The organism is Streptomyces sp. NBC_00370 (assembly GCF_036084755.1).
GTDB lineage: Bacteria > Actinomycetota > Actinomycetes > Streptomycetales > Streptomycetaceae > Streptomyces.
This window is the reverse complement of sequence record NZ_CP107968.1, coordinates 4,765,344-4,823,014: the sequence shown is the minus strand read 5'-3', so window position 1 is coordinate 4,823,014 and position 57,671 is coordinate 4,765,344. Positions and strand designations below refer to the sequence as shown.

At 71.1% G+C, this 57,671-nt stretch carries 46 protein-coding genes and 1 tRNA gene (2 of these 47 cut by a window edge); 15 read left to right on the top strand and 32 right to left on the bottom strand.

Going from position 1 to position 57,671, the window contains the following annotated elements:
- Positions 1-772: the 5' portion of an RNA polymerase sigma factor SigF gene (locus OHS57_RS21500; protein ID WP_041986463.1), read on the bottom strand. It extends 131 nt beyond the left edge of the window; 772 of the gene's 903 nt are visible here — the first part of the coding sequence; its start codon is at positions 770-772; its stop codon lies beyond the left edge, outside the window.
- Between the two features lie 522 nt (positions 773-1,294).
- Between OHS57_RS21500 and OHS57_RS21495 the strand changes: the two genes are divergently transcribed.
- The 4 genes from OHS57_RS21495 to OHS57_RS21480 all read left to right on the top strand — a co-directional run bounded on the left by OHS57_RS21495 (position 1,295) and on the right by OHS57_RS21480 (position 4,922).
- Positions 1,295-2,308, top strand: a complete 1,014-nt coding sequence (locus tag OHS57_RS21495) for a heavy metal-binding domain-containing protein (RefSeq protein ID WP_328583057.1) — start codon at positions 1,295-1,297, stop codon at positions 2,306-2,308.
- 64 nt (positions 2,309-2,372) lie between these two features.
- The gene (locus tag OHS57_RS21490) at positions 2,373-3,203 is read left to right on the top strand and encodes a heavy metal-binding domain-containing protein (RefSeq protein ID WP_198533235.1); all 831 of its coding nucleotides are present in this window, start codon (positions 2,373-2,375) and stop codon (positions 3,201-3,203) included.
- Positions 3,204-3,247: 44 nt separating this feature from the next.
- Complete coding sequence (locus tag OHS57_RS21485) at positions 3,248-3,706, top strand: hypothetical protein (RefSeq protein WP_328583056.1); 459 nt, start codon at positions 3,248-3,250, stop codon at positions 3,704-3,706.
- Between the two features lie 199 nt (positions 3,707-3,905).
- A complete protein-coding gene (locus OHS57_RS21480; protein ID WP_052457044.1) occupies positions 3,906-4,922 on the top strand; it encodes a chitinase in 1,017 nt (338 codons plus the stop codon).
- A gap of 97 nt (positions 4,923-5,019) precedes the next feature.
- Here OHS57_RS21480 and OHS57_RS21475 read toward each other — a convergent pair whose 3' ends face one another.
- Positions 5,020-5,763 (bottom strand): N-acetylmuramoyl-L-alanine amidase, encoded by a 744-nt coding sequence (locus OHS57_RS21475; protein WP_328583055.1) that lies wholly within the window; start codon positions 5,761-5,763, stop codon positions 5,020-5,022.
- A 166-nt stretch (positions 5,764-5,929) separates the two neighbouring features.
- On the opposite strand from OHS57_RS21475, the gene OHS57_RS21470 reads away from it, so the two are divergent.
- Entirely contained in the window at positions 5,930-7,270 is a 1,341-nt protein-coding gene (locus tag OHS57_RS21470; RefSeq protein WP_328583054.1) for a PP2C family protein-serine/threonine phosphatase, read from the top strand.
- A gap of 21 nt (positions 7,271-7,291) precedes the next feature.
- Here OHS57_RS21470 and OHS57_RS21465 read toward each other — a convergent pair whose 3' ends face one another.
- On the bottom strand, positions 7,292-8,227 hold the full coding sequence (locus OHS57_RS21465; protein ID WP_328583053.1) for an NADP-dependent oxidoreductase: 936 nt from the start codon (positions 8,225-8,227) through the stop codon (positions 7,292-7,294).
- Between the two features lie 309 nt (positions 8,228-8,536).
- Between OHS57_RS21465 and OHS57_RS21460 the strand changes: the two genes are divergently transcribed.
- Positions 8,537-9,754 carry an FAD-dependent monooxygenase gene (locus tag OHS57_RS21460; RefSeq protein ID WP_328583052.1) on the top strand — a complete coding sequence of 406 codons (1,218 nt, stop codon included), beginning with the start codon at positions 8,537-8,539 and terminating at the stop codon, positions 9,752-9,754.
- Between the two features lie 106 nt (positions 9,755-9,860).
- On the opposite strand, the gene OHS57_RS21455 is transcribed toward OHS57_RS21460, so the two are convergent.
- From OHS57_RS21455 to OHS57_RS21430, 6 genes are all read right to left on the bottom strand, one after another.
- Positions 9,861-10,589 (bottom strand): ABC transporter ATP-binding protein, encoded by a 729-nt coding sequence (locus OHS57_RS21455; RefSeq protein ID WP_041986486.1) that lies wholly within the window; start codon positions 10,587-10,589, stop codon positions 9,861-9,863.
- A gap of 10 nt (positions 10,590-10,599) precedes the next feature.
- Positions 10,600-11,433 carry an ABC transporter ATP-binding protein gene (locus OHS57_RS21450; RefSeq protein WP_328583051.1) on the bottom strand — a complete coding sequence of 278 codons (834 nt, stop codon included), beginning with the start codon at positions 11,431-11,433 and terminating at the stop codon, positions 10,600-10,602.
- The gene (locus OHS57_RS21445; RefSeq protein WP_328583050.1) at positions 11,430-13,502 is read right to left on the bottom strand and encodes an ABC transporter permease; all 2,073 of its coding nucleotides are present in this window, start codon (positions 13,500-13,502) and stop codon (positions 11,430-11,432) included. Before OHS57_RS21445 ends, OHS57_RS21450 begins: the two co-directional genes overlap by 4 nt.
- A gap of 1 nt (position 13,503) precedes the next feature.
- Complete coding sequence (locus OHS57_RS21440; protein ID WP_328585124.1) at positions 13,504-14,709, bottom strand: ABC transporter substrate-binding protein; 1,206 nt, start codon at positions 14,707-14,709, stop codon at positions 13,504-13,506.
- Between the two features lie 87 nt (positions 14,710-14,796).
- Entirely contained in the window at positions 14,797-15,198 is a 402-nt protein-coding gene (locus OHS57_RS21435; RefSeq protein ID WP_041986505.1) for a roadblock/LC7 domain-containing protein, read from the bottom strand.
- Positions 15,195-17,798: a sensor histidine kinase gene (locus OHS57_RS21430; protein WP_328583049.1), complete on the bottom strand. Its 2,604-nt coding sequence runs from the start codon at positions 17,796-17,798 to the stop codon at positions 15,195-15,197. Before OHS57_RS21430 ends, OHS57_RS21435 begins: the two co-directional genes overlap by 4 nt.
- A 548-nt stretch (positions 17,799-18,346) precedes the next feature.
- Here OHS57_RS21430 and OHS57_RS21425 point away from each other — a divergent pair.
- Complete coding sequence (locus tag OHS57_RS21425) at positions 18,347-19,330, top strand: PQQ-binding-like beta-propeller repeat protein (protein WP_328583048.1); 984 nt, start codon at positions 18,347-18,349, stop codon at positions 19,328-19,330.
- A gap of 56 nt (positions 19,331-19,386) precedes the next feature.
- On the opposite strand, the gene OHS57_RS21420 is transcribed toward OHS57_RS21425, so the two are convergent.
- From OHS57_RS21420 to OHS57_RS21370, 11 genes are all read right to left on the bottom strand, one after another.
- Positions 19,387-19,460, bottom strand: a tRNA-Thr gene (locus OHS57_RS21420).
- A gap of 97 nt (positions 19,461-19,557) precedes the next feature.
- Positions 19,558-21,153 carry an alpha/beta hydrolase gene (locus OHS57_RS21415; RefSeq protein WP_328583047.1) on the bottom strand — a complete coding sequence of 532 codons (1,596 nt, stop codon included), beginning with the start codon at positions 21,151-21,153 and terminating at the stop codon, positions 19,558-19,560.
- A gap of 88 nt (positions 21,154-21,241) precedes the next feature.
- Positions 21,242-22,447 carry a DNA polymerase III subunit delta' gene (locus OHS57_RS21410; protein WP_041986536.1) on the bottom strand — a complete coding sequence of 402 codons (1,206 nt, stop codon included), beginning with the start codon at positions 22,445-22,447 and terminating at the stop codon, positions 21,242-21,244.
- Positions 22,448-22,523: 76 nt separating this feature from the next.
- The gene (gene tmk, locus OHS57_RS21405; RefSeq protein ID WP_328583046.1) at positions 22,524-25,979 is read right to left on the bottom strand and encodes a dTMP kinase; all 3,456 of its coding nucleotides are present in this window, start codon (positions 25,977-25,979) and stop codon (positions 22,524-22,526) included.
- Positions 25,980-26,124: 145 nt separating this feature from the next.
- A complete protein-coding gene (gene topA, locus OHS57_RS21400) occupies positions 26,125-28,959 on the bottom strand; it encodes a type I DNA topoisomerase (protein WP_041986539.1) in 2,835 nt (944 codons plus the stop codon).
- 396 nt (positions 28,960-29,355) lie between these two features.
- Positions 29,356-29,553 carry a hypothetical protein gene (locus OHS57_RS21395; RefSeq protein ID WP_041986542.1) on the bottom strand — a complete coding sequence of 66 codons (198 nt, stop codon included), beginning with the start codon at positions 29,551-29,553 and terminating at the stop codon, positions 29,356-29,358.
- A 116-nt stretch (positions 29,554-29,669) separates the two neighbouring features.
- A complete protein-coding gene (locus OHS57_RS21390) occupies positions 29,670-31,262 on the bottom strand; it encodes a DUF7059 domain-containing protein (RefSeq protein WP_328583045.1) in 1,593 nt (530 codons plus the stop codon).
- A gap of 84 nt (positions 31,263-31,346) precedes the next feature.
- Positions 31,347-31,928, bottom strand: a complete 582-nt coding sequence (locus OHS57_RS21385; RefSeq protein WP_041986549.1) for a hypothetical protein — start codon at positions 31,926-31,928, stop codon at positions 31,347-31,349.
- A gap of 211 nt (positions 31,929-32,139) precedes the next feature.
- A complete protein-coding gene (locus tag OHS57_RS21380; RefSeq protein ID WP_041986553.1) occupies positions 32,140-34,566 on the bottom strand; it encodes a sodium-translocating pyrophosphatase in 2,427 nt (808 codons plus the stop codon).
- 196 nt (positions 34,567-34,762) lie between these two features.
- The gene (locus OHS57_RS21375; protein WP_041986557.1) at positions 34,763-35,218 is read right to left on the bottom strand and encodes an ATP-binding protein; all 456 of its coding nucleotides are present in this window, start codon (positions 35,216-35,218) and stop codon (positions 34,763-34,765) included.
- 119 nt (positions 35,219-35,337) lie between these two features.
- Positions 35,338-35,691, bottom strand: coding sequence for an STAS domain-containing protein (locus tag OHS57_RS21370; protein ID WP_003967428.1), 354 nt, complete (start codon positions 35,689-35,691; stop codon positions 35,338-35,340).
- A gap of 79 nt (positions 35,692-35,770) precedes the next feature.
- Here OHS57_RS21370 and OHS57_RS21365 point away from each other — a divergent pair, with 79 nt between their 5' ends.
- A complete protein-coding gene (locus OHS57_RS21365; protein WP_328583044.1) occupies positions 35,771-38,302 on the top strand; it encodes a DEAD/DEAH box helicase in 2,532 nt (843 codons plus the stop codon).
- Here OHS57_RS21365 and OHS57_RS21360 read toward each other — a convergent pair.
- From OHS57_RS21360 to ssd, 7 genes are all read right to left on the bottom strand, one after another.
- Positions 38,202-38,627 (bottom strand): Rv3654c family TadE-like protein, encoded by a 426-nt coding sequence (locus OHS57_RS21360; protein WP_328583043.1) that lies wholly within the window; start codon positions 38,625-38,627, stop codon positions 38,202-38,204. The genes OHS57_RS21365 and OHS57_RS21360 overlap by 101 nt on opposite strands.
- Positions 38,624-39,046: a TadE family type IV pilus minor pilin gene (locus tag OHS57_RS21355; RefSeq protein ID WP_328583042.1), complete on the bottom strand. Its 423-nt coding sequence runs from the start codon at positions 39,044-39,046 to the stop codon at positions 38,624-38,626. Before OHS57_RS21355 ends, OHS57_RS21360 begins: the two co-directional genes overlap by 4 nt.
- On the bottom strand, positions 39,033-39,239 hold the full coding sequence (locus OHS57_RS21350; RefSeq protein WP_443042929.1) for a DUF4244 domain-containing protein: 207 nt from the start codon (positions 39,237-39,239) through the stop codon (positions 39,033-39,035). The genes OHS57_RS21355 and OHS57_RS21350 overlap by 14 nt, the downstream gene beginning before the upstream one ends.
- Before the next feature lie 81 nt (positions 39,240-39,320).
- Positions 39,321-40,100 carry a type II secretion system F family protein gene (locus OHS57_RS21345; RefSeq protein ID WP_328583040.1) on the bottom strand — a complete coding sequence of 260 codons (780 nt, stop codon included), beginning with the start codon at positions 40,098-40,100 and terminating at the stop codon, positions 39,321-39,323.
- Entirely contained in the window at positions 40,097-40,990 is an 894-nt protein-coding gene (locus OHS57_RS21340; RefSeq protein WP_328583039.1) for a type II secretion system F family protein, read from the bottom strand. Before OHS57_RS21340 ends, OHS57_RS21345 begins: the two co-directional genes overlap by 4 nt.
- The gene (locus OHS57_RS21335) at positions 40,987-42,171 is read right to left on the bottom strand and encodes a TadA family conjugal transfer-associated ATPase (RefSeq protein ID WP_328583038.1); all 1,185 of its coding nucleotides are present in this window, start codon (positions 42,169-42,171) and stop codon (positions 40,987-40,989) included. Before OHS57_RS21335 ends, OHS57_RS21340 begins: the two co-directional genes overlap by 4 nt.
- Entirely contained in the window at positions 42,168-43,265 is a 1,098-nt protein-coding gene (gene ssd / locus OHS57_RS21330) for a septum site-determining protein Ssd (protein ID WP_328583037.1), read from the bottom strand. Before ssd ends, OHS57_RS21335 begins: the two co-directional genes overlap by 4 nt.
- Positions 43,266-43,778: 513 nt before the next feature.
- On the opposite strand from ssd, the gene OHS57_RS21325 reads away from it, so the two are divergent.
- A complete protein-coding gene (locus OHS57_RS21325) occupies positions 43,779-44,636 on the top strand; it encodes an HAD family hydrolase (RefSeq protein WP_328583036.1) in 858 nt (285 codons plus the stop codon).
- A gap of 72 nt (positions 44,637-44,708) precedes the next feature.
- On the opposite strand, the gene OHS57_RS21320 is transcribed toward OHS57_RS21325, so the two are convergent.
- Positions 44,709-45,587 (bottom strand): oxidoreductase, encoded by an 879-nt coding sequence (locus tag OHS57_RS21320; protein ID WP_328583035.1) that lies wholly within the window; start codon positions 45,585-45,587, stop codon positions 44,709-44,711.
- A gap of 102 nt (positions 45,588-45,689) precedes the next feature.
- Here OHS57_RS21320 and OHS57_RS21315 point away from each other — a divergent pair, with 102 nt between their 5' ends.
- Positions 45,690-46,676 carry an ATP-binding protein gene (locus OHS57_RS21315; RefSeq protein ID WP_041995463.1) on the top strand — a complete coding sequence of 329 codons (987 nt, stop codon included), beginning with the start codon at positions 45,690-45,692 and terminating at the stop codon, positions 46,674-46,676.
- A gap of 42 nt (positions 46,677-46,718) precedes the next feature.
- On the opposite strand, the gene OHS57_RS21310 is transcribed toward OHS57_RS21315, so the two are convergent.
- Positions 46,719-47,981: a hypothetical protein gene (locus OHS57_RS21310; protein ID WP_328583034.1), complete on the bottom strand. Its 1,263-nt coding sequence runs from the start codon at positions 47,979-47,981 to the stop codon at positions 46,719-46,721.
- 415 nt (positions 47,982-48,396) lie between these two features.
- On the opposite strand from OHS57_RS21310, the gene OHS57_RS21305 reads away from it, so the two are divergent.
- From OHS57_RS21305 to OHS57_RS21285, 5 genes are all read left to right on the top strand, one after another.
- The gene (locus OHS57_RS21305) at positions 48,397-50,829 is read left to right on the top strand and encodes a SulP family inorganic anion transporter (protein ID WP_328583033.1); all 2,433 of its coding nucleotides are present in this window, start codon (positions 48,397-48,399) and stop codon (positions 50,827-50,829) included.
- 256 nt (positions 50,830-51,085) lie between these two features.
- Positions 51,086-53,041 carry an acetate--CoA ligase gene (gene acs / locus OHS57_RS21300; RefSeq protein ID WP_328583032.1) on the top strand — a complete coding sequence of 652 codons (1,956 nt, stop codon included), beginning with the start codon at positions 51,086-51,088 and terminating at the stop codon, positions 53,039-53,041.
- Positions 53,042-53,275: 234 nt separating this feature from the next.
- On the top strand, positions 53,276-53,770 hold the full coding sequence (locus OHS57_RS21295) for a phage holin family protein (protein ID WP_078863491.1): 495 nt from the start codon (positions 53,276-53,278) through the stop codon (positions 53,768-53,770).
- Complete coding sequence (locus OHS57_RS21290) at positions 53,767-54,708, top strand: alpha/beta fold hydrolase (protein ID WP_328583031.1); 942 nt, start codon at positions 53,767-53,769, stop codon at positions 54,706-54,708. The genes OHS57_RS21295 and OHS57_RS21290 overlap by 4 nt, the downstream gene beginning before the upstream one ends.
- A 271-nt stretch (positions 54,709-54,979) precedes the next feature.
- On the top strand, positions 54,980-55,159 hold the full coding sequence (locus tag OHS57_RS21285) for a hypothetical protein (protein WP_078863492.1): 180 nt from the start codon (positions 54,980-54,982) through the stop codon (positions 55,157-55,159).
- 11 nt (positions 55,160-55,170) lie between these two features.
- Here OHS57_RS21285 and OHS57_RS21280 read toward each other — a convergent pair whose 3' ends face one another.
- The 3 genes from OHS57_RS21280 to nth form a co-directional block, all read right to left on the bottom strand.
- Positions 55,171-56,370, bottom strand: a complete 1,200-nt coding sequence (locus tag OHS57_RS21280; RefSeq protein ID WP_041986601.1) for a MarP family serine protease — start codon at positions 56,368-56,370, stop codon at positions 55,171-55,173.
- A gap of 89 nt (positions 56,371-56,459) precedes the next feature.
- Entirely contained in the window at positions 56,460-57,239 is a 780-nt protein-coding gene (locus tag OHS57_RS21275; protein ID WP_443042928.1) for an NUDIX hydrolase, read from the bottom strand.
- Between the two features lie 123 nt (positions 57,240-57,362).
- Positions 57,363-57,671: the 3' portion of an endonuclease III gene (gene nth / locus OHS57_RS21270; protein WP_328585123.1), read on the bottom strand. It continues 729 nt past the right edge of the window; 309 of the gene's 1,038 nt are visible here — the last part of the coding sequence; the start codon falls outside the window, past its right edge; the stop codon is at positions 57,363-57,365.

The following is a 57,671-nucleotide window of genomic DNA, read 5'->3' as shown; positions in this document are numbered from 1 at the left end:
CGACGATGGCACGCTCCCGGTCGTCCAGCTCGTGCAGCAGCGGGGCGAGCGAGTGGAAGTCCTCGATGAGTTCCATGGCGGGGTCGCAGCCACCGAGCGTGTCGGCGAACGTACGGCCGCTCTTGTTGACCTGGCCGTCGTCCGACGTGTCGTTCGGGAGGTCGAGCGAACCGGCCGTGTAGCCGTTGGCCGCGACGATCCCCTCGATGACCTCTTCCTCGGTCAGGTCGAGATGCTCGGCCAGCTCGGCGACCGAGGGCTTGCGGTCGAGGACGGTTCCCAGGTGGTCCTGCGCCTTGGCCAGCTCGACGCGCAACTCCTGCAGCCTGCGCGGAACGTGGACGGCCCAGGTGGTGTCACGGAAGAACCGCTTGATCTCCCCCACGATGTACGGGATGGCGAACGACGTGAACTCGACCTCGCGTGAGAGGTCGAACCGGTCGATGGCCTTGATCAGTCCGATGGTACCGACCTGGAGAATGTCCTCCATGTCGCCACTGCCCCGGTTGCGGAAGCGGCTCGCGGCGAAGCGCACCAGCGACTGGTTCATCTCGATCAGGGTGTTGCGCGCGTACTGGTGCTCGCGCGTGCCTTCTTCGAGGACCAGCAGCTGGTCGAAGAACATCTTCGACAGTTCGCGTGCGTCCTTCGGCGCGACCTTCCCCGCATCCTCGATCCAGGGAAGCGCGCCCGTGCCGTCGTCGGTACGCGTGGGGAGAGCACCGTCCGCCAGCTGTATGGACGCGTTCGTGGATGGGGTGGGCATCGTCATGTCATCGCCTTACCTCGTCGGGGTGCCAACAGGCGCCTGCCCCCGAAGTACGCGATTACCCACCCAGGGGGCAACAGTTTCTAGACGGCAATGATCCTGTACCGACATAACGACTGAATAGAATAATCCGCCCATTCAGTACGTATACGGACACACCAACCCCGATCACGCCTCGGGGGGCGCCGGCTCCGGAGAGCCGGCCGCCCCCCGGAGTCGGCCCACAGGCCCGGGCGCGGCACCCATCAACGACGGCGCAGCAGCAGAATGATCACGACAATAATAAGAATAACGACCACGGTACCGATACCTATATACATCTGAGTTTCTCCTCTTCCTTGGTAAGCACTCGGATTTCCATGGCTCTCCATGGATCTCATTCGCTGTCTGCACACTGGTTGCCCCGTTTCCCCTTCCTAAACGAACCCGAGAGTCGGACAAGATCCGTTCACCCGCCTCGATTAGGCTGCGGAGGAGACAGGACGGACTTTTGCGGCGGATCCTCGGCGACAGGTGGTGGGCCAGGTGTCGGTGCCATGGAGCGGTGAAGGTCTGCCGCCGGCGGCCCGGGAACGCATCGACGGGGCCCGGCGCAGCGGCACCTGGTCATCGGCGCTGTCGACCGGCGAGTTCACCGCGATCCGCGCGGCCGGCTTCGAACCGGTCGGTCAGGCGATGGGCTCCGCCGTCTACCACGTCGGACGGGCCGGCCGGTACTGGGGCTACTACGACTGCCTCTACCTCAACGCGGGCTTCACGATGTCCAGCGCGCCGGGCCCCGTGGCGCTGTCCGGCGACGGGGCGCCCTCCGCCGGTCTCGTCGAGGTCTTCGACAACGCGCGGCGTACGGCGCTGGACCGGCTGTCCGCCGAGTGCACCGCCCTCGGCGGCGACGGGGTGGTCGCGGCCGAACTGACCATGGCACCGTTCCCGACCCAGCCGAACTGCCTGGAGTTCAAGGTCATCGGCACAGCGGTACGGGCGCGCGGCGACGTACGTTCACCGCGTCCCTTCACCTGTCACCTCGACGGACAGGGGTTCGCCAAGCTCATCGCCGCGGGCTGGGTGCCCGTCGAACTGCTCATCGGCATGTCCGTTGGCGTACGCCACGACGACCTCGGCACCCGCACCCAGGCGATGTCGTGGGGCAACATCGAGGTCGACGCGTGGAGCGAACTCGTCGGTGACGTACGGGCCGACGCCCGCCACCAGTTGGAGCTGCAGAGCACGCGCCAGGGCGGCGACGGCGTCATCCTCGCCAGCGGCAGTCTGCGGATCTGGCGGGAACCCTGCATGCGGGCCTCCCGGTTCGGCGGCGAGGGCGAGGACCACGTGGCCGAGTCGACGATGGTCGGGACGACCATCGCCCACTTCGACGCGCGGTCCCGGCGCCCGCCGACGCTCGCCGTGATGCCGCTCGGCAAGCGCGGGGAGCGGCTGCGCGCGCGGCTCGCTGCGGTGGAGTCGAGCCCGTACGGCGACCCGGCCGAGCAGCGCAGGATCGCGGCCGAGCTGGCGGAACTCGGCGACCAGGGATGACAGCACCTCCGAATCAGCAGCAGCAGCACCGAACGAGCAGCACCGACAGTGAGGATGTGGCGAAGTGAGCGGTGACGGTCCGAGCGATCAGGGTGTGCCTGCCGATGCCATGCGCAGGCTGGCGGATCTGGAGCCGGGCAAGGCCGGTTCGATCTTCACGAGCGATCTGTCGGTGAATGAGTTCCTGCTGGTCAGGGAGGCGGGATTCCGGCCGATCGGGCTGGTGCTCGGCTCCTCGATCTACCACGTCGGTATCCAGCTCGGCCGCTGGAGCAAGAACCAGGAGCTGGAGACGCTCAGCCAGGCGATGTACCACGCGCGTGAGCTGGCGATGACCCGGATGGAGGCCGAGGCGGCGCAGCTCGGCGCCGACGGCATCGTCGGGGTCCGGCTGAGTGTCGAGGCGCGGGAGTTCGGCAACGACATCGCGGAGTTCATCGCCATCGGCACGGCGGTAAAGGCGGACGAGCCGCCGCCGGGCGGCGGTGTCTGGCGCAACAACAAGGGCCAGCCCTTCACCTCCGACCTCTCGGGCCAGGACTTCTGGACGCTGATCAGGGCTGGCTACGCGCCGCTCGGCATGGTCATGGGCACCTGCGTCTACCACATCGCGCACCAGCGGATGACGGCCGCTTTCTCCAACATCGGGAAGAATGTGGAGATCGAGCAGTTCACCCAGGCGCTGTACGACGCGCGGGAGTTGGCCATGGCGCGGATGCAGGCCGAGGCGGAGGAGCTGGCGGCGGAGGGCGTCGTCGGCGTCCAGCTGAACGCGCACAACCACCGCTGGGGCGGGCATACGACGGAGTTCTTCTCGATCGGCACGGCCGTACGGCCGCTGCGCCCGGATCATGAAATCGAGCGCCCGACCATGGTGCTCAGCCTGGACGGCTGACCGTCCGCCGGTGAGGGTGGGGGGACACGACGAAGGGGAGCCCGATGAGCGACGGTGACGGTGCGGACAGCGCCCCCGACGGCCGTATCGAGAAGGCCGAGGACGCCACGGCCGGCTCCGTCGACGAACTCGCCGCCGCGCTCCGCAGGGACGCCGCCGACCTGGACCTGTACGCCCAGGTGCTGAGCGGTTCGCTGGCGGAGGCGCTGCCGCCGGACGCCGTCGTACTCGACCGCAAGCGCACCATGAGCGACCGGCTCGCGGGCCGGGACGGCCGGGTGGAGCGGGTCGAGATCTCGCTGGACGACCAGCGGCTGATCCTGACGCTGACGCACGGACGGCCCGCGTGCGAGATCGCCAAGGTCGTACGGGGCGTCGTGCTGTCCCGTACGCCGGTGCCGCTGGACGAGTGGACGCAGCGGCTCGCGGCGGCCGTCGCCGCACGGGCGCGTACGGACGCACGGATGCGGGCGGCGCTGGAAAAGCTGGTCCTGGGCGGCTGACCGAGCGCCACCGCCGCAGTCAGCCGGCCCCGCCACCAACCATTGCTGTCAAGGGGATTGACTGCGTGCTGGTCTAGTCCTTTACTTTCATCCAGCAACGACAGTTCACGTGGGGATCCCCCATTCCCCTATGTGAACAGCCCTGCGCTCCAACCCCCCACGGTGTGCGCCCCCACGCGCACATGACAGGAGTGTTCCTGTGTTCCGATCGACGAAGAAGATCCTGGCCCTCACCCCCGCCGCCCTCGCCCTGGCGGCCACGGCCGTCGTCGCCACCGGCGCGAGCGCCAGCGCGGCCGCCGACCCCGGTCCTGGCTTCCCGGACCACTACTCCGCGCCGTACGCGGAGACATGGGCATCGCCGCAGGCGCTGACCGACGCCCGCGAGGCCACCGGGCAGAAGTACTTCACGCTCGCCTTCATCATCGACGGCGGCGGCTGCGACGCGAAGTTCAACGGCGACACCGACATCACCGACGCCGGCTGGACCTCGGCCATCAACTCGCTGCGGGCGGCCGGCGGCGATGTCATCGCCTCGTTCGGCGGCGCGAGCGGTACGGAGATAGGCGCTTCCTGTACGTCGGTCGGCGCACTGAAGGCCGAGTACCAGCGGGTCATCGACGAACTCGACCTGACCAGGGTCGACTTCGACATCGAGGGCGCCACCGTCGCCGACGACACGGCCAACGACCGCCGCAACCAGGCGCTCGCCGAACTCCAGCAGGAGTACGCGGACGCGGGCAAGACGCTGGACGTGCAGTACACGCTCGCCACCAACCCGGACGGGCTGCCGCAGGACCAGCTCGACCTGCTCTCCAACGCCAAGAGCAACGGCCTGGACGTCAACCTCGTCAACCTGATGACGATGGACTACGGCTCGGCGATGGACATGGGCAAGGCGGCCACCGACGCGGCGACCGCGCTGCACGACCAGCTCGGCGCCATCTGGACGGACAAGTCCGACGCCGAACTGTGGGCGATGGAGGGCAACACCCCGATGATCGGGGTCAACGACACCCAGTCGGAGGTCTTCTCCGTCGACAACGCCAACACCCTGGCCGACTTCGCGAAGTCCAAGGGCATCCAGGAGCTGTCGTTCTGGGCCCTCGGCCGGGACAAGGCGTGTGGAAGCGAAGGGCAGTTGTCCGACACGTGCAGCGGGACCGCGCAGGACGACTGGCAGTTCACCAGCACCTTCAACGGCATCACCGGCTGAGCACCGCCGGCTAAGCACAGGAACCGAGCACCGGACCCGGAGGGCGGCTGCCGACGGCAGCCGCCCTCTCCCCTCCTGGCCCTCGTTCCACGGCGGTTCAGTGCGCCGCGTCGTACCGCATGCGCGCCGCCGTCTTCCTGATCCAGGGCAGCGCCGCGTACAGCTCGGCGCCCGGGCAGTCGGTGTCGTACCCGTCCCGGTGACCCGAGATGGTGCGCAGCTCCACCGACGTGCCCTTGCGGTACCGGCTCTCGTCGCTCGTGGACGTCAGCTTCGCCCGCCCCTGCGGGTCCACGCCAGGGGCCAGCTTCCACGCCGCGATGGCAGCGATGGCCTTCAGCATGGCGCGGGGCGGCTTCGACCCGTTCGCGAAGCTGCCGAGCACGGCGATACCGGCGCTGCGGACGTTGAACCCCTTCGTGTGCGCGCCGCGCACCGGCCGGTCGATGCCGCCACGGCGTCCCTCGTAGATGTTTCCGCAGCGGTCGACGACGAAGTTGTATCCGAGGTCGTTCCATCCCATGTCGTGGATGTGGTGCTCCTCCATCGACCGCAGCATCTCGGGGACGTCCCGCTTGCAGTCGTACTTGTCGGAGTGCGTCGTGTGATGCACGAAGATCACCTCCACGGGGCCGGAGTAGACCGGCTTCTCCCGCACGGCCTTCTCGTCCGCATGCCACTCACGCCGGCCCAGGATGACGGGGCGGGGCACCAGCCGTGCCGCCCGCGCGGCGGGGGGCCGCTGCTCGGGCGCCCGGTGTTCGTGTCCCGGCGCGTCGCACGTCACCACCAGGGTCAGTGGGAGGAGCGCTATCCACTGTTTGAGCCGTCTTGGCCACATCTGCTCACCCTGGCGCGGTTACCGGCGGCGCCCAAGTTCACTGCGGCCAGTCGAGTGACCTTGTGACTACTGCCAGGTAGACGCGAGACCCCCTCGGCGTTACCCGCTCGGTGCACCCGCTCTTGGCGGTTACGGCTCCCTTGTCAGTACCTTTGCAGTGACACACATGGGGAGAGCGAGGTCGTTGGTGGATGGCGTGAGGTATCCGGGCGGTGTGCGCGCGGACGGGATGCCGGCGGTGCTGTCGGACCCGGACAGGCTCGCGGCGCTGCGGACCGCAGGCCTGGTGGGCAGCGGCCCCGAGCCCGTCTTCGACGACCTGACCCGGCTCGCCGCAGCGGTGACCGGCTGCTCGCTGGCGGCCATCACCTTCGTCGACGAGTACCGCACGCTCTGGAAGTCCGTCCCCAGCCTCGAATACGGCGGTGTCGCCGCCTGGCAGAACGCGGTCCCCGACAGCTTCTGCTACTTCCCGGTCGGCATGGGCGCTCCGTTCATCGTCGAGGACGCGGCCCTCGACCCGCGTACCGAAGGCCACCCCGCGATCAAGCCGTGGGGGGTGGGGGCCTGGGCCGGCTTCCCGATCCTCGGCCCCGGCGGGGAGGCGATCGGCAGCATGTGCGTGATCGATCCGAGTCCGCGGGCGTGGCGGCCGCAGGACCTGGAGACGATGGCTGCCCTGTCGCGCGCCGTCAGCAACGAGATCAATCTGCGGATCTCGCTGGCCGCGACCCGCGCGGCGCTGGAGGTCTCCAGCGATCTGGCCCGCAGCCTGCAGGACAGTCTGCTGCCGCCGTCGCTGCAACCGGTGCCCGACCTGGACACGGCGGCCCTCTATCTCTCCGCCACCGGCTCCCCCGGCCTCGTCGTCGGTGACTTCTACGACCTGTTCCACGCCCGCGGCCCGTGGTGGTCCGCGGTGATGGGCGACGTCTGCGGCAAGGGTGTCGAAGCGGCGAAGGTCACCGCGCTGGCGCGGTACACGCTGCGCGCCGACGCGTCGGAGCATCTGTCCCCCGCCACGGTCCTGGACCGGCTGAACACGGCGATGCGCAGCCAGGGCGCCACCCGCTTCCTGACCGCCGCGTACACCACGTTCCGCACGTCACCGTCGGGCGTCACGGGCCGCCTCTGCCTGGCCGGTCATCCCCCGCCCCTGGTCAGAAGGGCCGACGGCCGGGTGGAACAGCTCGGCAAGTTCGGCACCCTGCTCGGGGTGGTCGACAAGCTACGGCTGACCGACGTCCGCTTCCGGCTGGCAGCGGGCGATCTGCTGCTGCTCTACACGGACGGCGCCTGCGAGGCCCGGCCACGGCCTGGCAAGAACGGCGGCCCGGCCCGTCCCATGTTCGGCGAGGAGGAGCTGGCCCGGACCCTCGCCGACTGCCACGGACTGGACGCGGCGGCCACCATCGACCACATCGCGGCGGCGCTGGCGGCCCGCCACGACGGCTGGGCGAGCGACGACACGGCCCTGCTGGCCCTGCGGGTCCCCGACCGGACCTGACCGCCGACCGCCGGGCGGCGGTCAGCCTTCCGTGACGCGGATGATCGTTCTGCCGGGCGCCCGCTTGTCGCGACTGCCGCTGTCCTGACCGAACGCGGCGGCGGCCTCGGCCAGCGGCCGCACCGCCCCGACGAGCGGCTTGAGCCGCCCGTCCCTTACCCGCCGGGCGAGGTCCGTGAGCACGCGACGGTCGGGTTCGACGACGAAGAAGACGGCCCGGCCGTCGCGGGGGCGGACGGTCACCGGCCGGGCGATGGTGACGAGCGTGCCGCCTGCCCGCACCAGCGCGGCCGAGCGGTCGAGGATGTCGCCGCCGATCACGTCGAACACCACATCCACCTCCTCGACGTCCTCAAGGCGCTCGTTCTGGAGGTCCACGAAGGTGTCGACGCCCAGGCCGACCGCCATGTCACGGGCGTCGGTCCGGCCCGTGCCGATGACCCGGGCGCCCACCTCGCGGGCGAGCTGCACGGCAACGGATCCGACGCTGCCTGCCGCGCCGTGGACCAGCACCGTCTGGCCGGGGGCCAGCCGGGCGTGGTCGAAGAGGGCCTGCCAGGCGGTGAGTCCGGAGATCGGCAGGGCCGCCGCCGTGGTGTGGTCGAGATCGGCGGGGAGCGGGGCGAGGTTGCGGGCCTCCACTGCGGTGTACTCGGCCAGCGAACCGTCACGGGTCCAGTCGGCCAGACCGAAGACGCGCTGACCGACCGTCAGCCCTGTCGTGCCGTAGCCCAGTTCGGCGACGACACCGGACAGCTCGTGCCCGGGCACGCTGGGGGTACGGTCACGCCCGGCCCGGTCGGTCCAGCTGGCGGGCCAGGCCAGCTCGCCCGGCGTGAATCCGGCCGCGTGGACGCGCACGATCACGTCGTTCTCCGCGGCGTGCGGATACGGCAGATCGGTCAGGGTGAAGCCGCCGACGCCGGCGTCACGGTCCTGGACGGTGATGGCTCGCATGCGTCATTCCTCCGGGTCGGGGGCTGTCACCGACGACCGTACGTCGCGTGAGCCTCCCGCACGCCGCACACGGGGCGGACTTCTCGCGCGATGGCCCGAATGGCGTCTGTCGGTGTGTCAGGGGAGTGACGATCCGGGGGTACGTGCGCCGCCGGGCGCCCGCGCGCCCCTCGGTAGGATCCCCGGCAGGCGCCGACCGCGGGAAGCGGGACAACGAGCGCCGACTCAGCCGGATTTCACCCCCGGTTGCGCCCGGTGCGACAGCGCGGGGAACGGCGACCGGAACACCAAGTGAGTGGAGAGCCAGTCATGCGTGGAGGCAGCATAGCGGTCGTCGGCGGCAGCATAGCGGGGTGCGCCGCGGCCCTGGCGGCGTCGCGCGGCGGAGCCGGGGAGATCACCGTCTTCGAGCGCGCCGATGCCCAACTCCGCGACAGGGGGGTGGGTATCGCCCTCCAGAGCGACCGGTACGACGAGCTGCGGGACGCCGGGTACGTGGCGCCCGAGATGCCCTGGGCGCCGCTGACCCGGCGGGTGTGGACCGTACGCGACGGCGAAGCGCGGCACGGCAGGGCCCTCGGTGAGCAGCCGTTCCCCTTCCGCGCCTACAACTGGGGTTCGCTGTGGAGCGAGTTGCGCCGCCGCGTGCCCGAGGACGTCTCCTACCGCTCCGGCGCCGTGGTGACCGGTCTGGAACCGGACGACGAGGGTGTGACGCTGCGACTCGCCGACGGCCACGCGGAGCACTTCGACGCCGTGATCGGCGCCGACGGGTACCGTTCCGTCGTCCGTGAGGCCATGTTCCCCGGCGCCGGCGCGACGTACGCCGGCTACATCGGCTGGCGCGGTACGTCGCGGGACACCTCAGGTCTCCCCTCGGACGGCCACGACGCGCACAACATCGTCTTCCCCGGCGGCCATTGCATGGCCTACCGCATCCCGGACGGCTCCGGCGGCCACCTGCTCAACTGGGTGCTCTACACCGAGCCCCCGCAGGTCGACGGCCTCCACCCCGACCTCAAGACCCCCACCTCCCTGCCGCCCGGCCGGCTCAACTCGCAGCTCACCGCGCACCTGCGCGACCTCGTCGCCGAGCACTTCCCGCCGTACTGGGCGGAGAAGGTCCTCGGCACGCCCGCCGAGACGACCTTCATCCAGCCCATCTACGACCTGGAGGTGCCGCACTACACCTCGGGGCGGATGGTGCTCGTCGGCGACGCCGCCAGCGTCGCCCGGCCACACATCGGCGCCGGCAGTGTGAAGGCGCTCCAGGACGCCACCGCGCTGGAGGCCGCCCTGGTGGCCGGGGGCAGTTGGAAGGAGGCCCTGGAGAGGTACGACGTGAACCGGGGCGCCGTGGGGTCGGCGATGGTCGCGCTCGCGCGGCGGATGGGCAGCGCGCAGGTGGAGAACACCCCCGACTGGTCCGCCATGGGCCAGCCGGAGTTCGAGGCGTGGTGGCAGGACCAGAACAGCGGCTCCGACCGGCGCAGCGGCTTCGGCGGCCACAGCATGAAGACCAAGTAGCCCTCGGCGCAGGCCGGGTGCGGTGGTCGGTGACGCCGCACCCGGGCCCACATACGGGTGCGGGGCCGGGTCCGGGTGCGCATGCGCACTGCCTGCCGCGCGTGGATCAGCCTGCCTGCGGGGCCAGTTCGAGTGCGGCGTGCAGCTCGGTGGCGTCGGTACGGGCGTCCGCGCCGTCGAGCCGTAGCGTCATCCGTCCCGAGGTCAGCACCGTGATCGTACGGGCGCACTCGACCGCCCGCGCCGGGCTGGGCGACACCAGCAGGACGGCGATGCCCTCGTCCGCCAGCGTGACGACCAGCTCGTGCACCTGCTGGACGAGTGCGGGCGCGAGGCCTTCCGTCGGCTCGTCGAGCAGCAGCACGCTCGGCGAGCCGAGCAGCGCGCGGGCGAGTGCCAGCATCTGCTGTTCGCCGCCGGACAGATCCGCCCCCCGGTTGTCGCGGCGCTCGCCGAGCCGGGGCAGCAGTTCCAGGACGCGCGCGGGGGTCCACACGCTGGGGCGCGTGGTGTCGCCACGGCGCGGCGGACGGTGCGACAGCCGCAGGTGTTCCGCGACGGTGAGCCCGGCGAACACGCGGCGGCCCTGCGGTACGAGACCGATCCCGGCGCGGGCGATCAGGTGCGCGGGCTGCCCCGTCACGTCCCGGCCGTCGAGCCGTACGGTGCCCGCGCTGGGGCGCATCAGCCCCGCGACGGTGTGGACGAGCGTGGTCTTGCCGGCGCCGTTGTGACCGACGACGGCATGGACCGTGCCTGCGGCCACCGACAGGTCGAGACCGTGCAGGACGGTGCCGCCGTGGTAGCCGGCGGTCAGACCGGAGAGTTCGAGCATCGGGGGTCCGTCATCCTCTCTCGTCTGCGGGAGCGGCGGACACATCGGCCTTCGGATCGGTCTGGTAGACGTCGCGCACCTCGGGGTGCGCGAGCGCTTCCTGCGTCGGTGCGGTGACGACCACTCGTCCCGCCGCCAACACCGTCACGGTCGAGGCGAGTTGGGCCACGACCTCGACATGGTGCTCGACCAGGATGATCGCGACGTCTGCCGGCAGCCCGCCGAGGATGCCGAGCAGCCGCCCGATGTCACCGTCCGTCAGCCCCGCGGCCGGCTCGTCCAGGAGCAGCAGGCGCGGCTCGCCCGCCAGCGCCGCGGCGAGGTCGAGCATCCGGCGCTGTCCGTGCGAGAGCGTGGCGGCCGGCTGGTGAGCGATGTCGGCGAGACCGACGGCCTCCAGACGGCGGAGCGCGGACTCGGCGTGCAGCCGCAGCCGGGACGGGCTGCGCCAGGCACCGCGGCGCTTCGGGTGGTGCGGCCAGCCGGCCAGTACGACGTTGTCCAGCACCGTCAACTCGGGTATGACCACGGGCTGCTGGAAGCTGCGGGCGATCCCGAGACGGCTGCGCCGGGCGGTGGACTTGCGCGTGACGTCCGTACCGCCGAGGACGATCGTGCCCTGGTCGGGCTTGTCCGTACCCGCGATGAGATTCAGCAGGGTGGTCTTGCCCGCGCCGTTGGGGCCGATCACGGCGTGCCGGGCGCCGGCCGGAAGCCGCAGGCTGACGTCGTCGACGGCGGTGAGACTGCCGTACCTGCGGGTGAGTCGGGTCAGCTCCAGCACCGGATGCGCCGGTGCGTCGGCCGATACCTCGATCGGTGCGTCGGTCGGTGCGGACGTCATGAGGAGACCTTCCCGGCGAGGGTCGGGGTGGCCGCGTCCTGCGACCCGCCGCGCCTCGATGCGCCGCGCAGACCGGCGAGGCCGCGGGGCAGCAGGTACACGGCGGCGACGAACAGCGCGCCGAGCAGCAGCGGCCCGTGTCCCGGCCATGAACTGGCCACCCAGTCCCGGGTGGCGACGATCAGGCCGGCGCCCAGCAGGGCGCCGATCACGGACGTCGAACCGCCGATGACGACCGCGAGCAGCGCGAAGGCGGCGATCTCGAAGCCCACGTCGGCGGGTGAGAGGTACTGCTGGACGGTGACCATCAGCGAGCCGCCGACGCCCGCGAGCGCGCCCGCGCAGATGTGCGCCACCAGCAGATACCGTCCCACCGGATGCCCGGAGGCGCGCATGCGTGCCTCCGCGCTCCTGGTGCCGGTCAGCAACTTCCCCGCAGGGGACCGCAGTACGAACAGGGTGACGGCCACGGCGACGACGGCGACGACGAGCGCGTAGTTGTAGACCTGGCTCTCGTCGGTCATCCCCTCCCCGCCCCACAGCGCCTGCGTGGACGGGAAGCCGACGAGACCGTCGGCGCCACCGGTGACGGACTTGAACTGGTTGATGACCGCGCTACTCAGCTCGCCGATGGCGAGCGTGATCATCAGTACGGTCGTGCCGCGTGCCCGGATGACGGCTGGCCCGGTCGCCAGGGAGAAGACCGCGGCGGCGAGCGCCGAGAGGACGACCTGGACCGGGCCCATGTTCCACCCGGCGTCGGCGAGGTTCGCCGTGGCGTACGCGCCGACGGCGAACGGCGCGGTCTGGCCCAGCGTGGGCAGCCCCGCGTACCCCGTGAGGATGGTGACACTGACCGCGAGCAGCCCCAGGGCGAGGGCGGACCCGGCCAGCGTGATGCTGTACGCGTCGAGCATCCCCGGCAGCGCGATCAGCAGGACGAGCAGAACGAGCAGCGGAGCGGCCTGCCGCCACGCGCCCCCGCCCGGAAGCCGGTTGAGGGCGGCGAAGGGACCCACGCGCTTGACGGCCGGTCCGGACGGCGCGGGCGGCTCGGCCGGTCCGGACGGCTCGTGCGGCGAGACCGCAGGTACCGAACTCGCCTGTGCGGGAACGACAGTTGACCGACGCGACCGCAGCCGTCCGGCCAACTGCCGCCGGAGCCGCGCCACCGGGTCCGCCGACGGTCCCTCCGGGCCGTGCACGGTCGCCGGTTCCGCGAGGCGGGAGCGGAGTACCAGCACGGCCGCCATCGCGGCGAAGAGCAGGTAGGGCGCGAGGTCGGGAGCGATCGAGACGCCCAGGGTCTGGACCTCGCCCACGGCGATCGCCGCGAGGAGCGTCGCCCACAGCGAGCGCAGCCCGCCGAGGACGACCACCACGAGGGACAGCATCAGCACGTTCTCGGACGTACCGGGCCCGGGGCCGATGATCGGCGCCCCGAGCACACCCGCCGCACCGGCCAGCGCACCCGCCGCCGCGAGGACGCCGGTGTGCACCGCCCGGGGGTTGTGGCCCGTGGCCGCCAGCATCTGCGGGTCGTCGGCGGCGGCGCGTACCGCGGCGCCGACCCGGGTCCTGGTCAGCACCCAGGTACCGAACGCGGCGAGGACCAGCGCCATCACGATGAAGCAGAGCCGGTACGCGGGGTACCGGTGGCCCAGCAGCGTCACCGACGAGTCGAGCGCCTCGGGGACGCGGACGGGGAGCTCGTCCGCCCCGAAGAACTGGATGAGCAGATCACCGCCGATCAGGGCGAGCCCGAACGTCAGCAGTGCTTGCGCGAGATGCCCACGCCGGGCGAGCGGTGCGGTCGCGGCGGAGAGACCCGCCCCGGCCGCGCACGCCGCCGCGGTCCCGGCGGCCAGCCCGAGGGCCAGACCGCCCCAGGTCCCGTCGCTCAGCTCGGCTCCCGTGTACGCGCCGATGGCGTACAGCGTGCCGTGCGACAGGTTCAGCACCCCCGCGGTGCCGAAGGCGAGACTCAGGCCGGCGGCGACGACGAACAGCAGCAGCCCGTAGGCCACTCCGTCCACCGCCGGCATGAGGTGGGCATCGATGGATCCCATGTCAGCCGCCGAGCGTCGCCAGGTCCTGCACCACGACGTTGGCGAGCTGGTCACCGTCGGGCCGTACCTGACGCAGGTACCAGGACTGCACGGGCGAGTGCGCCTTGTCGCCGAACTCCCAGGCGCCGCGCGGGCTGTCGATCTGGCCCAGGCCGCCGATGGCCTTGTTGATGGTCTGCGGCGTGACGTCGCCCTTCTTCGCCGCGTCGGCTATCGCCTTGTCCAGGACGGAAGCGGCGTCGTACGAAGCCATCGCGTACGTGGTGGGCTGCGAGTCGTGCTCGGCCGTCCAGTCGGCGACGAACGTACGGTTGGCCTGGTTGTCCAGGTCCGCCGCGTAGTTCAGGACCGAGTAGATGCCCTTCGCCGCGGGGCCCTGCGCCTGGAGCACGCTGCCCTCGGTGACGAAGGCCGTGTACAGCGGCAGGTCGGCGACGTCGGACTGCGCGTACTGCTTGGCGAAGTCGATCGCGGCCTTACCGGCGTAGAAGCTGTACACCGCCTTGGCGTCGGACTGCGCGATCTTCGCGAAGTACGGCATGAAGTTGGTGGTCTGCGGGAACGGCGTCCAGGCGGTCTTCCCGTCCGGGTTGGCGAGCTTGCCGCCGATGCGCTTGTACTCGTCGGTGAAACCGCGCAGTTCGTCGTAGCCGCCCTGGTAGTCAGGGCCGATCGCGTAGACCGGTCCGTTGACCTTCTCCTTGACGTACGGGGCGATGGCCTTGCCCGGCTCGTCGGACAGGAAGCTCGTCGTCCAGACGTAGCTGAGGTCCTTGATGGGCGGCCGGGCGTTCGACCCCAGGAAGGGGATCTTGGCCTGGTCGACCAGCGGCATCACCGCGGCGACCGAACCACCACTGACGAGACCCGTCAGGACGTCGACCTTGTCCTTCTTCACCAGCTTGGTGGTCGCGGGCACCGCGGTGGGCGGGCCGTCGCCCTCGTCCGCCACGAGCAGTTCGACCTTGCGGCCGCCCAGCTTGTTGTCGTGGGTGTCGAGGTAGAGCTTGAAGCCGGCCTCAAGCTCGGTGCCGACCGGCTTGTACGTGCCGGACAGGGAGGCCACCAGGCCGACCTTCACGGTGTCGTCGTCGCCGGCGGCGCTGTTGCCGCTGCACCCGCTCGCGGCCGCCAGACCGAGGACGAGGACGGTGGCGCCGACCGGCCGGAATCTACGGCGGCGTGAAGGGGATATGTCGAAGAACATGAAAGCTCTCATCAGGTGGAGGGGGCGGGACAGCTCGTACGGATGGTGCGGTCGTACGGTGAAGCGGCTACGGAGGCGGCCCTGCGGTCAGCCGGGCAGCGTGCTCGGGTCGCGGACCTGGGGCGACAGCGAGTCGCCCACCTGGTTGATCAGTTCGGACATCATGTAGCTGACCTCACCGATGTCCGCGTCCCTGGTGGTGGTCACCAGCAGGGAGGCACCGCTGGAGACGGCCATCGAGAACATGTAGCCGCCCTCCATCGCGGTGAGGCTGTGCTCGACGGGATCGGTGTTCGTCAAGTGCGCAGCGGCGGACAGCAGGTTGACCACACCTGAGGAGATGGCGGCCAGCCGGTCGGCGTCGTCCTGGCTCACCCCGGTGTAGGCCAGGGCCAGTCCGTCCACGGACACGGCGATGGCCGAGGAGATCTCCGGGATGCGTCCGGCGAAGCCGCTCAGTATCCAGCTGAGGTCGGTGGGTGAGGTCATTTCTTGCTCCGTTCGGTGTCGGCGTCGCTGGCGGAGCGCCCGCGGTTCGTACTCCTGCTGATCCCCTGGGTGTATGCCGCCAGGACATCAGAGACCTGCCGGGAGTCCCGGCGGCGGGGTGACGGCCTCGGTGTGGCGGCTGCCGAACGCGGTTCGGCACTGTCCTTGTTGCCCAAGGTGGGCCATTGCTGCGGGGTGTTGCGCTGCCGCAGCGGCAGTCCCGAGGAGCTGACGCCGGCGACACGCGAGACCGGTTCGTCGCGCACCGGGTCGCGCACGGGGCGCGCGGCGGGCGGGGGGCCCTGGCGGACTCCGCCCTGGTACCCGCCGGACGCCTGGCCGCCGGCCCCTTGGCCGGGCGGACGGCCGCCCACGGGCGTACCACCGGCGCCGGCTCCGACCCCGGCCCCGACGGGGGCGCCGGGCCGTTCGGGCGTACGCAGGGGACCGTTCGGCCGCTCGGGCATACCGGCGGACGAGCCGTTCCGGTTGTTCGGGTCGTTCGGATTGTTCCGGCCGGGCCGGTTGTTCGGGTTGTTCTGGTCGTTCGGATTGTTCTGGTCGGGCCAACCGCCGCCTCCGGCGGGCTGCCTGCGGCCGTTCTGGCCCGGCGCCGCGATGGGCCGGGGCGCCTCGTAGCGCACCTGGTTGCCGCGGTCGTCCTGGTCACGGTCCTCGCCGAACATGCCCTGCGGCGCGGACGGCGCCGTCTGCGGCAGCGTGGCCAGCACGTTGGACGGCAGGGTGACTTCGGCGATCGTGCCGGGGCCGGACGAGTCGCGCAGTTCGACGACGATGCCGTGCCGCGCGGCGAGCCGCGACACCACGTGCAGGCCCATGGACCGTACGTCGCCGATGCCCGCCTGCGGCGCGCGCAGCGCGGCGTTGTGCACGGCGCGGCGCTCGGCCTTGATGCCGACGCCCTCGTCCACGATCTGTACGACGGCCCGGTCGGACAGCCGCCAGACGGCGACCCCGACCTGCTTGTCGGGCGGCGAGAACCGCGTGGCGTTGTCGAGGAGTTCGGCCAGGATGTGCGCCACGTCGTGCACGGCGCGGGCGGCGATGCCGATCCCCGCCTCGATGACGCCGAGCGACACCCGGTCGAAGCGCTCGATCTGCTGCGCGGCGGCCACGACGACGGTGGAGCACTCGATGTCGCTCGCGCGCACCCGGGCGTTCCCGTAACCGCCCAGCACCAGCAGGTTGTTGGTGTTGCGCTCCATGCGGATGGCGAGGTGGTCGAGGGCGAAGAGCGTCTTCATACGCTCGGGGTCGGCCTCGTCACGCTGCACCGCGTCCAGCTCGGACACCATAACGGTGGTCAACTGCGCGCCCCTTCGGGCGACACGGACCAGCGTCTCGGCGAACTGCTCGTGGATGTGGGCCTGTTGCGCGGCCAGCCGGACGGCTTCGTGGTGGACGGCGTTGAACGCCTCGCCGACCTCGCCGATCTCGTCGTCACCCGTGGTCTTGACCGGGTTGCCGGTCCGCGCGGCCATCTCCTCGGGCGATGCGGATCTCAGCGCGCCGGGCTGGGACAGCTCCGTCATCACGGCGGGCAGCCCGGTATGGGCGACCTCGTGGGCGGCGTTACGCAGGTCACGCAGCCGGCGGATCATGACGCGGCCCAGCCGGATGGCGACGAAGACGGCGCCGAACAGGGTCAGCAGCACCAGGGCGGCTTCGGCCCCCGCCGTCCACAGGAGCGTGGAGCGCTCCTCCTTGACCGTCGCGTAGACGGCCGCGTCGATCTGCTTCTCCACGTCGCCCAGCAGGGACAGCCGGTCGGTGGACGCCTTCTGCCAGGCCTTCGGCGTGACGTCGATGTCCTGGCTCGTGCCCGTACGGCCGATCTTGTCCTCGAGTCGCCGGGCCTCCAGCGCCTTCGGACCGGACAGCGTGCGCTCCAGCCAGGTCCGCCACTCGGCGGGGCCGAGGTCGTAGAGGACGCCGATCGACTCGGTGTAGCCCAGCTGACCGCCCTCGAACGTCCGCTGCGAGGCGGTCGTGAAGCCGCCGGCGGACTGCGCCCGCATGACCGTGACCTGGTCCTGGGCCCGGTACTCGGCCGCCTTGGACAGGGCGGCAGCGGCCCGGATCTGGTCCGCGATGTCGGCGTCGACGCCGTCGGCCTGCGCGATGCCGTCGCGGTAGTTGTTCAGGTCGGCGATCACGATGCGGTAGCCGAAGGCGAGCGCGGAGATGGTGCTGGTGCCGGAGCGCACCTGGGCCCGCAGGGCGGGCATCTCGTCGATGAAGCGCTGGATACGGTCCAGGGCCCCCTGCGCGCTGCCCGGCACCTCGGTCAGCTTCCGGGCGTCCTTACGGAAGTCGGCGACGCTCTTGTCGGTCTTGGTGGTACTTACTCGAAACTCATCCAAATCTCCCTGCTTGGAGACAAGCGCGGTGGCTGCGACCCGCTCGCTCTGAAGCTGACGGGTCAACTCTCCCGCGCTGGCCGCGACATCGACCATCGCGGTCAGCCGGTTGGCCTGGACCGCCTGGTCGGTCGCCGGCGCGAGTGCCAGCACCGAGAAGGTGACCGCCACGGTGAGAGGCGCGGTGACCAGCAGGACGAGACGACGATTGATTTTCACTGGGCGGCTCCGTTGCCGGAACCACTGCCGAGTATCGGTGTCAACGCAGATACCTGTTAACGGGTCGTGGGGTGTCGCTGAGGTCTCCGGTCATGGTGCTCACGGTGCGGATGAGGCCCCAGTGGCGCGGCTTGATCTTAAGCCGTAGCACGTAACCACAGACGCGTCACAGGCGAAAAATGTCCGGTCACACCAGAACAAAGTCGATCCAACACGGTCACCGGCGCGACGGCAACAACCCGGCCCGGGACGCGGCCAATTAGCCGAAACAGTCCACCAAACCCCCTTTGACCAGGGGTCGGACACTTCGCGACGCCACCACAGAGGCCCGACCGAACGCTCACGAACCGCTCCGGCGCGGCGACTTGACTGCCCGTCCACGTCTGTCGGGTCGTTGCAGAATGGTTAGATTCGCTAGCGCAACGTGTCCTCTCATACCTCCAATTTCAGTCACACCGGAACAAGAGAACTTCCCCTCCCCCACCGCGTGCGGGACCCTGCGACAGAGGCAGCGACCGACCCTGTCGGACCACGGGAGAGGACCGAGGATGGCGAACTCCGGCGCGGGGCAGCAGCGGTGGCACTTCTCCCCCGGCACCCGCGCGATCTCGGCACCGTCCGCGGCGGACGGCGGCGTATACGTCAGCAGCGGATCCGACGTGTACGCGGTGGACGCGGCCACCGGCGAGCAACGCTGGAGCTTCACCTCGGGCAGTGACCGGACCGGGACGACCCACCCGACGGTGGCCGACAGCACGGTGTACTTCGGCACCGACCACGGGGACGGCCGGGTGTACGCCCTGGACGCGGCGACAGGACACCCGCGCTGGAAGACCACCACCGGCGCCCCCATGAGGTCAACACCCCTGATGGCCGACGGCACGCTCTACGTGGGCGGCGAAAAGGGCCTGCACGCCCTCGACGCCACCACCGGCCACCAGCGCTGGGAGTTCACCCCCTGCCAGGTATCCCCGCGCCCGGCAGCGGCCGACGGCGTGCTGTACGTCCACGCAGGCCAGCGCGCCGGCGGCGGCCTCTACGCCCTGGACGCCGCCACCGGCCGGCAGCACTGGCGGTTCACCACAGGCCGCGAATGGGGCGAAGGCTCAGGCCCGGCGGTAGCGGACGGAACCGTCTACGTCGGCAGCGGAAGCAGCCTGTACGCGGTGGACGCCCACACCGGCCACCAGAAATGGGAGTTCCGCACGAGCCACTACGTCACCGCGTCCCCGGTGGTCACGAACGGCCTCGTCTACTGCGGAAGCTGGGACAACCACCTGTACGCGGTGGAAGCCGCCACCGGAGAACCCCGCTGGAAGTTCCCCACAGACGGCGCGGTGGCATCCCCCGCAGTCGTCTCCGACGGCCTGGTCCACTTCGGCAGCTGGGACTTCACCCTCTACGCGGTCGACGCAGCCACCGGCGACCTGCACTGGAAGTTCCCCGCCACCGACTGGGTGAACGCCCCGGCGACCATGGACGGCCTGACCTACCTGGCCACCCGAAACGGCCACCTCTACGCCGTACAGTAGAAAAACCCCAAGCAAAAGCCCCAGGTCACGGCGAGTGAGTCCTGGGGCTTCCACAGAGCCGCCTTCGGGATTCGAACCCGAGACCTACGCATTACGAGTGCGTTGCTCTGGCCAACTGAGCTAAGGCGGCATGCCGTCTGCACCATGGTGCGATCAGCAGCGACGCCAAGTCTACACAGTTTCGAGGGGTGGTCCGTACACGTCCATCTTGGGGGCCTTTGGGCAGGTCAGGAGCACTTTTTGTGCGCTGCCGGGGGTGTGCCCTCCAGGAGGTAGGTGTTGATCGCCGTGTCGATGCAGTCGCTGCCGCGGCCGTAGGCCGTGTGGCCGTCGCCGTTGTAGGTGAGGAGGGTGCCGGAGGAGAGCTGGGCGGCGAGGGACTGGGCCCATTTGTAGGGGGTCGCCGGGTCGCGGGTGGTGCCGACCACGACGATCGGGGCCGCGCCGTCGGCTGTGATGCGGTGCGGGGTGCCGGTGGCCTTGGTGGGCCAGTAGGCGCAGTTCAGGGAGGCCCAGGCGAAGCCTTCGCCGAAGACCGGGGACGCCTTCTCGAACGACGGGATCGCGGCCTCGACGTCCTTGGGGGTGGCGAAGGCCGGCGGCAGGTCGAGGCAGTTCACGGCGGAGTTGGCGAACATCAGGTTCGCGTAACTGCCGTTGCTCTGGCGCTCGTAGTACGAGTCGGCCATGGCGAGGAGCGCGGCTCCGTCGCCGGACATCGCGCTGGTGAGCGCGTCGCGCAGCTGCGGCCAGGCCGACTCGTCGTACATGGCCTCGATCACCCCCGTGGTGGCGAGGGACTCCCCCAGCTTGCGGCTCTGGCCGGTCGGGATCGGCTTGGCGTCCAGGGTGTGGAAGAACGACTTCATCCGCGTCGAGGCGTCGGCCGCGGACTTCGTGCCCAGGGGGCAGTCGCTCTTCTTGACGCAGTCGTCGGCGAAGGACGTGAAGGCCGTCTCGAAGCCCGCGGTCTGGTCGCGGTTGAGTTCGCGGGCCGGGAGGGACGGGTCCATCGCGCCGTCGAGGACAAGCCGGCCGGTGTTCTTGGGGAACAGGCCCGCGTACGTCGCGCCGAGGAAGGTGCCGTACGAGGCGCCGACGTAGGAGAGCTTCTTGTCGCCCAGCGTCTGCCGGAAGATGTCCATGTCACGGGCGGCGTCGACGGTGGAGACGTGCGGGAGGATCTTGGCCGACCGCTTCTCGCAGCCCTGGGCGAACTTCTTGAAGGCCGCCGACAGCGCCGTGGTCTCGGCCTGGTCGTCGGGGGTCTGGTCGACCTGGGTGTAGGCGTCCATCTCCTTGCCGGTGAGGCATTCGACGGGAGCGCTGCGGGCGACGCCGCGCGGGTCGACGGCCGCCATGTCGTACCGGGCGCGGATCTGGGCCGGGTAGCCGATGCCCGCGTACCCCGTGAGGTAGTCGATGGCCGAGCCGCCGGGGCCACCCGGGTTGACGAGGAGGGAGCCGAGGCGTTTGCCGGGGCCCGTCGCCTTCTTGCGGGCCACCTTCAGGTCGATCTCGGCGCCGGACGGCTTCGCGTAGTCGAGCGGGGCCTTCAGCGTGGCGCACTGGAAACCCGAGGGGCCGCACGAGCGCCAGTCGAGCTTCTGGTCGTAGTACTTCTTCAGGGCCGCCTGGTCCACGGGGCCCGCCCCGCCCTCCGGTGCCGCGCTGCCGGCCGACGCCGTGCCCGAAGCGGCGCCGGACGCCGTGTCGGAGGCCGACGCCTTCGGCGAGGAACTGCCCGAGCTGCAGCCGGAGATGAGCAGGCCGACCGCGACGACGGCCGTGGCGGAGGAACGGAACAGGCGCCTGGTGTCCATCAGCGGAGCCTAACCGCCCCGGCCGGTCCGCCGCCCGCCGGAACTCCTCGTACGGGTGAGCGGGACGGCGCAAGCATCTGGCACGCGGTCAGCCCGCGCGCAGGGACACCGCCATCGACTCCACCGCCAGCAGAGGTGCCACATTGCGGTCCAGCGCCTGGCGACAGGCGACGACCGCCTCTATCCGGCGCAGCGTGCGCTCGGGGGTGGAGTCGCGGGCGACCCGGTCCAGCGCGTCCCGTACGTCCTCGTTTGCGAGCTGGACCTTCGAGCCGACCTGGATGGCCAGCACGTCCCGGTAGAAGCCCGTGAGGTCGGTGAGGGCGAGATCGAGGCTGTCGCGCTGCGTACGGGTCGAACGGCGCTTCTGACGGTCGGCCAGCTCCTTCATCGCGCCGGCCGTGCCGCGCGGCATCCGGCCGCCCGCCGACGCGCCGAGGGCCGCCTTCATGTCCTCGGTCTCCTTGACGTCGACGTCCTCGGCGACCTGCTTCGCGTCTTCCGTCGCCGCGTCGATCAGCTCCTGTGCCGCCCGGAGGCAGCCGCCGATGTCCGCGACCCGCAGCGGGAGTTTCAGTACTGTGGCGCGCCGGGCGCGGGCCCGCTCGTCGGTGGCGAGGCGGCGGGCCCTGCCGATATGGCCCTGGGTGGCGCGCGCCGCCGCATGGGCGGCGTCGGGCTCGATGCCGTCCCGTCTGATCAGGACGTCGGCGACAGCGTCGACCGGCGGGGTACGCAGGACGAGATGGCGGCAGCGGGAGCGGATCGTCGGCAGCACGTCCTCCAGGGAGGGCGCGCAGAGCAGCCAGACCGTGCGGGGCGCGGGCTCCTCGACGCCTTTCAGCAGGACGTTGCCCGCGCCTTCGGTGAGGCGGTCGGCGTCCTCCAGGATGTTGACCTGCCAGCGCCCTCCCGCGGGGGAGAGCCCGGCGCGGCGGATCAGCTCGCGGGTCTCCTTCACGCCGATGGACAGCAGGTCCGTGCGGATGATGTCGACGTCCGCATGCGTGCCGATCAGGCTCGTATGACAGCCGTCGCAGAATCCGCAGCCCGGCTCGCCGCCGAGCGCACGGTCCGGGCTCGTGCACTGGAGGGCGGCGGCGAAGGCACGGGCGGCGGTGGAGCGCCCCGACCCCGGCGGGCCCGTGAACAGCCAGGCGTGCGTCATCTTGGACGCCTCGGGCGGTGCGGTGCCCTGGGCCTCCGCCGTCACCCTGGCGTCGGCGTCACGGGCGGCGGCGGCGAGCGTGTCCCGGACCCGGTCCTGTCCGACCAGGTCGTCCCAAACGGTCATCCGCCGTCACCGCCTCCGCGCGTCATGTCCTTGCTGGATTCGTTGCTGGATCCATTGTGCGGGCGGGGTCTGACAATCAGCGGCGGCGGCCACGCCGTCCCCCGGTGTCCTCCTCGTCGTCGTGCGGGCCCAGCAGCTCGTCGGCCAGGGTCGGGAGGTCGTCCAGGGGAGTCTCCTCCGCCCAGTCGGAGCGGCGGCGGGGCGACGGCTGGGCCGCCTGCGCCGACTGCGCCGGATCGATCTGCGGCAGCTCCCTGGTCCGGTCGTTGCCGCCGTCCGCGGGCTCGGCCGCGCCGTGCTGCGCGGCACCCTGCTGCGCCGCGTCGTCGCGGAAAAAGCCGTGCGGAACCCGGTCCGCCGGGTCGGTGTCCCGCCCGGCAGCGGAAGCCGCGGCAGGGCCAGACGTAGGAGCGGCGGCCGACGACGGTACGGGCGGCAGCTTGGCCGTCTCGTCCACCGACCTGTCGGACGCCGACCGGTCGGACGCCGACCCCGACCCAGACCCCGACCCGCCGGGCTTGCGGCCCGGCTCAGGACTGCCCTGCGCGCCGCTCTCCGGCGCGTCCGTGATCTGCGGCATCACCGTCGTCTCGGCGTCGTCCGGCCGCGTCGCGTCGGGCCGTACCGCCGGGACCTCCTGCGTCACATCGTCCGGAGCGACACTCCGCTCACCGGCGCCCGGCTTGCCGGCATCCCGCTCACCGGCGGCCGGCTTGTCCTTGCTCCGCTCGTCCGCCGCCCGCTTCTCAGCCGCTGCCTGCCTCTCGGCCGCTGCCGCAGCCGCAGCGGCGGCCGACTCCTCGGCGAGCCGCCGTGCCTCCTCGGCACGCAGCAGCGCCTGCTCCGCCCTGCGCTGCTTCTCCAGCCGGCGCTCCTCGGCCTCGGCGCGCAGCTTGGCCTCTTCCTCGGCCTGCTTCCTGAGCCGCGCCTGCTCCGCCTCGTACGCCTGCTCCTCGGCCTCCCGGCGCCTGCGGTCCTCCTCGGCCTGCTGACGGGCTTCCTCCGCCCGCTGCCTGGCCTCCTCCGCCTGCCGTTCGGCCTCGCGCTGCCGCGCCTCCTCCAGCTCGCGGCGCTTACGCTCCTCCTCCTCGGCGCGGAGCTTGGCGAGCTGCGCCTGCCGCTCGCGCTCCAGCCGCTCCTCCTCCGCCTTGCGCGCCGCCTCTTCCTCGGCGCGCCTGCGGGCCTCCTCGATCGCGGCCTTCCGCGCGTCCTCCTGGGCCTGGATCTCGGCTTCGGACAGCGGCAGCATCTGGTCGAGGCGGTGCCGTACGACGGTGGAGACAGCGCCCGGCTCCTGGGCGCCGTCCACCACGAGATAGCGGCCGGGGTCGGCGGCGGCCAGGGTCAGGAAGCCGGTCCGCACCCGCTGGTGGAACTCGGCGGGCTCGGACTCCAGCCGGTCAGGCGCTTCGGTGAAGCGCTCGCGCGCCGCCTCGGGCGAGACGTCGAGCAGCACCGTCAGGTTCGGTACGAGTCCCGCCGTGGCCCAGCGCGAGATCCGGGCGATCTCGATCGGTGACAGGTCCCGGCCCGCGCCCTGGTAGGCCACGGACGAGTCGATGTACCGGTCGGAGATGACGATCGCGCCGCGCTCCAGGGCGGGGCGTACGACCGAGTCGACGTGCTCGGCGCGGTCCGCCGCGTACAGCAAAGCCTCCGCGCGGTTCGAAAGACCCGCGCTCGACACGTCGAGCAGGATCGTGCGCAGCCGCTTGCCGACCGGGGTCGCGCCGGGCTCGCGCGTGACGACCACTTCGTGGCCCTTCGCGCGGATCCATTCGGCGACGGCCTCGACCTGCGTCGACTTGCCGGCCCCGTCCCCGCCCTCTATCGCGAGGAAGAAGCCGGTCGCCGCGGGTGCCTGCACCGGGTCGGCGCCGCCGCGCAGCGCGTCCCGCAGGTCGTGGCGCAGCGGCACGCCGGAGCGGTCGTCCGTCTTGGCGAGGACGACGGCGGCGACGGGCAGCAGCAGCGCGCCGACCAGCATCAGGGTGAAGGCGGCTCCGCCGTGGGCGAAGACGAAGTCACCGTTGGCGAGGCGGTGCGGGCCGATCGCGGCGGCGACCAGCGGGGCGATGACGACGCCCAGGCCCACGAAGACCCGGACGACGGCGTGCAGATGGTCGGTGACCCGGCCACGCCGGTGGTCCTCGCTCTGCAGATCGATGAGCGTGTGGCCGGTGTTGGCGGCGACGCCCGCCGCGTAACCGGCGAGCAGCGCGAGGAACAGCACCGTGGCCGTGTCGGCCACGAGGCCCATGACGAGCAGGGCGATGCCGGTGACCGCGATGGCCAGCACGAGCAGCCGGTTGCGGGACAGCTTGGGCAGCACCTTGGCCGCCGACCGGATGCCCAGGCCCGTACCGCCCGTGAGGGCGAGGACGAGCAGGGCGAAGGCGACGGGGCCGCCGCCCAGGTCCTTGGCGTGCAGTACGGATACGGCGACGGCGGAGGCGATGGCCGCGGCGATGGCCGAGCAGGCCAGCACGAGCAACGGCACGGCGCCCGTACGGCCCTTGTCGAGTCCGTCGCGCTCACCGCCGGGCCCGCCGACGGGCCGGCGCAGCCCTTCGAGCGGCGAGTGCGGACGGGGCGTCCGGCCGCCGGGCAGTTCCAGGAAGTACAGGGTGGAGACGGACGCGGCGAACAGCCCGGCCGCCACGTACGAGGCGAGGGCCGCCTGGTGCAGCGAGAACCAGCCGATGCCCGTGCCCAGCAGATTACTGATCAGCGCGGCGACGAGCAGGACCGCGGCCGCGGCCGGTACGGCCAGGAAGGTCGTCCGCAGCGACAGCCGGCGCAGCGCGTCGAGGTGGTCGGGCAGCGGCCGTACGGCAGCGCCCTCCAGCGGCGGGGCCGGGAGCAGGGCGGGCGCCGCGCTCTCCTTCGCGACCGTCCAGAAACGCTCGGCGACACCGGCCACGAAGACCGTGCTGAGCAGGATCGGCAGGGCGCGGTCAGGCGTCCATGTGATCCACAGCGGCGCGACGATGAGCAGCGCGACCCGCAGCACGTCCGCGACGATCATCGTCCAGCGGCGGTCGAACGGACCGCCCTCCCGCGCCGGTTTGACCGGTTTGGGAGCCTTGGCCGGCTCGGCGTCGAGGGTGGGCACCGTGGCACCGGACGGCGCTGTCGCGCCGACGGGTGTGGCACCGGGATCGGTCGTGTCGGGGACGGTCTTCCTGGGTCGGGTGCCCGGGGTCAGCAACGTGGTGATCGGGCCCAGGAGAAGGGCCCCGAACAACAGCGTGGCAAGGATCCGGGCACCGAACACCGCGGCGACCGCGAAGGCCACCCCTCGGTATCCGGCACCGAACGAGCCCTCGGAGACCGCCGCTTGCAACGACAGCAGCAGAAGCACGAACACGGCGAGTACGTCGCCGATCCCGCCGACGAGCTGAGCGCCCCACAGCCGCCGGAGCGGAGGGAGGCGCAACAAAGATCGTACGGCGCGCTCTCGTGAGTCTGCGGCAAGTGCGTCGGAGTCGGAGGTGGGGCTCACGACCGTTGGCTGCTCGGCTCGCGTCATTCGCCCAGCCTATCCGGAGCGTCCGACACCATGACGACCCCGTCCGAACAAACGGACGCGGCAGGGCAGAACTCGCCCCGCCGCGTATCGCCACAGCGCCCGGCCGGAGGGTCAACTCCCCCGGCGGCGCGGTCCGCTCGTCCGGCTACTCGTCCTGCTGGGAAGCCGAGGACGCGGTCGACTTCGCGGTCGACTTCTTCGCCGCCGTCTTCTTGGCCGTGGTCTTGGCGACCGTCTTCTTGGCGGTGGTCTTCTTCGCCGCCGCCTTCTTCGCCGGTGCCTTCTTGGCGGCGGCCTTCTTCGCCGTCGTCTTCTTCTTGGCCGGGCCCTTGGCGCGCTTCTCGGCGAGTAGTTCGTAGCCCCGCTCGGGCGTGATCTCCTCGACGCTGTCGTCGCTGCGCAGCGTCGCGTTGGTCTCGCCGTCCGTGACGTACGCGCCGAAGCGGCCGTCCTTGACGACGACCGGGCTGCCGCTGACCGGGTCCGTGCCCAGCTCCTTCAGCGGCGGCTTGGCCGCCGCCCTGCCGCGCTGCTTGGGCTGGGCGTAGATCGCCAGCGCCTCGTCGACCGTGATGTCGAAGAGCTGGTCCTCGGTCTGCAGCGAGCGCGAGTCCGTGCCCTTCTTCAGATACGGGCCGTAGCGGCCGTTCTGCGCGGTGATCTCGACACCTTCGGCGTCCGTGCCGACCACCCGGGGCAGCGACATCAGCTTGAGGGCGTCGGCCAGCGTGACCGTGTCCAGGGACATGGACTTGAAGAGCGAGGCGGTGCGCGGCTTGACCGCGTTCTTGCCGGTCTTCGGGGTGCCGTCGGGCAGCACCTCCGTGACGTACGGGCCGTACCGGCCGTCCCGCGCGATGATCTGGTGCCCGGTCTCCGGGTCGGCACCCAGCTCGAAGTCGCCGCTGGGCTTGGCCAGCAGCTCCTCCGCGTACTCCACCGTCAGTTCGTCGGGGGCCAGGTCCTCGGGCACATCGGCCCGCTGGTGGCCCTCTTCGTCCTTCTCGCCGCGCTCGACGTACGGGCCGTAGCGGCCGACGCGCAGCATGATCCCGTCGCCGATCGGGAAGGAGGAGATCTCCCGGGCGTCGATCGCGCCGAGGTCCGCGACGAGTTCCTTGAGGCCGCCGAGGTGGTCCCCGTCGCCGTTCCCGGCCGCCGAAGCCGCGCCGGCTTCCTCGTCGCCCTGGCCGAAGTAGAAGCGCCGCAGCCAGGGCACGGAGTGCGCCTCGCCCCGCGCGATGCGGTCGAGGTCGTCCTCCATCCGGGCCGTGAAGTCGTAGTCGACGAGCCGGCCGAAGTGCGTCTCCAGCAGGTTGACCACGGCGAAGGACAGGAAGGACGGCACGAGTGCCGTGCCCTTCTTGAAGACGTAACCGCGGTCGAGGATGGTGCCGATGATCGAGGCGTACGTCGACGGGCGGCCGATCTCGCGCTCTTCCAACTCCTTGACCAGCGAGGCTTCGGTGTAGCGCGCCGGCGGCTTGGTGGCGTGGCCGTCGACCGACATGTCGTCCGCCGACAGCGGGTCGCCCTCGGCCACCTGCGGCAGCCGCCGCTCGCGGTCGTCCAGCTCGGCGTTCGGGTCGTCGGCGCCTTCGACGTACGCCTTCATGAAGCCGTGGAAGGTGATGGTCTTGCCGGAGGCGGAGAACTCGGCGTTCCGGCCGTCGTTGGAGAGGCCGCCGATCTTGACGGTGACGCTGTTGCCGACCGCGTCCTTCATCTGGGACGCGACGGTCCGCTTCCAGATCAGCTCGTAGAGCTTGAACTGGTCACCGGTGAGCCGGGTCTCCGCAGGAGTGCGGAAGCGGTCGCCCGAAGGACGGATCGCCTCGTGCGCCTCCTGCGCGTTCTTGACCTTGTTGGCGTACGTACGCGGCTTGTCCGGCAGGTAGTTCGCCCCGTACAACTGCGTGACCTGCGCGCGGGCCGCCGAGATCGCGGTGTCCGAGATGGTCGTGGAGTCCGTACGCATGTAGGTGATGAAGCCGTTCTCGTACAGCTTCTGGGCGACCTGCATGGTGGACTTCGCGCCGAAGCCGAGCTTGCGCGAGGCCTCCTGCTGGAGCGTCGTCGTACGGAACGGCGCGGACGGCGAGCGGCGGTACGGCTTCGACTCGACCGAGCGCACGGCGAAGGACGTCTCGCGCAGGGCGGCGGCGAGCGCGAGGGCGTTCGTCTCGTCGAGGTGCAGCACCTGGTCCGACTTGAGCCGGCCGTCGGAGCCGAAGTCACGGCCCTGGGCGACCCTGCGGCCGTCGACGGCGGAGAGCCGCGCGACCAGCTGCGACGGGTCGGACGCGTCGCCGGCGCGGCCGGTGTTGAACGTGCCCGTCAGGTCCCAGTACTCGGCGGAGCGGAACGCGATGCGGTCCCGTTCGCGCTCGACGACGAGGCGGGTGGCGACGGACTGGACGCGGCCGGCCGACAGGCCGCGCATGACCTTCTTCCACAGGACGGGCGAGACCTCGTAGCCGTAGAGGCGGTCGAGGATGCGGCGGGTCTCCTGGGCATCGACCATGCGTGTGTCCAGCTCACGCGGGTTGGCGACGGCGGCCCTGATCGCGTCCTTGGTGATCTCGTGGAAGACCATCCGGTGGACGGGGACCTTGGGCTTGAGCACTTCCTGCAGGTGCCACGCGATGGCTTCGCCCTCGCGGTCCTCGTCCGTCGCGAGGAAGAGTTCGCCGGAGTCGGCCAGCAGGTCCTTGAGCTTCCTGACCTGGGCCCTCTTGTCGGCGTTGACGACGTAGATCGGCTCGAAGTCGTTCTCGACGTCCACGCCGAGCCTGCGCACCTCGCCGGTGTACTTCTCGGGCACCTCGGCCGCGCCGTTCGGGAGGTCGCGGATGTGCCCGACGCTCGCCTCGACGACGTAGCCGGGGCCGAGGTAGCCCTCGATCATCTTCGCCTTGGTCGCCGACTCGACGATGACGAGTCGGCGGCCGCCGTGTGCGGTCTCGCTGGTCGGGGACAACTTCGCTCTTCTCTCCGGATCGGCGCTCGGTGGGCCCGTACTGCTGTACGGCACTACGGCACCGCGGGCCCGCCCTGGCCTCGCTGTGACGCTGCTCCGCTGCGGAGTGTGACGGTACAACCCGCCCCCGTGTCAAACGGCAAAACCCGCAACGGACCCTCGAACGGTAACCCGACTCCAGCCATTCCTGCCGCCCGGACCCCGCTACCTGCCGCGCCGGGCCGTCCGGCCGACGGCTTCCGCGCGGTGCGGCGGGACGGTCGGTGCGCGGGGCACGGAAGCGAGTCCCGCGCAGGTCCGGTGCCCTGTCGGGGCCACCTGGCGGAGCTGGTCGATCATGGTCGGGCCGTGGTGGCCGACTCCGCCGATTAACCTGCCGGCGGCAGGACGCTTGGATCACATACGACTGAAGCACCACACGCCGAGAGCGAGAAAGACCACGCCCGAGAGTGTCGCGAGCGTGATGGACGTCGCAGGCCGCACCCCGTGGGCCACCGGCGCGCGGTGCAGGACGCGCGCTCCCGTCCACAGCAGCAGCGCGGCGCCGAACAGCGCGAACACCGCACCCGCGAAGACCGCCGGGCCGCTCTCCATGTCCGTACCTCGCCGTCCCGTCGTGCTGCCTGAGCCCCTGCCGAACCGGCAGAAGGCCGAGGCTGGCACCTCGGGACGTCACGGACACGAACTGCGGGTGAACGCCACGCACGGCTTCACCCGGCTCCTTCTGCGGCAGGTCCGCCCTGGGCGGGCGGGGCGGTCGGCGTCAGGAAGCCCTCCTCGACCAGCAGCCGGATCGACTGCGGCGTGCGGTCGCGGAGCAGCACCGGATCCTCCCCGACGAGCTGCGCGATCGCGTCCAGGATCCGGCCGGCGCTCAGCGTCCCGTCGCAAACCCCGGCGAAGCCGGCGCCGACCGTGTCGACCTCGGTCGCCCGCCGCATGCCGCGGTGCTGACGGAGCACCACATGCTCCGGGTCCTCGGCGCCCGGCAGCCCGACCTGCTCCTGGACGACCTCGGGCGCCAGCAGGAAGTGACCGGTGAGCAGCGCCGCGTCGTCATGGGTACGCAGATAGTCCTGCCGCTCGAAATGCGCCCGCACGGTCTCGCCGAGCGGCTGCTCCACCGAATGCGGCCATTCCTCGACGACGACCGACGGCCGGGCGGCGCCCGACTTCCGCAGGGTGATCCAGCCGAAGCCGATCCCCGTCGTCCTGCGCGCCTCGAACTCGTCGAGCCAGGCCTCGTACCGCGCCGCGTAGTCGGCGGGGTCCGTGCGGTGGTCGCCGCTGTCCCGCAGCCACAGCTCCGCGTACTGCGTCGGGTCCTGCACCTCGCGCTGCACGATCCAGGCGTCGCAGCCGCGCGGCACCCAGGAGCGCAGCCGGTCCTGCCACTCCTCGCCCTCCACATGCTGCCAATTGGCGAGGAACTGGGCGAAGCCCCCGTCGTTGAGCCGCTCCCCCGCCTCCTGGACGAGCGTGCGGCACAGGTCGTCACCGCCCATCCCGCCGTCGCGGTAGGTGAGCCGGGCGCCGGGCGAGATGACGAACGGCGGGTTGGAGACGATCAGGTCGTACGTCTCGCCTGCGACCGGTTCGAAGAGCGAGCCCGCGCGCAGCTCGGCCTCGGGCGCCCCGGACAGCGCCAGCGTGAGGCGGGTGAAGGCGAGCGCCCTGGGGTTCAGATCGGTGGCCGTGACCCGGGTGGCGTGCTGGGCGGCATGCAGGGCCTGGATCCCGGATCCCGCGCCGAGATCGAGCGCCGAGCCGACGGGGGTCCGTACGGTGAGCCCGGCGAGCGTCGTGGAGGCACCGCCGACGCCGAGCACGACCCCTTCGTGATGGCCGCTCGCGCCGCCGGCCCCGCCGACGGACAGGCCGAGGTCCGAGACGATGAACCAGTCCTGACCCTCGGGGCCGCCGTAGGGCCGCACGTCCACCGTGGCGCGGATCTGCCCCGCCCCTGCCCGGTCCGCCGCCTCGTCGCGTACGACCCAGCCGTCGGCGAGCGCCTCGGCCAGCGGGAGCGCCGCTTCCGCCCGCGCGGCCGGCACGGGGAGCTGGAGCAGAAAGAGCCGCACGAGCGTCTCCAGCGGCGAATCGCCGCGGGTGGCGCGCAGCGCGGGCACGGTCTCGCTGCGCGCCAGCGCCGCGTAAGCGGCGGCGCCCAGCACGTCGAGCAGGCCGTCGACGGTGAACCCCGCGGCGAGCAGGGCCGTACGCAGCCGGGACGAGTGGTCGGGCGTCGGCAGGCCGGGGGCGGCCGGAGGGCCGTCGGGCGCGGGAAGGCTGTTCGTGCTCACCTGGCCATTGTGACCGGTGCCACTGACATCGCGCCTGCGCCCGCCCCCGCCCGGCGGTGTCCGGGCGGGGCGCGTCAGGTCGGGTCAGGCCGACGGCGAGGGGGACGCCTGGGCCGACGGCTCCAGCTGGCAGCTGGGCTGCTTGGCCATGGCCTTGCCCACATCGCCCGACTGCAGCTTGCGCAGCGCCTGGTCGCTGCCCTGGCTGACCTTCTGCAGCTGCTCACCGACGTCCTTGAGACCGTCGGCGAACTTCGCCTGGTCCTTGGTGTCGAGCGCGTCGACCTGCTTCTGGAGCGCGGTGTACGCCCCCGATGTGGCGTTGAGTTCGGCGACCGCCGCCTGCTGGGTCTTCTTCTGGTCGTCGCCCCCGGGCGGCGGGCCCGCCTTCTGCAGGGCTGCGGCCTGCGCCTTGAAGGCCTCGGCCTTGGCCCCGAAGGCGGCCGAGTCGGTCTTCTGCACATCGGCCGGCTTGATGTTGCCCGACGTCGCCTGCTGGATGGACGCGTCCGCGGCCTCGATCTTCTTCCGCTGCGGCTGGACCTGGTCGCAGACCTGCTTGGCCCAGTCGTTCACCTTGTTGTCGCTGTCGTCGTCGCTGCAACCGGACAGCGACATGAGCAGTACCGCACCGCCGGACAGCGCGGATACGAGCTTCTTGTTCACCGGATTGGTTCCCTTCCAAGGCTCTCGGCCCCGGAACATACACGCCGGGCGGGCGGCCATCGCGCACCGAACGTCCGATCGATAGGCTATTGAAGCCATTTGCACCAGGAGAGAGACAACTCACGCCATCTGCGCCGCCGCACGCCCAGAGCGGGCGAAGCCGGCGTCAATTCGCCAGTTCCGCCCGCTCTTTGGCTCCCCTGACCAGCCGTTACGTCGTCGTCACCGCCGAGTCCTGCGCAGCCGTGGCCGCGCCGGCCGGGCCTGCGGTCGTGCTACCGCCGCTGCCGTCGCCCGCGTCGTCCACCGTCACCGAGCGCCGCTTGGAGACGTACACAGCGGCGACGATCACGACGATGGCGATCACCGCGATCAGCGCCCGGATCCACGCGTTCGCGTCGTCCCCGTAGCTGAACTGCACGACCGCGGGGGCGATGAGCAGCGCCACCAGGTTCATCACCTTGAGCAGCGGGTTGATGGCGGGTCCCGCCGTGTCCTTGAACGGGTCGCCGACCGTGTCGCCGATGACGGTCGCGGCGTGGGCGTCGCTGCCCTTGCCGCCGAAGTTGCCGTCCTCGACCAGCTTCTTGGCGTTGTCCCAGGCACCGCCGGAGTTGGCGAGGAAGACGGCCATCAGCGTGCCGGTGCCGATCGCACCGGCGAGGAACGAGCCGAGCGCCCCGATGCCGAGCGAGAAGCCCACGGCGATCGGGGTGAGGACGGCGAGCAGCCCCGGCGTGGTCAGTTCGCGCAGCGCGTCCTTGGTACAGATGTCGACGACGCGTCCGTATTCGGGCTGTTCGCTGTAGTCCATGATCCCGGGGTGTTCACGGAACTGCCGTCGCACCTCGTAGACGACCGAACCGGCCGACCGCGAAACGGCGTTGATGGCGAGCCCGGAGAAGAGGAAGACGACAGCGGCGCCGAGGATCAGCCCCACCAGGTTGTTGGGCTGGGAGATGTCCATACTGAGAGTCATCTCACCCGCTCTGGCTCCCACGTCGGAGACGGCGGTGGCGATGGCGTCCCGGTACGAGCCGAAGAGCGCCGCCGCCGCGAGTACGGCGGTGGCGATGGCGATGCCCTTGGTGATGGCCTTGGTGGTGTTGCCGACCGCGTCGAGGTCGGTGAGCACCTGCGCGCCCGCGCCCTGCACGTCGCCCGACATCTCGGCGATGCCCTGGGCGTTGTCGGCGACGGGACCGAAGGTGTCCATGGCGATGATCACGCCGACGGTGGTGAGCAGTCCGGTGCCGGCGAGGGCCACGGCGAACAGCGCGAGCATGATCGACGTACCGCCGAGCAGGAACGCCCCGTACACCGCGAGACCGATCAGCAGGGCCGTGTAGACGGCGGACTCCAGGCCGATGGCGATGCCTGCGAGTACGACGGTCGCGGCGCCCGTCAGCGAGGACTTGCCGATGTCCCTGACAGGGCGCCGGGTGGTCTCGGTGAAGTAGCCGGTCAGCTGCTGGATCAGCGCGGCGAGCACGATCCCGATGGCGACGGCGACCAGGGCGAGGATCCGCGGATCGCCGCCGTGGCCGAGGATCTCCTTCGCGCTGACGCCGTCCAGGTCCGCGTAGGAGGACGGCAGATAGACGAAGACCGCGACGGCCACCAGGACGAGCGAGATCACGGCGGAGATGAAGAAGCCGCGGTTGATGGCGCTCATTCCGCTGCGGTCGGAGGGGCGCGGGGCGACGGCGAAGATGCCGACCATCGCGGTGATCACGCCGATCGCGGGGACGATCAGCGGGAAGGCGAGACCGAAGTCACCGAAGGCCGCCTTGCCCAGGATGAGGGCGGCGACGAGGGTCACCGCGTACGACTCGAAGAGGTCGGCCGCCATGCCTGCGCAGTCCCCGACGTTGTCGCCCACGTTGTCGGCGATGGTCGCCGCGTTGCGCGGGTCGTCCTCGGGGATGCCCTGTTCGACCTTGCCGACGAGGTCGGCGCCGACGTCGGCCGCCTTGGTGAAGATGCCGCCGCCGACACGCATGAACATCGCGATCAGCGCGGCGCCGAGGCCGAAGCCCTCCAGGACCTTGGGGGCGTCGGCCGCGTAGACGAGCACCACGCAGGAGGCGCCGAGCAGGCCGAGGCCCACCGTGAACATGCCGACCACACCGCCGGTACGGAATGCGATCTTCATGGCCTTGTGCGAGACGGCCGTCAGATCCTTTTCCGGCTCGCCTTCTCCCGGAGTCGCCTCACGGGCGGCCGCCGCCACCCGTACATTGCTGCGTACGGCAAGCCGCATGCCCATATATCCGGTGGCCGCCGAGAAACCCGCACCCACCAGGAAGAACAGCGAACGTCCCGCGCGTTGTGACCAGTCGTCGGCCGGCAACAGCAACAACAGGAAGAACACCACGACGGCGAAGATGCCGAGGGTGCGCAACTGGCGTGCCAGATAGGCATTCGCGCCTTCCTGGACGGCGGCCGCGATCTTCTTCATGGATTCGGTGCCCTCGTCGGCCGCCAGGACCTGCCGCACCAGCAGTGCGGCCAGGAACAGCGCCGCCAGTGCGACGACAGCGACGACGATCACGATCAGCCGGTTGCCGTCGGTGAGTACCGCGGCAGCGAGAGATGTGGGGTGGTCGGACAGTTGTGGTTGGAAGTGCCCCGCCATTCGTCCTCCTTGACGCTCAGCGCTCAAGATGGACGGATTGTAGGGAGCCGGAGACGATCAAAACAGAGTGCTTACATTTTAATTGACCTTGAGGCCGAAAACAGTCGGGCAAAGGGTAATGGGATAAACGCGTTCGACGATCTACAAAAACAAGAAAGGCCCTGCTCAGGCAGGGCCTTTCCAAGAATTGGATCAATCAGGGGAGCGTAATGGCCGGAGTGGTCGGCCAGCTCATTCTGATCACGCCGCCGTCGTCGCCCGAGGTGACCTCGACATCGTCGACGAGCCCGCTGATGACCGCGAGCCCCATCTCGTCCTCGCCCTCGGCGTCGGTCTCGAAGAGATCGCCCGACGGCACTCCGTTACGGGCGCCGGGCACGCCGGACGCTCCGCTGCCGGATCCCGGCACCTCGTCGCCGACCTCGATGGAGAAGGTCTTCTCCTCCTCGGTCAGCACGACTCTCACCGGGGCGGTGATGCCATGACTGCGATGCAGCCCGACCGCCCGGCTGCATGCCTCACCGACCGCGAGTCTGACCTCGTCCAACACTGCTTCGTCGACCCCGGCCCTGCGCGCCACGGCGGCCGCCACCAGACGGGCCGTCCTGACATGCTCGGGCTGGGCGCTGAAGCGGAGTTCAACGGTGGCCATGCGATCCCCCTCGAACGTACGAGCGTGCACTCTCAACCACTCTCAAAGGCGGCAGACACCCGGGCGGAACGCCCGGGTCTCCTGCCGTCATCCTCCGGACCGAATGGCCGGCACCGACCTCAGTCGGTGGCGGCCACGGCCTCGTCGACCGTGGTGTGGATCGGGAACACCTTGGTGAGACCCGTGATCCGGAAGATCTTGAGAATGCGCTCCTGGTTGCAGACCAGACGCAGCGAGCCCTCATGGGCACGCACACGCTTCAGGCCACCCACGAGCACGCCGAGCCCGGTCGAGTCCAGGAAGTCCACGCCTTCCATGTCGACCACCAGGTGGTAGCTGCCGTCGTTCACCAACTCGACCAACTGCTCGCGCAGCTTTGGCGCGGTATACACATCAATCTCGCCACCGACCTCGACGACCGTACGGTCGCCACCAGGGCCGGACACATTGCGAGTCGACAGGGACAGGTCCACGGATCCTCCAGCACCTTGCTATCGAGCGGTCGCCCCTCGGGTCTCCCCGACGGAGCCAGGGGACGTATCGCCAGCCGCGATGGCATTCAATCACTTACCAGCGGCCACGCACGACGCCTTGGGGCCATTGTCCGTCATGCCAGTGACACACTCGATGCCGATGGCCAGGAATCACCGCCCCAGTCGACTCCCCGCGAGCGGGGACAACCGCCCCTCCCCGAGTATGGTCCTCGACCGGCTCACCGCGGGGGCGGGCCGGGCTGCGCGCATCACCCATACGGAGCACCTGCCCCCACGTGCGGGTCGTCATGCCGTCTGGCCCGATCGCATCCGCGCGGAAGTGATCAGCGCCATCCAGCAGGCCGGAATCGAACACCCGTGGGCCCACCAGGCCGAGGCCGCCGAGCACGCCTTGGACGGCGAGTCCGTCGTCATCGCCACCGGCACCGCCTCGGGCAAGTCGCTGGCGTACCTCGCGCCCGTGCTCAGCACCCTCCTGGACGGCTCGGAGGCGCCGAACGGCCGGGGTACGACCGCGCTCTACCTGGCGCCGACGAAGGCGCTCGCCGCCGACCAGCGGCGCGGCGTCAAGGATCTCGCCGGGCCGCTCGGCAACGCCGTACGGCCGGCCGTCTACGACGGCGACACGCCGGTGGAAGAGCGCGAATGGGTCAGGCAGTACGCCAACTACGTCCTGACCAATCCCGACATGCTGCACCGGGGGATACTCCCGTCCCACCCCCGCTGGGCCTCCTTCCTGCGCTCGCTGCGCTATGTCGTCATCGACGAGTGCCACACCTACCGGGGCGTGTTCGGCTCGCACGTGGCGCAGGTGCTGCGCCGGCTGCGCCGCGTCTGCGCCCGCTACGGCGCCGACCCGGTCTTCCTGCTGGCGTCGGCCACCGCCGCCGAGCCCGCCCTGGCGGCCGGCAGGCTCACCGGACTGCCCGTCACCGAGGTCGCCGACGACGCGTCACCCCGCGGCGAACTCGTCTTCGCGCTCTGGGAGCCCCCGCTCACCGAACTGCACGGCGAGAAGGGCGCGCCCGTACGCCGTACGGCCACGGCCGAGACCGCCGACCTGCTCACCGACCTGACGGTCCAGGGCGTCCGTTCGGTCGCCTTCGTACGCTCCCGGCGCGCCGCCGAACTGATCGCCCTCATCGCCCAGGAACGGCTGGCGGCGGTGGACCACTCGCTGTCGCGCCGGGTGGCCGCCTACCGGGGCGGCTACCTCCCCGAGGAGCGCCGCGCCCTGGAGCGCGCCCTGCACTCCGGCGAACTGCTCGGCCTTGCCGCCACCACCGCCCTGGAGCTGGGCATCGACGTCTCCGGCCTGGACGCCGTCCTCATCGCGGGCTACCCCGGCACCCGGGCCTCCCTGTGGCAGCAGGCGGGCCGGGCGGGGCGCTCCGGGCAGGGCGCGCTGGCGATCCTGATCGCCCGTGACGACCCGCTGGACACGTTCCTCGTCCACCACCCCGAGGCGCTGTTCCAGCAGCCCGTCGAGTCGACCGTCCTGGACCCGGACAACCCGTACGTCCTCGCCCCGCACCTGTGCGCAGCCGCCGCCGAGCTGCCGCTCACGGAGGACGACCTCGCGCTGTTCGGCCCCGCGACACCGGACCTACTCCCGCAGCTGGTCACCGCAGGACTGCTGCGCAAGCGCGCGGCGGGCTGGTACTGGACCCGCAGGGAGCGGGCCGCCGACCTGGCCGACATCCGCGGGGAGGGCGGCAGCCCGGTCCAGATCGTCGAGGCGGCGACGGGCCGGCTGCTGGGCACGGTCGACGAGGCCGCCTCCCACACGGCCGTCCACGACGGCGCGGTCCACCTCCACCAGGGCCGTTCGTATCTGGTGAAACGGCTGGATCTGGCCGACTCGGTCGCGCTCGTCGAGGAGGCCGACCCGCCGTACTCGACGACTGCCCGGGACACCACCGCCATTTCCGTGCTCGAGACGGACACCGAGATTCCGTGGGGCGACGGACGCCTCTGCTACGGGTCCGTCGAGGTCACCAACCAGGTCGTCTCCTTTCTGCGCCGCAGACTCATCACCGGCGAGGTGCTCGGCGAGACCAAGCTCGACCTGCCGCCGCGCACCCTGCGCACCCGCGCCGTGTGGTGGACCGTCACCGAGGACCAACTGGACGCGGCCCGCGTCAACCCCGAGCAGCTGGGCGGCGCCCTGCACGCCGCCGAACACGCCTCCATCGGGATGCTGCCGCTCTTCGCCACCTGCGACCGCTGGGACATCGGCGGCGTGTCCGTGCCGCTGCACCCGGACACCTTGCTGCCGACGGTCTTCGTGTACGACGGCCAGCCCGGCGGCGCCGGCTTCGCCGAGCGGGCCTTCCAGACGGCCAGGGAATGGCTCACCGCCACCCGCGAGGCGATCGCGTCCTGCGAGTGCGACGCGGGCTGCCCCTCGTGCATCCAGTCGCCCAAGTGCGGCAACGGCAACGATCCGCTGCACAAGCGCGGCGCCGTACGACTGCTGACCGAGCTGCTCAGAGGCGCCCCTGACGGCCTGGCGGCGGCCGGGGCCTTCCCAGGACCGACGACCTCGCCGGAGGCGGCGACACAGCCGGTGGGCCCGCCCGCGACCTGACCGTGGGGGCGTAGGGACCGAGTCGCGCCCTGGCCGTCACGTCCGCGATCTCCCCGCTCACCACGCAGCTCGTGACCTCCGCCCGCTGGGCCACCGCCACCTCGACCGCCCTGGCGCAGGCCGCCACCGGGCCCGACAAGGCACGGTCGGCGGCGGCGAGGGCCGCCAGGTCGGCCGCGGTGCCCGCGCGGTGGCGGGCAGCCACCGCCTGGCCCAGCGCGAGCACCACGGCGAACACGGCGCACATCGTGGCCGCCGCCATCGCCACCCAGACCGTCGCCGCCCCCTGGTCACCACCCCGTTCGTCGTCACCGTCACGGATCATGAGGCGCCCCTCTCCCCGATGTGCTGGGTGTACGGGGCGTCCTGGGCGTCCTGGGTGTCCTCCGCCGAGGCTGCGGCCTCGGCCGTGAGGGTCAAGGCCAGCGCCCCCGGGCCCGGCGTCGGAGCCGCCACGCGCACCCGCCACAGATCGCCGGACCGGCCGAGGGTGACCTCGGCGCCCTGGGGAGCGGCCGAGCGGGCCGCGTCCAGCGCCGCTTCCCGTGGCTCGGACCTGGCGACGGCCCGTGCCCCCGCCCGCGCGGCGTCCACGCACTGGATCTGTGCCGCCGCCGCTGTCAGCGCCCAGACGAGCGCCATGGCGAACACCACCAGCGCCGGCACCGCCACGGCCGCTTCCGCCGTGACATATCCGCGGTCGTCCCGATCGGCGACGCACACCGCCGCATCAGACCTGGACATTGAGGGCCTTGCCGATCACCGACTGAAGCGCCTGTGACACGGGTCCACTCGTGACCACTTTGTACAGCACCGCGGCAAAGGCGCAGGCGGCGATCGTGCCCATCGCGTATTCCGATGTCGTCATTCCCGCGTCACCCGATTCCGTGCCGCGCCGAATCCGACGCAGCCATCCTTCTCGCATACGCGTCCACATTTCGGCCTCCCGTTTCGCTCAGCTCTGTTTCCTGCGTTTCATGCGCTTTCACGCGTTGATCTGCCGTTGATCCGCTGTCCGTCAGCCGCCGCCGAGCAGTCCGCTCGCCAGGCCGATGACCACGGGCGCCACACCCACCGCCAGAAAGGCCGGCAAGAAGCACAGCCCGACCGGCGCGGTGATCAGCACCTGTGCCCGATGGGCCCGGGCGGTCGCCCGACGCGCCCGCTCCGCCCGCAGGCCCGCCGCGAGCCGCGACACCTGTTCGGCGGCCGGCGCCCCGCTGGCCCCTGCCCGCTCCAGACAGCGGGCGAGACCAGCGGCGCCCGGTATCTCGCCGAACCTCCCCCACGCTGCGGCCGGTTCACCGCCGAGCCGGACCTCGGCCGCCGTTCTGGCGAGCCGGTCGCCGACCGGTCCGCCGAGCGACTCCCCCACCGCCTCGGCCGCCTCCCTCGGCCCGGCGCCGGCCGCGACACAGGCGGCCAGCAGGTCTGCGGCCAGAGGCAGTTGACGTACCGTCCGCTCATCCAGACGGCTGTCGTCCCGTTTCCTGGTACGCAGCCAGCGCCGCACGCCGTACGCGCACGCCAGTCCCACAGCGCAGCCCGCCACTCCCCCGAGCAGCACCCAGCCGGTGGCGAGCGCGGCGAGCGGTGGCCCCCAGCGCCGGATCCACTCCGTCGCAACCGCCGACGTCCGCATCCGCGCTGGCCGTACCGGTTCCACCGACAGCAGCTCGACGCCGCGTCCGCGCACCTTCCGCGCCCTGTGCCCGGCAGCCACGGCAGAGGCCAGCGAACCGAGCGCCGCCAGCACGGACACCGCGGCCCACAGGCTGTGGGCGAGTGATCCGGTCATGACGCCTCCCCCGCCCGGACGATCCGGGCCGCCCACCACAGCCCCACGCCCTCCAACGCGGCGCCACCAGCCAGGCACGCCAGGCCTGCCGGGGTGTGCAGCAGCATCCGCAGCGGGTCGGCGCCCAGCGCCCAGCCCATCGCCAGGCCCACCATCGGCAGGAGCGCCAGCAGGACCACCGTCGACCAGGCACCGGCCAACTCGGCGCGCAACTCGTCCCGCTGCGCCCGCTCGGCGCGCAGCGCGCCTTCCAGCCGGTCGAGTCCTGCGGCGAGCCCGGCCCCGCCGTCCACGGCCACCCGCCAGCACGCGGCGAGCCCCAGCAGCCCCTCGGCGCCTGGCTCACGCGCCGCCCGCCGCAGGGCGTCAGGTACGTCCCCGCCGAAGCGCACAGCGGCCAGTACGGCGGCCTCCGCGCCACCCAGACCACCGGTGGGCCCCGCTGCCGCCAGCAGCGCCTGTGCGGGCTGCTGACCGGCCCTCAACTCTCCCGCAGCCGCGCCGCACAGCTCCACGACGCCGTCCGCACGCCGTTCCCGCGCCGTACGCCGCTCCCTGGCCCGCAGCCAGCGCCGCACCAACGGCACCGCGCCCGCGCAGGCGACCACCGGCAGCACCGACGCCCCCAGCACGGCCAGCACGAGCCCCACCGGCAGACACAGCCACTCCCCTCCGATCCCCCGGGCCCACAGCCGCAGTTGCCTCGGCCACCGCGCCCACGACGGCGCCCGCCGCCCGTCCACCGCCTCGCCGCCACCGGTCGCAGCCACCTCCGCCAGCAGCAGCTTCGCCCTGCGCAGCGCCCGGTTCCGCCCCGCGAAGAGCCAGGTCGCCGCACCCGCGCACAGCGCGGCGGCATACGCCGAAGCCGACAGGGACACCGCCGTCACAGCGCACCCCCGAGCAGCGTCGACAGCTGCGGCCAGCCCCGCTCGTACACGAACCCTGAGGCGCCCCAGCGCAGCGCGGGAACCGGCACGACCAGCCCCGCCGCGTCGCGCTCCAGGACGTGTACCTCGGCGATCCGCCGCCGCCCGGTCCTGTCCCGTACGAGATGGACGACCACCGACAGCGCCGCCGCCAACTGGCTGTGCAGCGCGGCCCGGTCGAGCCCGGCCGCAGTCCCGAGCGCCTCAAGACGCGCCGGTACATCGGCTGCCGTATTCGCGTGGACAGTCCCGCAACCGCCTTCATGCCCCGTGTTCAAAGCAGCCAGCAATTCGGTGACTTCGCCGCCCCGCACCTCGCCGACGACCAGCCGGTCGGGCCGCATCCGCAGCGCCTGCCTGACGAGATCCCGCAAGGTCACCTCGCCGGCGCCCTCCTGATTCGCCGGCCGCGATTCCAGCCGCACCACATGCGGATGGTCGGGCCGCAACTCCGCAGAGTCCTCGGCGAGTACGATCCGCTCCCGCTCGCCCACCAGACCGAGCAGCGTCGACAGCAGCGTGGTCTTGCCGGAGCCCGTGCCACCGCTGATCAGGAACGACAGCCTGGCCCTGATCAGCGCCCGCAGCACCCGCTCCCCGCCCGGCGGCACCGTCCCCGCCGCGGCGAGTTCGGCCACCGAGAACGCCTTGGACCGCACCACCCGCAGCGACAGGTACGTCGAGCCGACCGCGACGGGCGGCAGCACCGCGTGCATCCGGGTGCCGTCCGGCAACCGGGCATCGACCCACGGCCTGGCGTCGTCCAGCCGACGACCCGCCACGGCCGCCAGCCGCTGCGCCAGCCGGCGGACGGCGGCGGTGTCGGCGAACGTCACCGCTGTCAGTTCGAGACCGCCGCCGCGGTCCACCCACACCCGGTCGGGCGCGCAGACCAGCACATCCGTGACCGAGGGATCGGCGAGCAGCGGCTCAAGTGGGCCCGTGCCGACCAGTTCGCAGCGCAACTCCTCCGCCACCCCCAGCACTTCCGCGTCCCCGAGGAGCCGCCCCTGGGCCCGCAGCGCGGCCGCCACCCTCGCCGGTGTCGGGTCGGCCCCGCTTTCCGCGAGCCGCTGCCGTACGGCGTCCAGCAGCCCGCCGTCGGCCGGGCCGCCCCCGGCGGCGACGCGCTCGACCGTCATGACGTCACGCTCCCGTCCCCGGCAAGTGCCCGCTCCCAGAAGGCCGTACAGAAGCCGGCCAGGGGTCCGCGCGCCCGCGACCCGGGCGGGGATCCGTTGTCCTGCGCCTGCGACAGGCCCGGTTCCAGGGGCAGTTCGCCCGCGAGCGGCAGCCGCAGCGCGTCGGCGATCCACCGCTCGTCGAGACCCGTGGCGTACGGCCCTCGGACCACGGCCCGCAGGTCCTGGAGGACCATGCCGACCATCGAGGCCACCCGGCCGGCAGCCGCGACGGCGCGCAGCTCACCGGGCACCACCAACAGCCCGACATCGAGCTGGGCCAGCGCCTCCGCCACCGCCTCGTCCACCCGGCGCGGCAGGTCGACCACTACGACGCCGCCGCCCCGGCGGGCCGCGGCGAGCACCGACCGCATGGCCTCGGGGCGGATCACCACGCTGTCGCCCCTGTCCCAGCTGAGCACGCGCAGATCGTGGAGCCGGGGCAGCGACTCCTCCAGCGCGCCGCCGGCCACGCGCCCCTTGGACGCCGCGAAGTCCGGCCACCGTCTGCCTTCGGCCTGCTCCCCGCCGAGCAGCACATCGAGCCCGCCGCCCAGCGGATCACCGTCCACGAGCATGGTGCGCCGCCCGGAACGGGCAGCGGTGACGGCCAGCGCGCAGGCCAGGGTCGAGGCGCCGGCACCGCCCCGGCCGCCGATCACCCCGACGGTCAGCGCCTCTCTGCCCACGCCCTCGGCGGCGTCCGCGATCCGGTCGACGAGCCAGCTCTCCGCGTCGGGCAGCCGCAGCACGCAGTCCGCGCCGATCTCCACGGCACGCCGCCACACGTCGGGGTCGTCCTGATCGCGGCCGACGAGCATCACCCCGCGCCTGCGGGTGGCCCCCCGGCACCGCGCCGCCGCGTCGTCCCCGACGAGGACCATCGGCGCTTCCTCCCAGCTGCCCTTCCGCTCCGGGACCGAGTGGTGCACCTGCGGCTCGGCGCCGGCCGCGGCGCACAGCCGCAGCAGATCGTCGAGCAGCGCCACGTCCTCCGTGACGATCAGCGGCCCGGCCCTGCGGCCTTCCGCGACCTGGGACCGATCGGATGTCATGGATCCAGCCACGCTCTCCGCCCCCTTTTTCTCCGTGGAACCGGGATCCGCGAGTGCTTCTCGAAGCGGTCCCGGACAGATCCGGTATCGGTGATTCCGGCTAACCGCGCACTTTCGCGGTCGCAATCACCGTGCCGGGCAACGGAAAATCGTGTGGATCTTGCTGGAAAACTGTGGACAACTCGACGAATGTGAATATCCCGCTAGCTCATACCGGTGACTTCCGCAGAGCAGCGCAGCCATCACGGAGCGTGACGTGTAGTACTGGACGGACACACCGGCAGCGCGACGGAGAGACGAGACGAGGAGAGGGGGACAGCCAGATCCAAGAGAAGGAAATGGGTCCGGACATGCGACGACCCCCGCCGGGGGGGAGAGCGGGGGTCGTCCCCACGGCCGACTCGGGGGGGGGAGGAGTCGGACCGGGTTAGACACGGTCGCGAACGATCCGTGACTTCCATGGTGTACCCGAGAGGCTTCTCAAGCAAACCCACACGCCAGACCTTACGCCGAATGGTGGGCGCCTATGCTCGGCTCGTGGAAAACCACTCCTTGCCGCGTACAGCAGCCTTCTTCGACCTGGACAAGACGGTCATTGCGAAGTCATCGACCTTGACCTTCAGCAAGTCGTTCTACCAAGGCGGTCTGATCAACCGCCGCGCCGTACTGCGGACGGCTTACGCGCAGTTCGTCTTCCTCGCCGGAGGCGCTGATCACGATCAGATGGAACGCATGCGCCAGTACCTCTCGGCGCTGTGCAAAGGCTGGAACGTCCAGCAGGTGAAAGAGATCGTCGCCGAGACCCTGCACGACCTGATCGACCCGATCATCTACGACGAGGCCGCCTCCCTCATCGAGGAGCACCACACGGCGGGCCGCGACGTCGTGATCATCTCCACCTCGGGCGCGGAGGTCGTCGAGCCCATCGGCGAACTCCTCGGCGCGGACCGGGTCGTGGCGACGCGGATGGCCGTCGGCGCGGACGGCTGCTTCACCGGGGAGGTGGAGTACTACGCGTACGGACCGACGAAGGCCGAGGCGGTCCGGGCCCTCGCCGCGTCCGAGGGGTACGACCTGGCGCGCTGTTACGCGTACAGCGACTCCATCACCGACGTCCCCATGCTCGAATCGGTCGGCCACCCGTACGCGGTCAACCCCGACCGTGCGCTGCGGCGTGAGGCGACCACCCGCGACTGGCCCGTTCTTGTCTTCAACCGTCCGGTACGGCTGAAGCAGCGGCTGCCCGGCTTCTCCATGCCGCCGCGCCCGGCACTCGTCGCCGTCGCGGCGGTGGGCGCCGCGGCGGCCACGGCCGGACTCGTCTGGTACGCGAGCCGGCGCCGCCATTCGCCCCGGGTCTTCACAGCCTGAGCGTGCGGCGGCGCCGTCCAGGCGCCGCCGCCGCTTCCAGCCCAGGCCGCTCCCACTCCACGCCGCTGCGCGTCAGGCCGCCCCGCGCTGCAGTGCCTCGCAGACGGCCGTCGACTCCCTGACCCCCAGCTCGACCGCGCGCCCGCAGTGCGCGATCCACGCGGCCATGCCGTCCGGAGTGGCCGAGACATACGCCTCGAACGCCGCCGCGTAGGCCGCGCGCCCCAGCTCGGCATGGCCGGCCTCCGCCGGACAGATGGACTTGGGGTCCAGCCCGCTGCCGATCAGCACGATCCGCTCGGCCGCCCGCGCCACCAGGCCGTTGTACGACCCGAAGGGGCGCAGCGCCAGCAGCTCGCCGTGCACGATCGCCGCCGTCACCAGCGCCGGTGCCTCACTTCCGGCGATCACCAGCTGGGCGAGGCCGTCCAGCCGGCCCGCCACCTCGGCCGCACCGGGCAGCGGTGCCTCCGTCAGCGGCCCGTTGATGTCGGTGCCCGGCGCCTCGACGACGGGCTCGCCCGCGAGCCTCGGCCGGCCGACCGTCCCGTCGTCGACGCCCGCCTTGCCCGCGGCGACGAGGTGGAGTCTGGCCAGCACCCGCACCGGGGACTGGCGCCAGATGGACAGCATCTGGCCGGACTCGGCGGTCAGCCGCAGCGCGGCACCGACCGTACGGGCCTGCGCCTCCGCCCCGAAGTCCGTGCGCCTGCGCACCTCTTCGAGCGCCCAGTCGGCGCCCGACAGCGCGGCCGAGCCGCGGGCCGCCCGCAGCGCCGCCTCCGAGGTCACCTCGTTGCTGCGGCGTCGCATCACCCGGTGTCCGTAGACGCGGTCGACGGCGTTGCGGACCGAATCCACCGCGCCGGGCACGCCCGGCAGAGAGGCCAGCGCGGCCAGGGGATCCTCCCGCCGAGGGGCGGAGGAGGCGTCTGAGGCTGTCGTACTCATAGGTAGCGAGGCTACGCGCCCGGCACCGGCGGCCCACGTTGGAGTGGTCTTCTTCACGGAAGTCGACCACGTGAAGCGACGAAGCGACTACCCTACGTGAACATGAAGATCGCTTTCGTGGGGAAGGGCGGCAGCGGCAAGACGACGCTGTCCTCGCTCTTCATCCGTCATCTGACCGCCAACGAGGCTCCCGTACTAGCGGTGGACGCCGACATCAACCAGCATCTGGGGGCCGCGCTCGGCCTGGACGAGGCCGCCGCAGCCGCGCTGCCCGCCATGGGCGCGCATCTGCCCCTGATCAAGGACTATCTGCGCGGCAGCAATCCGCGGATCGCATCGGCCGAAGCGATGATCAAGACGACACCGCCGGGGGAGGGGTCGCGGCTGCTCCGGGTCGACGAGGACAATCCGGTGTACGAGGCCTGCGCCCGGCCCGTCCAGCTCGACGACGGCGAGATCCGGCTGATGACCACGGGGCCCTTCACCGAGTCGGATCTCGGGGTGTCCTGCTACCACTCCAAGGTCGGGGCGGTCGAACTGTGCCTCAACCACCTGGTGGACGGCCCCGACGAATATGTCGTGGTCGACATGACGGCGGGCTCCGACTCGTTCGCCTCCGGCATGTTCACCCGGTTCGACATGACGTTCCTGGTGGCCGAGCCGACCCTGAAGGGCATCTCCGTCTACCGCCAGTACAAGGAGTACGCACGGGACTTCGGCATCGCGCTGAAGGTCGTGGGCAACAAGGTGCAGGGCCAGGACGACCTGGACTTCCTGCGTACGGAGGTCGGCGACGACCTGCTGGTCGCCGTGGGCCACTCCGACTGGGTCAGGTCGATGGAGAAGGGCCGCCCGGCCCGCTTCGAGCTGCTGGAGGCGGACAACCGGCTGGCGCTGCAGGCCCTCCAGGACGCGGCCGAGGACAGCCATGAGCAGCGCGACTGGGAGCGGTACACCCGCCAGATGGTCCACTTCCATCTGCGGAACGCGGAGAGCTGGGGCAACGCGAAGACGGGGATCGACCTGGCGGCCCAGGTCGACCCCTCGTTCGTCCTCGGCGAGACACCGGCCGTGGCTCAGATCGGCTGATCATCCCGACAACGGATCAGCGGGAACCGGCTGATGAACTGATCAGCTGGTCCGCGACGCCGGGGCGCCGGCTGTCAGATACGACTCCCAGCCGGCCTTGGGGGTCTGCCCGACGGCGAGAGCCTGGAGCTTGTCCAGCGTCGCCGGGTCCTGCGCGTCCAGCCAGTCGGCCAACTGCCGGAAGGAAACGCACCGCACGTCCTTCTGACCGCAGACCGTCCTGATCGTCTCCTCGACGGCGCGCATGTACGTGCCGCCGTTCCAGGACTCGAAGTGGTTGCCGATGATCAGCGGGGCGCGGTTGCCCAGATACGCCCGGTCGAACGCCTTGATCAGGCCGTCGCGCATCTGGTCGCCCCAGTAGGCGTGCTTGGCGGGGTCGCCGTTGACCGTCTTGGACTGGTTGAACATGAAGTTGTAGTCCATCGACAGGGTCTCGAAGGCGCGTCCCGGCACCGGGACCGCCTGGAGCGGCATGTTCCACAGGCCGTCGAGCTTGCTGGGCCAGACCTGTGTGCCGGTGCCGCTGGAGTCGTAGCGGAAGCCCATGTCGCGCGCCGCCGGCAGAAGGTTCTTCTGCCCTTCGAGACAGGGCGCGCGACCGCCGACGAGTTCCTTGTCGTAGTCGAAGGGCAGCGGGGCCTCGCCCGGGAGGGCCGAATTGGTCTTCCAGCTCTTCACGAAGGACTTGGCCTGACTGATCTCGCTCTTCCACTCCTCGACGGTCCAGGTGCCGACCCCGCCGTTGGGGCCGCAGAAATGGCCGTTGAAGTGGGTGCCGATCTCGTTTCCGTCCTGCCAGGCGCCGCGCACCTCCCGCAGCGTGTTCGTGATTCCCTCGGTGTCGTTGAAGCCGATGTCGGAACTGCCCCGCAGATGGTGCGGCGGGTCGTACTGCAGCGCCTTGCTCTTGGGCAGCAGATAGACACCGCTCAGGAAGTACGTCATGTTCGCGCCGTATTCCTTGCCCACCTTGCGGAAGTGGGAGAAGAGCTTCTGACCGTCCTCGCCCGCGCCGTCCCACGAGAAGACCACGAACTGCGGCGGCTTCTGGCCGGGCCTCAGCCGCTGCGCCCGGGGCAGATTCGGCTGGACGCCGGTGAAGGCGGTCGAGCCGTCACCGATGAGCTGTACGGGGCGCTTGGGCGCCGCGGGGGCCTTCTTCGCGCCGGGGGCGCCCTTCTCCGTGTCCGCCCCCGTCGCCTTCCCGGCCTTCGGGGCACCGAGCCCGGAACAGCCGGCGAGACTCACCGAGAGCGCCATGACAGCGGCGCCGAAAGCGATTCCTTTTCTGGCGGCCAGCATCCGCCCACCCTCTTCCTTCAGATTTACCTACCGAAGTGCCGAGCGGCGGTTTGCCGGCACGGCGCCGAGCGCCGTCAACATCGCACCGGGGTCGAAGAGGCAAAGAAACGACAAGCCGTACAAAATTACTAATCACCACTCCGGGTGAATGATTGCCCCATTTGCCTCGAAAGTCATGCCAAAGTCTTTACCCTCCATTACGATCCATTTACCGAGAGTAGAAATTGCGCATCCCGCCGCTGCACGCCGTGACTCACGGCCGCGACCCAACTTTCCGCGACCGCGCCGCCCCGGAGGAGACGGGAACATGTCTGCCTGCGTCCCCACTCGCACGTCCCCCACCCCACCGACACCGCCCGGGTCGGGTGACGGCCCCGGAGGCCGTCGCCGCCGATTCCGTATCGCGGGCGCGGATGTGTCCGCGTCCATCACCGTGTTCTTGCTCGCCATCCCGATGTCCCTCGGCCTCGCCGTCGCCATGGGCGCCCCGCTGGGAGCCGCGCTGCTGTCCGCCGGGCTCGGCGGCATCGTCGCCGGACTGCTCGGCGGCTCACCGCTCCTGGTGAGCGGTCCTTCGGCGGGGCTGACCGTCGTCACCGCCGGGATGATCCATCAGTACGGCTGGCGTACGACCTGCGCGATCACCATCGGCGCCGGTCTTCTCCAGATCGCGCTCGGCTCCCTGAAGGCCGCGCGCTCCGCGCTGGCCGTCAGTCCCGCCATCGTGCACGGCACCCTCGCCGGCATCGGCGTCGCCATCGCGCTCGCCCAGCTCCATGTCGTCCTCGGCGGCTCCCCGCAGAGCTCCGCCCTCGACAACGTCCTCGCACTGCCCGAGCAGTTGACCCGGGTCGGCTTCGCGGAACCGCTCATCGGCGCGCTCGCCCTCGCCGTACTGATCGGCTGGCCACGCATCCCCGGCCGGGTCGGACAGCTGCTGCGCCGGGTGCCCGCGGCGCTCGCCTGTGTCGTCGTCGCCACCGCTGTCGCCGCAGTCGCCGCCCCCGGCATCGCCCGCGTCGACCTGCCGTCCTGGAGCGCCCACGTACTGCCGGAAGTTCCCCGGGGGCCGGTCCTGGGACTGATCACCGCCGTCCTGACGATGACCCTCGTGGCCAGCCTCGAATCGCTGCTCTCCGCCGTCGCCGTCGATAAACTGGCGGCCGAACGGCGCGGTTCGGCCGAGGAGCAGGGCTCACCGCGCGCGGGCTCGCCGCGTACGCCGCGCGCCGACCTCGACCGCGAGCTGCGGGCGCAGGGCGTCACCAACGCGCTCAGCGGCATCCTGGGCGGGCTCGCCGTCTCGGGCGGCGCGGTGCGCAGCTCCGCCAACGTACGGGCGGGCGCGACCAGCCGCGCCTCCACCGTGCTGCACGGGGTATGGGTGCTGGTCGCCGCCGGACTGCTCGTCTCCGCGCTGGAGTGGATCCCGCTCGCCGCCCTCGCCGCGCTGGTGATGATGGTCGGCATCCAGATGGTGTCGTACGCCCATATCCGCAACGTCCACAAGCACCGCGAGTTCCTGGTGTACGTGGCGACGGTGGCCTCGGTCATCCTGTTCGGCGTCCTGCAAGGGGTGTTGATCGGCGGGGCGGTCGCGGTGGCCGTGGCGCTGCGCCGGCTGGCCAGGACGCGCGTCTCCGTCGAGGAGCGTGACGGGGTCCACCGGGTACGCGCCCGGGGCCAGTTGACGTTCCTCGCGGTGCCCAGGCTCAGCCGGGTCCTGCATCAGGTGCCGCAGCACGCCGACTGCGTCGTCGAGTTGGACGGCTTCTTCATGGACCACGCGGCGTACGAGGCCCTGCACGACTGGCAGACCTCGCACATCGCCCACGGCGGCAAGGCCGAGTTCACCGGCCCGGCCGGCGGCCGGATCGCCGAGCCCGCCTCGGGCGCCTCGGGCGCCGCGCACGCCTGCTGCCGTCCCTGGACACCGTGGCGCAACCACCACTGCGGCGAGCAACTGGCCGCCGAACAGCCAGCGCCGGGGCTGGCGACCGCCGGACAGCCGACCGCCGGACGGCCCACCACCGTGCCGCCGGACCCCGACGCCGAGCCCCCGGCGCCCATCGTCATGGCCCCGCTGCTCCGGGCGACCGGCAACAGTCTCCGGCTGGCCGAGGGGCTCAGCTCCTTCCAGCGCAACACCGCCCCGCTGGTACGGGACGAGCTGGCGCGGCTGGCGCGCGAGGGCCAGCGGCCCTCCCAGCTCTTCCTCACCTGCGCCGACTCGCGGCTCGTGACCAGCATGATCACGTCCAGCGGCCCCGGCGATCTCTTCACCGTGCGCAACGTCGGCAATCTGGTGCCGCTGCCCGGCACCGAGGGCGGGGACGACTCGGTGGCCGCCGCCATCGAGTACGCCATCGACGTGCTGCACGTCGAGTCCATCACCGTCTGCGGACACTCCGGCTGCGGTGCGATGCAGGCCCTGCTGCAGAGCCCCGGCGAAGAGGCGGACGGGACCGGCGGAGCGCCCAACTCCGCGCCCCCGTCGCCGCTGCGGCGCTGGCTGCGCCACGGGATGCCCAGCCTGGAGCGGATGCGCAGCAGGCACCACTCCTGGGCCAGGATCTCCGGCCGGCTGCCGGCCGACGCGGTCGAGCAGCTCTGTCTCACCAACGTGGTCCAGCAGTTGGACCATCTGCGGGCCCATGAGGCGGTCGCCCGCCGCCTCGCCGAAGGCAAGCTGGAGCTGCACGGGATGTACTTCCACGTCGGCGAGGCGCAGGCCTACTTGCTGGCGGACGGCAACACAGCGGGAGACGGCTCCGGCAGCGGACCCGTCGGCGGCGAGGAGGTGTTCAACCGGGTCGCCCCGACCGTACGGGCCGAGGTGAACGCCTGAACCGCTCCCCCGTTCCCGCCGTGAGTATGGGCGGCCCCCTCTCTCCTCCGGCTGCGGTTGGACTCCGGTCCGACGTCGGTCCGGCTCAGGAGGAGGCCGCCCTCGTCCTTGTCGCCCGAGCGCGATAGGTTTCAGCCGGTCATCTCATAGGTCTAAACCAATTCCTTTTCAGGCCCTTGTCACCCGGGCATCCGCCTGATGAGCTAGACCAGGGACAATCGGGATACAAAAGGACGCCCTGGGAATGGGAGCTGCTGTGAGCAATGAAAGCCTGGCCAACCTGCTCAAAGAAGAGCGACGGTTCGCGCCGCCCGCCGAGCTCGCCGCGCACGCGAACGTGACTGCGGCGGCCTACGAGCAGGCAGCGGCGGACAGGCTCGGCTTCTGGGCCGAGCAGGCGAGGCGGCTCACCTGGGCCACCGAGCCCACCGAGACGCTGGACTGGTCGAACCCGCCGTTCGCCAAGTGGTTCGCCGACGGTGAGCTCAACGTCGCGTACAACTGCGTCGACCGCCATGTGGAGGCGGGCCACGGCGACCGGATCGCCATCAACTTCGAGGGCGAGCCGGGCGACAGCCGCACCATCACCTACGCCGAGCTCAAGGACGAGGTGTCCCGGGCGGCGAACGCGCTCGTCGAGCTCGGGGTGCGCAAGGGCGACCGCGTCGCCGTCTATCTGCCGATGATCCCCGAGGCCGTCATCTCCATGCTGGCGTGCGCCCGGATCGGTGCCCCGCACTCCGTGGTCTTCGGCGGCTTCTCCGCCGACGCCGTCGCCTCCCGTATCCAGGACGCCGACGCCAAACTGGTCATCACCGCCGACGGCGGCTTCCGCCGCGGCAAGCCGACCTCGCTCAAACCCGCGATCGACGACGCCGTTGCGCGCTGTCCGCAGGTCGCGCATGTGCTGGTCGTCCGGCGTACGGGCCAGGACACCGCCTTCGACGACAGCCGGGACGTCTGGTGGCACGACATCGTCGCCCGCCAGTCCGCCGAGCACACCCCGGAGCCGGTGGACGCCGAACACCCGCTGTTCATCCTCTACACGTCGGGTACGACGGGTAAGCCCAAGGGCATCCTGCACACCTCCGGCGGCTATCTCACCCAGGCCGCCTACACGCACCACGCGGTCTTCGACCTCAAGCCGGAGACCGACGTCTACTGGTGCACGGCCGACGTCGGCTGGGTGACCGGCCACTCGTACATCGTGTACGGGCCGCTGGCCAACGGCGCGACGCAGGTCATGTACGAGGGCACCCCCGACACCCCGCACCAGGGCCGGTTCTGGGAGATCGTCCAGAAGTACGGCGTCACGATCCTCTACGCGGCGCCCACCGCGATCCGTACGTTCATGAAGTGGGGCGACGACATCCCCGCCAAGTTCGACCTGTCGTCCCTGCGGGTCCTCGGCTCGGTCGGCGAGCCGATCAACCCCGAGGCCTGGATCTGGTACCGGCAGAACATCGGCGGCGGCAAGGCCCCGATCGTGGACACGTGGTGGCAGACCGAGACCGGCGCCATGATGATCTCCCCGCTCCCCGGCGTCACGCACACCAAGCCGGGCTCGGCGCAGCGCGCGCTGCCGGGCATCTCCGCCACGGTCGTGGACGACGAGGCGAACGAGGTCCCGGACGGCGGTGGCGGTTATCTCGTCCTGACCGAGCCGTGGCCTTCGATGCTCCGCACGATCTGGGGCGACGACCAGCGGTTCCTCGACACGTACTGGTCGCGTTTCGAGGGCAAGTACTTCGCCGGTGACGGCGCCAAGAAGGACGACGACGGCGACATCTGGCTGCTCGGCCGGGTGGACGACGTGATGCTGATCTCGGGTCACAACATCTCCACCACCGAGGTCGAGTCCGCGCTCGTCTCGCACCCGAAGATCGCCGAGGCGGCCGTGGTCGGTGCCAACGACGAGACGACGGGCCAGGCCATTGTCGCGTTCGTCATCCTGCGCGGCACGGCGTCCGTGGACGACGGGCTCGTCGCCGAACTGCGTAACCACGTGGGCACGGTCCTCGGCCCGATCGCCAAGCCCAAGCGGATCCTGCCGGTCCAGGAGCTGCCCAAGACCCGCTCCGGCAAGATCATGCGCCGGCTCCTGCGGGACGTCGCGGAGAACCGCGCGCTGGGCGATGTCACCACGCTCACCGACTCGTCCGTCATGGAACTGATCCAGAGCCAGCTCCCGGGCGCCACCAGCGAGGACTGAGCAAGTCGTAGAAACGGGCCGCGAGGGCGGCCCGTAGAAACGAGCGGCGACAAGGGGCGCCCGGCACATCCGCTGGGCGCCTCTTCGCGTACCCATCCATGAGCAGGACATTTCGGGGTACCGGAGCAGCACGGCTCGGTCTGACACGCGGGGGCAGCGCGCGGTGACGGCCGCAGTCCGGCATGATCTGACAACGGATCGAAAGACGAGAAGTACCAGAAAAGGGAGTCACCGATGAGCGACCCCGGCAAGCATGTTGCCGATGCGGTATTGACCGGCACCGCCGTCCCAGCCGTCAGTGCCGACCGTAGCCTCGGTCAGCTGGTCGCCGGCGCGACCGCCGAGATGTCCGAACTGATGCACGACGAGATCGCCCTCGCCAAGGCCGAGCTGCGCCAGGACGTGAAGCGCGGCGTGATGGGCGGGGCCGCGGGCGGTATCGCAGCTGTGTTCGCCCTGTTCTCGCTCCCCGTGCTGAGCTTCGCCGCCGCGTACGGGATCCACAACCTCGGCCTGGGCCTGGCCTGGTCGTTCCTGATCGTGGGCGGCGCGTTTCTGCTGCTGGCCGGGGTGCTCGGCGGCCTCGCCATGCTGAAGTTCAAGAAGATCAAGCCGCCCGAGAAGACCATCACCTCCGCCAAGGAGACGGCCGCCGTTCTGCAGAACGCGAAGCCGCACCCCCGTGAGGCTCTGGAGAGCGGCAAGACTGTGGCACGCTCGTCTGCATGACCGCCCCTGTTACAGGCTCTGGTGCGACGGTTGCCTCCGCGGTACGCCTCGACGGCCCCTGGACCCATCGCGACGTGGCGGCCAACGGTGCCCGCTTCCACATCGCCGAGATGGGCGACGGACCGCTGGTGCTGCTGCTGCACGGCTTCCCGCAGTTCTGGTGGACCTGGCGCCACCAGCTCCCCGCCCTCGCGGACGCCGGCTACCGCGCCGTGGCCATGGACCTCCGGGGTGTCGGCGGCAGCGACCGTACGCCCCGGGGGTACGACCCGGCGAACCTGGCGCTCGACATCACCGGCGTGATCCGCTCGCTGGGTGAGCCTGACGCCGCGCTCGTCGGCCATGACCTGGGCGGATATCTCGCCTGGACGGCCGCGGTGATGCGGCCCAAGCTGGTGCGCCGCCTCGTGGTGTCCTCAATGCCGCACCCGCGCCGCTGGCGCAGCTCGATGCTCTCCGACGTGGCGCAGAGCCGCGCCGGCTCGTACATCTGGGGCTTCCAGCGGCCGTGGCTGCCGGAGCGTCAGCTCGTCGCGGACAACGCGGCGCTGGTCGGTGAGCTGATCCGGGACTGGACGGGTCCCGGGCTGCCCGACGACAAGGCGATCGAGGTCTACCGGCGGGCGATGACGATCCCGTCGACCGCGCACTGCTCGATCGAGCCGTACCGCTGGATGGTGCGGTCGCTGGCGCGTCCTGACGGCATCCAGTTCAACCGGCGGATGAAGCGGCCGGTACGGGTGCCGACGCTCCAGCTGCACGGGGCGCTCGACCCGGCGGTGCGCACGCGCAGCACGGCGGGCTCGGCCGAGTACGTCGAGGCGCCGTACCGCTGGCGCCTCTTCGAGGGGCTCGGGCACTTCCCGCACGAGGAGGACCCGGTGGCGTTCTCGACGGAGCTGATCAACTGGCTCAAGGACCCCGAACCGGACCGCTGAACCGCCCCGCCGGAGCCCTGGCAGCACCACGGCCCGCACCCCGCCGACACCACGGCCGGCACCACGGTCGGCAGCCCGCCGATACCGCGGTCGGCAGCCCGTCGGCACTCCCGCCCGCAACCCTGCCGACGCCCCGTCAGCAACCCCGTCGAGGCCACCGCGACCGGCCGTGCGAACACCCGTCCTACGAACAGCCAATTGCCGCGCGCATAGGCCAATTGGCCGCGTTCCGCGCGATTACCGACCATGGGCCACGGGCACACGTCGGTGTATGGGCTGGACGCACGACTACGGTGATTCACCACGCAACCGCCGCTCGGCCGCAGTGCCGATCACCCACCAGGGGGGTGCCCCGCACGTCGGGGGCCATGATCCCAGGCTCGGTATTTCCCTCATCCTCCGCCGCAGGGCGCGCTGGGTCTCCGCCCGGCTGCGCCACCAGCGGAGCTGACCCTTACGCCCTTACAGCGCGCAGTCCTGGGTGTCGACCTCTTGGTTGGCGTTGCGCCCGAGCGTGATGTCCGGGCGGATCTCGTCCGCCGTGAGGGCGTAACCGGTCTGCGCGTCGTCCAGTGACCTGGCGAAGATCACGCCGTACACCTTGCCGTCAGGCGTGAGCAGCGGGCCGCCGGAGTTTCCCTGCCGGACGGTCGCGAAGAGCGAGTACACGTCGCGCCGTACCGTGCCGCGGTGGTAGATGTCCGGCCCGTTGGCGTCGATACGGCCGCGGACGCGCGCCGAGCGTACGTCGTAGCCGCCGTTCTCCGGGAAGCCGGCGACGATCGCGCTGTCGCCGCTGCTCGCGTCCTTGTCGCTGAACTTGAGCGGGGTCACGTCCAGACCCGGCACGTCGAGTACGGCGATGTCGCGCTGCCAGTCGTACAGGACGACCTTCGCGTCGTACAGCCGGCCCTGGCCGCCGATCTGGACGGTGGGCTCGTCCACGCCGCCGACCACATGCGCGTTGGTCATCACCCTGCGGTCGGCGAAGACGAAGCCCGAGCCTTCGAGCACCTTGCCGCAGCCGGACGCCGTGCCGACGACCTTGACGATCGAGCGCTGGGCACGCGCGGCGACCGGGCTGCCGGCGAGCGCCGGGTCCGGCGGCTCGACCTGGTTGATCGGCTCGTTCGCGAACGGGCTGAAGACCTGCGGGAAGCCGTTCTGGGCGAGGACGGACGAGAAGTCGGTGAACCACGTCGACGCCTGATTGGGCATCACCCGGGAGACGCCCAGGAGCACCTTGGAGCTACGGACCTCCTTGCCCAGCGTCGGCAGGGACGTACCGGCGAGGGCCGAGCCGATCAGCCACGCCACCAGCAGCATGGCGAGCACGTTGACCAGCGCGCCGCCCGTCGCGTCCAGGGCGCGCGCCGGTGACCAGGTGATGAAGCGGCGCAGCCGGTTGCCGAGGTGGGTGGTGAACGCCTGGCCGACGGAGGCGCAGACGATCACGATCACAACGGCCACGACGGCGGCCGTCGTGGAGACTTCGGCGTCCTGCGTGATCTGGTCCCAGACCACGGGGAGCAGATAGACGGCGACGAGACCGCCGCCGAGGAAACCGACCACCGACAGGATGCCGACGACGAAGCCCTGGCGGTAGCCGACGATCGCGAACCACACGGCGGCGAGCAGCAGCAGGATGTCCAGCACGTTCACCGTCAATAGCCTCGCAGATTCGTCTCCGGTCGCCCCCACCGCCCCGATGGGGCGACTGCCGCGGGGGTGGGGTCAGCTGGGCCAGCCTGTCATGCGCGCCAATCGAGTGGGACCTGCCGGTCCTGGTCCCACGGGCGCTCCCAGCCCGCGAAGTGGAGAATCCGGTCGATCACGCCCGCGGTGAAGCCCCAGACCATCGCGGACTCGACAAGGAACGCGGGGCCGCTGTGCCCGCTGGGGTGCACGGCGGTCGCGCGGTTGGCCGGGTCGGTGAGATCCGCCACGGGGACGGTGAAGACCCGCGCGGTCTCGCCCAGGTCGACCGCGTCGACCGGGGTCGGGGTGCGCCACCAGCCCAGTACGGGCGTGACGACGAAACTGCTCACCGGAATGTAGAGCTTGGGCAGCACACCGAAGACCTGGACGCCCGACGGGTCGAGCCCGGTCTCCTCCTCGGCTTCGCGCAGGGCCGCCCGCAGCGGTCCCGTGGTGGCCGGGTCGCCGTCCTCCGGGTCGAGAGAACCGCCGGGGAACGCCGGCTGCCCCGGATGCGAGCGCAGATTGCCGGCCCGCTCCATCAGCAGCAGCTCGGGACCGCGCTCGCCCTCCCCGAAGAGGATGAGCACGGCGGACTGCCGCCCGTCGCCGCTCTTCGGCGGCAGGAAACGGCTGAGCTGCTCCGCCCCCACCGTGCGTGCGGCGCGCTCGACCGGGCGGAGCCAGTCCGGCAGCCCGTCGGTCGTGACGGCGACAGCGGCGGCACTGGCCGTATCGGCGACATCGGCGGCTCTCGCCGGGTCGGCGTACTGCTCCGGATAGCCCACTTGGTGACCCTCTTGAACGATCTCTTCAGCGTGCGTCATCGGCACCCCCGTCGTACAACGCCTGCTGTCCGCCGGATCGTTCCGGTCGGGTCCTGCGCCATCCTTGCGTGTGCTGATACGGCGCTGCTCCCTTCTGTGCTCAATCTTCTGCGCTCAATCGGATTCGCCTTACGCCGCGCCGGGGGTCACGCCGCCGAGCGGCGGGGCCGGTGCTCCCGGGTAGTCCGCCGGCGGGTTGAGCCGCTGGCCCGGCTGGCCGCCCAGCTCGTACTTGAGCAGCTTCTTCGCCTTCTCCGGATCGGTCTCGCCCTCGCCGTACGAGGGGCACAGGTGCGCGATCGGGCAGGCGCCGCAGGCGGGCTTACGGGAATGGCAGACCCGGCGGCCGTGGAAGATGATCCGGTGCGAGAGCATCGTCCACTCGCTCTTCGGAAAGATCTCCGCGATCTCCGCCTCGACCTTCTCCGGATCCTCCTG

What these genes read in the sequence shown, in the direction of transcription:
- OHS57_RS21445 (WP_328583050.1), bottom strand. Translation starts at nt 13,502, where the DNA reads ATGGGATCCATCGATGCCCACCTCATGCCGGCGGTGGACGGAGTGGCC.
- OHS57_RS21410 (WP_041986536.1), bottom strand. Translation starts at nt 22,447, where the DNA reads ATGACCGTTTGGGACGACCTGGTCGGACAGGACCGGGTCCGGGACACG.
- OHS57_RS21315 (WP_041995463.1), top strand. Translation starts at nt 45,690, where the DNA reads ATGAAGATCGCTTTCGTGGGGAAGGGCGGCAGCGGCAAGACGACGCTG.
- OHS57_RS21435 (WP_041986505.1), bottom strand. Translation starts at nt 15,198, where the DNA reads ATGACCTCACCCACCGACCTCAGCTGGATACTGAGCGGCTTCGCCGGA.
- OHS57_RS21440 (WP_328585124.1), bottom strand. Translation starts at nt 14,709, where the DNA reads ATGTTCTTCGACATATCCCCTTCACGCCGCCGTAGATTCCGGCCGGTC.
- OHS57_RS21350 (WP_443042929.1), bottom strand. Translation starts at nt 39,239, where the DNA reads ATGTGGACGCGTATGCGAGAAGGATGGCTGCGTCGGATTCGGCGCGGC.
- OHS57_RS21310 (WP_328583034.1), bottom strand. Translation starts at nt 47,981, where the DNA reads ATGCTGGCCGCCAGAAAAGGAATCGCTTTCGGCGCCGCTGTCATGGCG.
- OHS57_RS21360 (WP_328583043.1), bottom strand. Translation starts at nt 38,627, where the DNA reads ATGATCCGTGACGGTGACGACGAACGGGGTGGTGACCAGGGGGCGGCG.
- OHS57_RS21375 (WP_041986557.1), bottom strand. Translation starts at nt 35,218, where the DNA reads ATGGCCACCGTTGAACTCCGCTTCAGCGCCCAGCCCGAGCATGTCAGG.
- OHS57_RS21485 (WP_328583056.1), top strand. Translation starts at nt 3,248, where the DNA reads ATGAGCGACGGTGACGGTGCGGACAGCGCCCCCGACGGCCGTATCGAG.
- OHS57_RS21355 (WP_328583042.1), bottom strand. Translation starts at nt 39,046, where the DNA reads ATGTCCAGGTCTGATGCGGCGGTGTGCGTCGCCGATCGGGACGACCGC.
- ssd (WP_328583037.1), bottom strand. Translation starts at nt 43,265, where the DNA reads ATGACATCCGATCGGTCCCAGGTCGCGGAAGGCCGCAGGGCCGGGCCG.
- OHS57_RS21425 (WP_328583048.1), top strand. Translation starts at nt 18,347, where the DNA reads ATGGCGAACTCCGGCGCGGGGCAGCAGCGGTGGCACTTCTCCCCCGGC.
- OHS57_RS21465 (WP_328583053.1), bottom strand. Translation starts at nt 8,227, where the DNA reads ATGCGAGCCATCACCGTCCAGGACCGTGACGCCGGCGTCGGCGGCTTC.
- OHS57_RS21345 (WP_328583040.1), bottom strand. Translation starts at nt 40,100, where the DNA reads ATGACCGGATCACTCGCCCACAGCCTGTGGGCCGCGGTGTCCGTGCTG.
- OHS57_RS21380 (WP_041986553.1), bottom strand. Translation starts at nt 34,566, where the DNA reads ATGGCGGGGCACTTCCAACCACAACTGTCCGACCACCCCACATCTCTC.
- OHS57_RS21475 (WP_328583055.1), bottom strand. Translation starts at nt 5,763, where the DNA reads ATGTGGCCAAGACGGCTCAAACAGTGGATAGCGCTCCTCCCACTGACC.
- OHS57_RS21365 (WP_328583044.1), top strand. Translation starts at nt 35,771, where the DNA reads ATGGCATTCAATCACTTACCAGCGGCCACGCACGACGCCTTGGGGCCA.
- OHS57_RS21470 (WP_328583054.1), top strand. Translation starts at nt 5,930, where the DNA reads ATGGGGAGAGCGAGGTCGTTGGTGGATGGCGTGAGGTATCCGGGCGGT.
- OHS57_RS21460 (WP_328583052.1), top strand. Translation starts at nt 8,537, where the DNA reads ATGCGTGGAGGCAGCATAGCGGTCGTCGGCGGCAGCATAGCGGGGTGC.
- OHS57_RS21295 (WP_078863491.1), top strand. Translation starts at nt 53,276, where the DNA reads ATGAGCGACCCCGGCAAGCATGTTGCCGATGCGGTATTGACCGGCACC.
- tmk (WP_328583046.1), bottom strand. Translation starts at nt 25,979, where the DNA reads ATGACGCGAGCCGAGCAGCCAACGGTCGTGAGCCCCACCTCCGACTCC.
- OHS57_RS21335 (WP_328583038.1), bottom strand. Translation starts at nt 42,171, where the DNA reads ATGACGGTCGAGCGCGTCGCCGCCGGGGGCGGCCCGGCCGACGGCGGG.
- OHS57_RS21320 (WP_328583035.1), bottom strand. Translation starts at nt 45,587, where the DNA reads ATGAGTACGACAGCCTCAGACGCCTCCTCCGCCCCTCGGCGGGAGGAT.
- OHS57_RS21325 (WP_328583036.1), top strand. Translation starts at nt 43,779, where the DNA reads ATGGTGGGCGCCTATGCTCGGCTCGTGGAAAACCACTCCTTGCCGCGT.
- OHS57_RS21395 (WP_041986542.1), bottom strand. Translation starts at nt 29,553, where the DNA reads ATGGAGAGCGGCCCGGCGGTCTTCGCGGGTGCGGTGTTCGCGCTGTTC.
- OHS57_RS21285 (WP_078863492.1), top strand. Translation starts at nt 54,980, where the DNA reads ATGGGCTGGACGCACGACTACGGTGATTCACCACGCAACCGCCGCTCG.
- OHS57_RS21450 (WP_328583051.1), bottom strand. Translation starts at nt 11,433, where the DNA reads ATGACGTCCGCACCGACCGACGCACCGATCGAGGTATCGGCCGACGCA.
- OHS57_RS21415 (WP_328583047.1), bottom strand. Translation starts at nt 21,153, where the DNA reads ATGGACACCAGGCGCCTGTTCCGTTCCTCCGCCACGGCCGTCGTCGCG.
- OHS57_RS21455 (WP_041986486.1), bottom strand. Translation starts at nt 10,589, where the DNA reads ATGCTCGAACTCTCCGGTCTGACCGCCGGCTACCACGGCGGCACCGTC.
- OHS57_RS21290 (WP_328583031.1), top strand. Translation starts at nt 53,767, where the DNA reads ATGACCGCCCCTGTTACAGGCTCTGGTGCGACGGTTGCCTCCGCGGTA.